Origin of the sequence: Cognatundibacterium squillarum (genome assembly GCF_014652435.1) — a bacterium.
Lineage (GTDB): Bacteria > Pseudomonadota > Gammaproteobacteria > Burkholderiales > Burkholderiaceae_D > Undibacterium > Undibacterium squillarum.
In genome coordinates, this window is the sequence record NZ_BMYU01000003.1 from 171,581 (window position 1) to 229,251 (window position 57,671).

General features: G+C 52.9%; 49 protein-coding genes (2 of these 49 running past the window's edge). 20 read left to right on the forward strand and 29 right to left on the reverse strand.

The features are described from left to right. The 3 genes in view from IE092_RS07890 to IE092_RS07900 are tightly spaced (at most 32 nt apart) and all read left to right on the forward strand, a layout consistent with a single transcriptional unit that may run on beyond the window. Positions 1-292 carry the 3' portion of a (2Fe-2S)-binding protein gene (locus IE092_RS07890; protein WP_189356512.1) on the forward strand. 179 nt of this gene lie to the left of the window's left edge, so only the last 292 of its 471 coding nucleotides appear in the window; the start codon falls outside the window, past its left edge; it ends in the stop codon at positions 290-292. Between the two features lie 32 nt (positions 293-324). Then, positions 325-2,526 carry a xanthine dehydrogenase family protein molybdopterin-binding subunit gene (locus IE092_RS07895; RefSeq protein WP_229793114.1) on the forward strand — a complete coding sequence of 734 codons (2,202 nt, stop codon included), beginning with the start codon at positions 325-327 and terminating at the stop codon, positions 2,524-2,526. Further along, positions 2,519-2,857, forward strand: coding sequence for a hypothetical protein (locus tag IE092_RS07900; RefSeq protein ID WP_189356514.1), 339 nt, complete (start codon positions 2,519-2,521; stop codon positions 2,855-2,857). The genes IE092_RS07895 and IE092_RS07900 overlap by 8 nt, the downstream gene beginning before the upstream one ends. Here IE092_RS07900 and IE092_RS07905 read toward each other — a convergent pair. After that, positions 2,841-3,920: a carbonic anhydrase gene (locus IE092_RS07905; RefSeq protein ID WP_189356515.1), complete on the reverse strand. Its 1,080-nt coding sequence runs from the start codon at positions 3,918-3,920 to the stop codon at positions 2,841-2,843. The genes IE092_RS07900 and IE092_RS07905 overlap by 17 nt on opposite strands. Before the next feature lie 152 nt (positions 3,921-4,072). On the opposite strand from IE092_RS07905, the gene IE092_RS07910 reads away from it, so the two are divergent. Continuing rightward, a complete protein-coding gene (locus IE092_RS07910) occupies positions 4,073-4,705 on the forward strand; it encodes a TetR/AcrR family transcriptional regulator (RefSeq protein WP_189356516.1) in 633 nt (210 codons plus the stop codon). Further along, on the forward strand, positions 4,702-5,559 hold the full coding sequence (locus IE092_RS07915; RefSeq protein ID WP_229793092.1) for an enoyl-CoA hydratase-related protein: 858 nt from the start codon (positions 4,702-4,704) through the stop codon (positions 5,557-5,559). The genes IE092_RS07910 and IE092_RS07915 overlap by 4 nt, the downstream gene beginning before the upstream one ends. A gap of 85 nt (positions 5,560-5,644) precedes the next feature. On the opposite strand, the gene IE092_RS07920 is transcribed toward IE092_RS07915, so the two are convergent. The 6 genes from IE092_RS07920 to IE092_RS07945 form a co-directional block, all read right to left on the reverse strand. After that, positions 5,645-5,851, reverse strand: a complete 207-nt coding sequence (locus tag IE092_RS07920; protein ID WP_189356518.1) for a DUF1289 domain-containing protein — start codon at positions 5,849-5,851, stop codon at positions 5,645-5,647. A 15-nt stretch (positions 5,852-5,866) separates the two neighbouring features. Then, complete coding sequence (locus IE092_RS07925; RefSeq protein ID WP_189356519.1) at positions 5,867-6,358, reverse strand: YbaK/EbsC family protein; 492 nt, start codon at positions 6,356-6,358, stop codon at positions 5,867-5,869. Positions 6,359-6,481: 123 nt separating this feature from the next. After that, on the reverse strand, positions 6,482-6,808 hold the full coding sequence (locus IE092_RS07930) for a hypothetical protein (RefSeq protein ID WP_189356520.1): 327 nt from the start codon (positions 6,806-6,808) through the stop codon (positions 6,482-6,484). A gap of 97 nt (positions 6,809-6,905) precedes the next feature. Beyond that, positions 6,906-8,165 (reverse strand): BaiN/RdsA family NAD(P)/FAD-dependent oxidoreductase, encoded by a 1,260-nt coding sequence (locus tag IE092_RS07935; protein WP_189356521.1) that lies wholly within the window; start codon positions 8,163-8,165, stop codon positions 6,906-6,908. A gap of 57 nt (positions 8,166-8,222) precedes the next feature. Beyond that, a complete protein-coding gene (locus IE092_RS07940; protein WP_189356522.1) occupies positions 8,223-9,602 on the reverse strand; it encodes an ATP-binding protein in 1,380 nt (459 codons plus the stop codon). Beyond that, entirely contained in the window at positions 9,602-10,276 is a 675-nt protein-coding gene (locus IE092_RS07945; protein WP_189356523.1) for a response regulator transcription factor, read from the reverse strand. The genes IE092_RS07940 and IE092_RS07945 overlap by 1 nt, the downstream gene beginning before the upstream one ends. A 182-nt stretch (positions 10,277-10,458) precedes the next feature. Between IE092_RS07945 and IE092_RS07950 the strand changes: the two genes are divergently transcribed. Genes IE092_RS07950 through IE092_RS07965 form a run of 4 tightly spaced genes read left to right on the forward strand, consistent with a single transcriptional unit; the run spans position 10,459 to position 16,287 of the window. Next, positions 10,459-11,613 (forward strand): efflux RND transporter periplasmic adaptor subunit, encoded by a 1,155-nt coding sequence (locus tag IE092_RS07950; RefSeq protein WP_189356524.1) that lies wholly within the window; start codon positions 10,459-10,461, stop codon positions 11,611-11,613. Then, positions 11,613-14,702, forward strand: coding sequence for an efflux RND transporter permease subunit (locus IE092_RS07955; protein WP_189356525.1), 3,090 nt, complete (start codon positions 11,613-11,615; stop codon positions 14,700-14,702). The genes IE092_RS07950 and IE092_RS07955 overlap by 1 nt, the downstream gene beginning before the upstream one ends. Further along, the gene (locus tag IE092_RS07960) at positions 14,699-15,028 is read left to right on the forward strand and encodes a DUF3240 family protein (protein ID WP_189356526.1); all 330 of its coding nucleotides are present in this window, start codon (positions 14,699-14,701) and stop codon (positions 15,026-15,028) included. Before IE092_RS07955 ends, IE092_RS07960 begins: the two co-directional genes overlap by 4 nt. After that, entirely contained in the window at positions 15,025-16,287 is a 1,263-nt protein-coding gene (locus IE092_RS07965) for a TolC family protein (protein WP_189356527.1), read from the forward strand. The genes IE092_RS07960 and IE092_RS07965 overlap by 4 nt, the downstream gene beginning before the upstream one ends. Before the next feature lie 32 nt (positions 16,288-16,319). On the opposite strand, the gene IE092_RS07970 is transcribed toward IE092_RS07965, so the two are convergent. The 8 genes from IE092_RS07970 to IE092_RS08005 all read right to left on the reverse strand — a co-directional run bounded on the left by IE092_RS07970 (position 16,320) and on the right by IE092_RS08005 (position 27,236). Further along, a complete protein-coding gene (locus IE092_RS07970) occupies positions 16,320-18,563 on the reverse strand; it encodes a bifunctional diguanylate cyclase/phosphodiesterase (RefSeq protein WP_189356528.1) in 2,244 nt (747 codons plus the stop codon). Continuing rightward, positions 18,556-20,436 carry a sensor histidine kinase gene (locus IE092_RS07975; protein WP_189356529.1) on the reverse strand — a complete coding sequence of 627 codons (1,881 nt, stop codon included), beginning with the start codon at positions 20,434-20,436 and terminating at the stop codon, positions 18,556-18,558. The genes IE092_RS07970 and IE092_RS07975 overlap by 8 nt, the downstream gene beginning before the upstream one ends. 339 nt (positions 20,437-20,775) lie before the next feature. Then, entirely contained in the window at positions 20,776-21,798 is a 1,023-nt protein-coding gene (locus IE092_RS07980; RefSeq protein WP_189356530.1) for a substrate-binding domain-containing protein, read from the reverse strand. A gap of 351 nt (positions 21,799-22,149) precedes the next feature. Then, a complete protein-coding gene (locus tag IE092_RS07985) occupies positions 22,150-23,667 on the reverse strand; it encodes a S41 family peptidase (RefSeq protein ID WP_189356531.1) in 1,518 nt (505 codons plus the stop codon). 85 nt (positions 23,668-23,752) lie between these two features. Continuing rightward, a complete protein-coding gene (locus tag IE092_RS07990) occupies positions 23,753-24,562 on the reverse strand; it encodes a head GIN domain-containing protein (RefSeq protein WP_189356532.1) in 810 nt (269 codons plus the stop codon). Between the two features lie 23 nt (positions 24,563-24,585). Next, on the reverse strand, positions 24,586-25,326 hold the full coding sequence (locus IE092_RS07995; RefSeq protein WP_189356533.1) for a DUF1700 domain-containing protein: 741 nt from the start codon (positions 25,324-25,326) through the stop codon (positions 24,586-24,588). Between the two features lie 168 nt (positions 25,327-25,494). After that, positions 25,495-25,992: a hypothetical protein gene (locus IE092_RS08000; protein ID WP_189356534.1), complete on the reverse strand. Its 498-nt coding sequence runs from the start codon at positions 25,990-25,992 to the stop codon at positions 25,495-25,497. 152 nt (positions 25,993-26,144) lie between these two features. Beyond that, positions 26,145-27,236 (reverse strand): porin, encoded by a 1,092-nt coding sequence (locus tag IE092_RS08005; RefSeq protein ID WP_229793093.1) that lies wholly within the window; start codon positions 27,234-27,236, stop codon positions 26,145-26,147. A 913-nt stretch (positions 27,237-28,149) separates the two neighbouring features. Here IE092_RS08005 and IE092_RS08010 point away from each other — a divergent pair. Then, the gene (locus IE092_RS08010) at positions 28,150-29,337 is read left to right on the forward strand and encodes a M20 aminoacylase family protein (protein WP_189356535.1); all 1,188 of its coding nucleotides are present in this window, start codon (positions 28,150-28,152) and stop codon (positions 29,335-29,337) included. 74 nt (positions 29,338-29,411) lie between these two features. Further along, complete coding sequence (locus IE092_RS08015; RefSeq protein ID WP_189356536.1) at positions 29,412-29,987, forward strand: ATP-dependent Clp protease proteolytic subunit; 576 nt, start codon at positions 29,412-29,414, stop codon at positions 29,985-29,987. Between the two features lie 370 nt (positions 29,988-30,357). Here IE092_RS08015 and IE092_RS19000 read toward each other — a convergent pair whose 3' ends face one another. The 5 genes from IE092_RS19000 to IE092_RS08040 form a co-directional block, all read right to left on the reverse strand. Continuing rightward, positions 30,358-32,100 (reverse strand): methyl-accepting chemotaxis protein, encoded by a 1,743-nt coding sequence (locus IE092_RS19000; RefSeq protein WP_189356537.1) that lies wholly within the window; start codon positions 32,098-32,100, stop codon positions 30,358-30,360. Between the two features lie 373 nt (positions 32,101-32,473). Further along, a complete protein-coding gene (locus tag IE092_RS08025; RefSeq protein WP_229793094.1) occupies positions 32,474-32,887 on the reverse strand; it encodes a type 2 periplasmic-binding domain-containing protein in 414 nt (137 codons plus the stop codon). A gap of 10 nt (positions 32,888-32,897) precedes the next feature. After that, a complete protein-coding gene (locus IE092_RS08030) occupies positions 32,898-34,088 on the reverse strand; it encodes a porin (protein WP_189356538.1) in 1,191 nt (396 codons plus the stop codon). A 330-nt stretch (positions 34,089-34,418) separates the two neighbouring features. Then, positions 34,419-35,819 carry a metallophosphoesterase gene (locus IE092_RS08035; RefSeq protein ID WP_189356539.1) on the reverse strand — a complete coding sequence of 467 codons (1,401 nt, stop codon included), beginning with the start codon at positions 35,817-35,819 and terminating at the stop codon, positions 34,419-34,421. A 20-nt stretch (positions 35,820-35,839) separates the two neighbouring features. Continuing rightward, on the reverse strand, positions 35,840-37,021 hold the full coding sequence (locus tag IE092_RS08040) for a serine hydrolase domain-containing protein (RefSeq protein ID WP_229793095.1): 1,182 nt from the start codon (positions 37,019-37,021) through the stop codon (positions 35,840-35,842). 73 nt (positions 37,022-37,094) lie between these two features. On the opposite strand from IE092_RS08040, the gene IE092_RS08045 reads away from it, so the two are divergent. The 5 genes from IE092_RS08045 to IE092_RS08065 all read left to right on the forward strand — a co-directional run bounded on the left by IE092_RS08045 (position 37,095) and on the right by IE092_RS08065 (position 43,227). Further along, the gene (locus tag IE092_RS08045; protein WP_189356540.1) at positions 37,095-38,360 is read left to right on the forward strand and encodes a glycerate kinase type-2 family protein; all 1,266 of its coding nucleotides are present in this window, start codon (positions 37,095-37,097) and stop codon (positions 38,358-38,360) included. 169 nt (positions 38,361-38,529) lie between these two features. Continuing rightward, a complete protein-coding gene (locus tag IE092_RS08050; RefSeq protein WP_229793096.1) occupies positions 38,530-40,077 on the forward strand; it encodes an ABC transporter ATP-binding protein in 1,548 nt (515 codons plus the stop codon). After that, complete coding sequence (locus IE092_RS08055; RefSeq protein WP_189356541.1) at positions 40,070-41,134, forward strand: ABC transporter permease; 1,065 nt, start codon at positions 40,070-40,072, stop codon at positions 41,132-41,134. The genes IE092_RS08050 and IE092_RS08055 overlap by 8 nt, the downstream gene beginning before the upstream one ends. Position 41,135: 1 nt before the next feature. Beyond that, on the forward strand, positions 41,136-42,047 hold the full coding sequence (locus tag IE092_RS08060) for an ABC transporter permease (RefSeq protein ID WP_189356542.1): 912 nt from the start codon (positions 41,136-41,138) through the stop codon (positions 42,045-42,047). Positions 42,048-42,096: 49 nt separating this feature from the next. Continuing rightward, on the forward strand, positions 42,097-43,227 hold the full coding sequence (locus IE092_RS08065) for a BMP family ABC transporter substrate-binding protein (RefSeq protein ID WP_189356543.1): 1,131 nt from the start codon (positions 42,097-42,099) through the stop codon (positions 43,225-43,227). A 214-nt stretch (positions 43,228-43,441) separates the two neighbouring features. On the opposite strand, the gene IE092_RS08070 is transcribed toward IE092_RS08065, so the two are convergent. The 7 genes from IE092_RS08070 to rpmH all read right to left on the reverse strand — a co-directional run bounded on the left by IE092_RS08070 (position 43,442) and on the right by rpmH (position 49,615). Beyond that, positions 43,442-44,368 (reverse strand): LysR family transcriptional regulator, encoded by a 927-nt coding sequence (locus IE092_RS08070; protein ID WP_189356544.1) that lies wholly within the window; start codon positions 44,366-44,368, stop codon positions 43,442-43,444. Further along, positions 44,365-45,147, reverse strand: coding sequence for a class II glutamine amidotransferase (locus IE092_RS08075; RefSeq protein ID WP_189356545.1), 783 nt, complete (start codon positions 45,145-45,147; stop codon positions 44,365-44,367). Before IE092_RS08075 ends, IE092_RS08070 begins: the two co-directional genes overlap by 4 nt. Before the next feature lie 286 nt (positions 45,148-45,433). Then, complete coding sequence (gene mnmE, locus IE092_RS08080; RefSeq protein WP_189356546.1) at positions 45,434-46,843, reverse strand: tRNA uridine-5-carboxymethylaminomethyl(34) synthesis GTPase MnmE; 1,410 nt, start codon at positions 46,841-46,843, stop codon at positions 45,434-45,436. Between the two features lie 143 nt (positions 46,844-46,986). Further along, a complete protein-coding gene (yidC, locus tag IE092_RS08085; protein WP_189356547.1) occupies positions 46,987-48,714 on the reverse strand; it encodes a membrane protein insertase YidC in 1,728 nt (575 codons plus the stop codon). An 8-nt stretch (positions 48,715-48,722) separates the two neighbouring features. Continuing rightward, the gene (yidD, locus tag IE092_RS08090) at positions 48,723-49,031 is read right to left on the reverse strand and encodes a membrane protein insertion efficiency factor YidD (protein ID WP_189356548.1); all 309 of its coding nucleotides are present in this window, start codon (positions 49,029-49,031) and stop codon (positions 48,723-48,725) included. Next, entirely contained in the window at positions 49,028-49,444 is a 417-nt protein-coding gene (gene rnpA / locus IE092_RS08095) for a ribonuclease P protein component (protein ID WP_189356549.1), read from the reverse strand. The genes yidD and rnpA overlap by 4 nt, the downstream gene beginning before the upstream one ends. Before the next feature lie 36 nt (positions 49,445-49,480). After that, positions 49,481-49,615 carry a 50S ribosomal protein L34 gene (gene rpmH / locus IE092_RS08100; RefSeq protein ID WP_057289000.1) on the reverse strand — a complete coding sequence of 45 codons (135 nt, stop codon included), beginning with the start codon at positions 49,613-49,615 and terminating at the stop codon, positions 49,481-49,483. Between the two features lie 585 nt (positions 49,616-50,200). Here rpmH and dnaA point away from each other — a divergent pair. The 4 genes from dnaA to IE092_RS08120 all read left to right on the forward strand — a co-directional run bounded on the left by dnaA (position 50,201) and on the right by IE092_RS08120 (position 56,096). After that, the gene (dnaA, locus tag IE092_RS08105; RefSeq protein ID WP_189356550.1) at positions 50,201-51,601 is read left to right on the forward strand and encodes a chromosomal replication initiator protein DnaA; all 1,401 of its coding nucleotides are present in this window, start codon (positions 50,201-50,203) and stop codon (positions 51,599-51,601) included. A 129-nt stretch (positions 51,602-51,730) separates the two neighbouring features. Then, on the forward strand, positions 51,731-52,837 hold the full coding sequence (gene dnaN, locus IE092_RS08110; RefSeq protein WP_189356551.1) for a DNA polymerase III subunit beta: 1,107 nt from the start codon (positions 51,731-51,733) through the stop codon (positions 52,835-52,837). A 213-nt stretch (positions 52,838-53,050) separates the two neighbouring features. Further along, on the forward strand, positions 53,051-55,549 hold the full coding sequence (gene gyrB, locus IE092_RS08115) for a DNA topoisomerase (ATP-hydrolyzing) subunit B (RefSeq protein WP_189356552.1): 2,499 nt from the start codon (positions 53,051-53,053) through the stop codon (positions 55,547-55,549). A 97-nt stretch (positions 55,550-55,646) separates the two neighbouring features. Continuing rightward, the gene (locus IE092_RS08120; protein ID WP_189356553.1) at positions 55,647-56,096 is read left to right on the forward strand and encodes a hypothetical protein; all 450 of its coding nucleotides are present in this window, start codon (positions 55,647-55,649) and stop codon (positions 56,094-56,096) included. 320 nt (positions 56,097-56,416) lie between these two features. Here IE092_RS08120 and IE092_RS08125 read toward each other — a convergent pair whose 3' ends face one another. Together IE092_RS08125 and IE092_RS08130 are read right to left on the reverse strand one after the other, a co-directional pair. Continuing rightward, positions 56,417-57,562 carry a hypothetical protein gene (locus tag IE092_RS08125; RefSeq protein ID WP_189356554.1) on the reverse strand — a complete coding sequence of 382 codons (1,146 nt, stop codon included), beginning with the start codon at positions 57,560-57,562 and terminating at the stop codon, positions 56,417-56,419. Beyond that, positions 57,555-57,671, reverse strand: partial view of an HNH endonuclease gene (locus IE092_RS08130; RefSeq protein ID WP_189356555.1) — the final stretch only. The gene runs 684 nt beyond the window's last position; only the last 117 of its 801 coding nucleotides appear in the window; its start codon lies off the right edge, out of view; its stop codon occupies positions 57,555-57,557. The genes IE092_RS08125 and IE092_RS08130 overlap by 8 nt, the downstream gene beginning before the upstream one ends.

The following is a 57,671-nucleotide window of genomic DNA, read 5'->3' on the forward strand; positions in this document are numbered from 1 at the left end:
CTCCTGCATCACACCGGTCTCCAGCGTCAGCGGACAGGCACTGACCACCATTGAAGCGCTGGAAAACGATGCGGTTGGTAAAGTAGTGCAGGACGCGTGGGTGAAACATGACGTCGCGCAGTGCGGTTATTGTCAGAGCGGTCAGATCATGAGCGCAACCGCCTTGCTGAAATCGAACAAAAAACCCACCGACGCCGATATCGATGCGGCGATGTCCGGCAATATCTGCCGCTGCGGTACGTATCAGCGTATCCGTGCAGCGATCCACGATGCGGCTGCGCATCTGGCCTGAGACAGGGAGCGATCATGTTATTTGATAACCGCATGGAAATTCCCCCAGCGCTGCGTCACTTTCTGACAGAAGTTCCGCAGCCCAGCCGCCGCCTGTTTTTAAAAATGAGTGTAGCGTCCGGCTTTGCACTGGCCTGCCTGCCGGAAGCGGCACTGGCGAATGTACCGGTGAATAACAACGGTACGCTGCCAGCGAATGCGCAGCCCGGTGCATTTCTGCAAATCGACCGCGACGGACGGATTACCGTCACAGTGAATCGTCTGGAATTCGGTCAGGGCGTGCAGACCGCGCTGCCACTGATACTGGCAGAAGAGCTGGATGCCGACTGGGCCAAAGTCGGCGCGAAACTCGGCACCAATGATCCGGCCTATGCTGACCCGAAATTCGGGATACACCTCACCGGTGGCTCGAATTCGATCAAAAACTCGTTTGTGCAATACCGCGAACTGGGCGCGCGTGCGCGTGGCATGCTGCTGCAGGCAGCCGCCAAAGTCTGGAATCTGCCGGTCGCACAATTGCGCACGGAAAGCAGCAAAGTCATCGCACCGGATGGCCGCCAGCTGAGTTACGGCGAACTGGCGGACAAAGCCATGAGCGAAATGGTGCCGCAGGAAATCAGCCTCAAAGATGCCGCGCAATTCCGCCTGATCGGCAAAGCTACCAACCGTCTGGATGCGGCTGATAAATCGCATGGCCGTCAGCAATTCGGTCTGGATGTCAGACTGCCCGGCCTGCTGACGGCAGTAGTCGCCAGACCGCCGGTGTTCGGCGCATCAATACAATCGCTGGATGACAGCGAAGCAATCAAAGTCCAGGGCGTGCGTGCGATTCTGCGCATTGCCACCGACCGCGGCGGACAAGGTGTGGCGGTGATTGCCGACGGTTACTGGGCTGCGCTGCAGGCGCGTAACAAACTGAAAATCAGCTGGGATAACAGCAAGGTCACCAAGGCCGACACCACGGCACTGGTGCAGCAATACCGTGAATTGTCCAAACGCCCGGGCGCGGTGAAATGGGATGCCGATGTCAGCAAAATCGCGAAAGCACCGCACAAGCTGCAGGCGGAATTCAGCTTCCCGTATCTGGCCCATGCGCCGATGGAACCGCTGAACTGCACCGTCGCATTCACCGGTCAGAAAGCGGAATTGTGGATGGGCACGCAAATGCCGGGCTTTGACGGCATGGCAGCCGCCAAAGTGCTGGGCATCAAACCGGAAGCGGTGAAAGTGAATGCGCAGATGGCCGGTGGCGGTTTTGGCCGCCGCGCGGTGCCGACTGCCGATTATGTGGCGGAAGCCTGCGCCGTGGTGAAAGCCGCCATGGGTGCGGGACTGGATGCGCCGGTGAAAACCGTCTGGAGCCGGGAAGATGATATCCGTGGCGGCTATTACCGTCCGCTGCATCTGCACCGCGCCGAAATCGGTTTCGATCAGAAAGGCAATATTCTGGGCTGGGATCACACCATCGTCGGACAATCCATCGTCGCCGGTACGCTGTTTGAAGGCATGATGATCAAAGATGGCATCGACGGCACGATTACCGAAGGCATGCGCGATCCTTACGCCATTCCTATGCGTTTGCAGATTCATCACCCGAAAGTGAATGTGCCGGTGCTGTGGTGGCGCAGCGTGGGTTCCACCCATACCGCGTATGTGATGGAAACCCTGCTGGATGAAATTGCGGTAACAACCGGACAGGATCCGGTGGCTTACCGTTTGAAACTGATGGCAGACAAACATCCGCGTCATGCTGCGGCGCTGAAACTGGCGGTGGAAAAATCCGGTTACGGTAAGAAGCTGCCACGCGGACAAGCCTGGGGCGTGGCGGTGCATGAATCGTTTGAATCGGTTGTCGCGTATGTGGTGGTCGCCAGTCTGCAGAAAGGCAAACCGCGTCTGCTGAAAGTCACCGCCGGCGTACACTGCAATCTGGCAGTCAATCCGCGCGGCGTGGAAGCGCAGGTACAGGGCGCGGCGCTGATGGCCTTGTCCACCTGCTTACCGGGCAATGCGATCACGCTGAAAGACGGTGCGGTGGAACAAAGCAATTTCCACGACTATCCGGTAGCGCGTATTACCGATATGCCGCAGATCGCGGTACATATCGTCGCCAGCGCCGATGCACCGAAAGGCATGGGCGAACCGGGTCTGCCGCCGTTAGCACCGGCCTTCGCCAATGCACTGGCCAGACTGGATAAAAAACGTCAGCGCGAACTGCCGTTTAAGTTTGCGTAAGGTCATCGTCAGCGCGATCAGCAACCGGCCTGCGGGCCGGTTTTTTTTATCGGTTCTGACCTGCTCCGGTTACGGTGATTGTGCAGCTATCCGCATTCATCATTTCCGGAGAGCCGGACTTTCTGCCGACGACCGCCGGATCGCTGTGCAGAACTCCGCATTTGGGGCATTTTCGGGCGTTTTGAGAGCCTTACCGGCGCTTTTCAATGCTGACGCCGGCCGGCTCTACGATTGCCCCATGAAAAACGCCACCGTTGTGCGGTGGCGTTTGCGTACTGCGCGGCAGATTCGTCAGATATCGAAACGTACCGGCATCAGTTCGATTCTTTGATCAGACGACCGGATGTTTTCTGGATAGGACGTGCATTCATCGGATACAGGCGGCTGAAGATCGCCAGCTGTTCATGCGAAATTTCAACCGGTTCCTTCATCACCATCCACAACACACCTTCACTGCACGGCGGCGTGGTCAGCGAACCCATGTAGGTGTAGTACTCACGCTTGACCGGCAGCAGCAGATTCAGATCCAGCGCGGTCAGTGCCGTCATCGCTTCATTTTTTTCCAGCGGCAGATTATTCCAGACCTGCTGAATCACGCTGTGGGCTTTGCCACGTTCCAGCAAAATCGCAATCACTGCCAGACGGCCATCGATATCCTTATGTACCAGATGCACCACCATTTCAAAACTTTTACCGTTCACACGCTCTTCGGACGGTTTGTGGAAATGAAATTGCGCCAGTTCGTAACTCTTACCCATCACCGTGATGTAATTACCGGCAGCAGGATTAACCTGAATGGTGTGACCGTTATCAATCACATTAAAACCGCTGAGTTTGTAATCAAACATGATCGGTTCCAGATCGACTTTGATCCCGTCGCGGATATCAATCGGTGACTGGCGGTCGCCGCTGTCGCACTTTGCATTCGCCGGATTCATCTTGCCCCAGTTCTGCGGGCCGGTTTCGCCCTGATAGCTCCAGTGCACCGCACCGTGGCCACCCATGGCAGCCACTACTGCCGCTGAACCGTGTTCCGCTTCCTTCGGTTTAGCCGTTTCTGTGCGGCGTACCTGCGGCGCATACGCAGGCCGGACAACCGGACGCGGCGCAGCACGGGCAGCGTCTTCTTTATCCTTGCGTATCACCGCCAGCTTTTCTGCAATTTTGGCGGCCAGCTCATCCGGCTGCAGCGTTTCTTTGCTTTCCTTGGTTTCTTTGCTTTCTTTGGCAGACTTCTTACTGTCTTTTTTGTCGGAGCTGCCACCCTCCTCTTTGTCGCGGCTTTCTTTTGCCGCGGGCTTAATCGGTTTCGATGTCGCAGAAGCGGACGAATCGCTGGCCTGAGCAACGGTCGCGATCAGCATGGACACCAGCAGAGCGAGATAGCGGCGCATAATGTTCAGTATTTCTGTTAGGGAATAGTCCGGTTACGGCATTCCGCCATCAAACTTGAATGTGTTTCGCACCACAGTGCAGCACAAAGTCAGTTCTTTTACCGTTCAGGCTCTGTTATGATCGTTTTTTTTAAAAACGGCGTTTTATCATCATGGAAGCATACGATCACAAACTGGCGCAGGACGCCTTGCGTCAGACCTTACGCCAGTCCATGCTGGATGCCGCGGCACGTATTCTGCAGCAAGACGGAATTGCCGGTCTGACGGTGCGCAAGGTTGCTGAGGCTGTTAACGTCTCCACCACCCTGCTGTATTCCTGCTTCGGCGGCAAAGATGGTCTGGCGGATGCGCTGTATCAGCAGGGTTTTCATCTGTTTTACGACGCATATCTGGCACTCGGCGAACAACAGGCAGCAGTCGCACCGGGACTGGATCGCCTGCGCTGGTATGCGATGCATTACCGCCGCTTCGCCCATGAACAGAGTGCGTACTACCAGATCATGTTCGGCGATGCGATGCCGCGCTTCACACCGGGCGAAGAAGCCAGCCAGCTGGCATGGAACAGCTTCACCCCGCTGGTCACCGAATTCGCGGCCGCCATGTCGCTGGGCCAGATTCCGCAAGGCTCCGCCAGCACCGCTGCACGCCAGTTATGGGCGGCGATGCACGGCGTGGTCAGCCTCGAACTCAAAGGTTTTTATCTGCGTGATACCGACGCCACGAAGCTGTATGAGGGCGCGGTGGAAGCCGTTCTGCATTACTTACAGACGTCTCAGGAGGCATGATGAGTTACCAGTGTTTTAATCTTGATATTCAGAATAGCATTGCGCATCTGTGCCTGAACCGGCCGGATGCGATGAACACCATGCAACCGGTGTTCTTCCGCGAACTCAGCACCATCCTCAGCGAATTGCAGCAATCCGGCAAAGCCCGCGTGCTGGTGTTATCTTCCACTGGCAAGCATTTCTGCGCCGGTATGTCGCTGGATGTCTTCACCAGCGGCGGTTTCCGGATTGACGACAGCACAGCAGCAGGCCGTGCCAGTCTGGCGATGGTGGTGCAGGATATGCATCGCTGTATCAATCAGCTGGAAGAGTTGCGTATGCCAGTGATTGCTGCGATTCAGGGCGGTTGTATCGGTGGCGGTGTCGATCTGATTTGCGCCACCGATATCCGTCTCGGCAGCAGCGACAGCTTTTTCTGTATCCAGGAAATCAATATCGGCATGACGGCGGATCTCGGTACGCTGCAACGCTTACCGAAACTGATTCCGGAAGGCATTGTGCATGAAATGGCTTACACCGGTCGCCGTCTGGCAGCACAACGCGCACAGCAATGCGGTTTGCTGAACGAGGTATTTGAAACGCAGGAACAAATGCTGGCAGCTGCGATGGAAATGGCGGCTGAAATTGCCGCCAAACCGCCGGTGGCGATCTGGGGCAGCAAGCAGGCGATTCATTATGCGCGTGATCACGCTACGCACGATGCATTACAGCAAATGGCATGGCTGCAGGCCGGCATCTGGCAAAGCAGTAATCTGATGGAAGCGTTTATGGCGAAACAGCAAAAACGCCCGACGAATTTCCCGGATCTGCCTCCGCTGCAGTATTTTGCCGACAGCGACTATCCGCTGAAATAAGCACTGCACCCAGACAGCAAAAAGTAAAACAGCCGGACAATTCCGGCTGTTTTGTTATCCTGCTTTTGTTGCAGCACAGGCTGCATCAGAACATACGCTGTTTGACCTGATGCCAGACCACCAGCTTGTGATGATCGCTGGCTTTGCTCCAGCCGGTTAATTCATCAATCGTACGGAAACATCCGGCACACCAGCCTTTTTCCTGATCCATACGGCAAACGCCGACGCAAGGAGACGGCACAGCTTTGCCTTGCGGATGTTCTGCCGGTTCAAAATCGTAAAGAATATTCATCGTCTCTTAATCACTTCACTGTTGAGCAATATCGGCGAGCGGTGCGCCGGTCATTTGTTGTAATTGTTGCGGGGTCAGCGGGAAAACGGCATGCGGATGTCCGGCTGCCGCCCAGACGCGCGAATAGCGGAATAAATCCTGATCGATCAGCATAATCAGCGCCGTCGGATGCCCGACCGGACACACGCCGCCTATCGCATAACCGGTTTTTTCACGCACAAACGCGGCATTCGCTTTTCCCAGCGGACCGGTTTGAGCGGCTACTTTGTGCTCATCCACCCGGTTTGCACCACTGGCCACCACCATCACCGCCGCATCGTCTGACAAGCGCCGGAACACCACGGATTTAGCAATTTCCGCCACGCTGCACCCCAGTCCGGCCGCCGCCTCCGCCGAAGTTTTGCCGGTTTCTGCCAGCATCACCACTTCACCGCTGTGTCCAGCCTGCTGCAGACAGGCGACCACGCGCTGTACTGAATCCGGTAGATCAAGGCTTGTGCTTTCCATGCGAAAACTCCTGCTTTATCAGATGAAACATCTGGCAATGTTATCAGATTCAGTAGCAGAGAATATGCGAGCAGAAAACCGTCAGGCTGTCGGTCAGCACAGCGAAGGGCAGAAGTCGCTGGCTTACCCGCCCCAGCTTTGCAGCAGTTCGCGGTGTTCAGGCGGGTAATCCTGGGCTTTCATACCGGAACGGTATTCACTGCCACTGAGTATCGTATACACACAGCTTGCAGTGAATACGACACGGGTACGGTTGGAAGCATCGCGCTGACTCGGTACTTCCATCATCATCTGATACGACTGCTTTTCGCGCAGCATCACGGCACACTGCATTTGTATGCCGGATGCCGAAAAATTAATGACTTTGGCCGGCACAATACGTCCCGGAGCGACCTGTACGGCTGCCCGCCAGGCAACTGGCAAACGGGAAGAAGCGCGCGAATCATTCATAAACAATCAGTACAAGGGAGAAATCTGCAAACCGTAAATTGTAACAAGACTTGTGGTGATCGTGCAGGTGAGGAATGAAATGCTGATGACACAGCCATCAGCAAGCATTCTGTTGTTGCAGATAAGCAAGCATGCCGAGTCCGGCCTGACGACCGGTCGCAAGGCAGGCTGTCAGCAAATAACCACCGGTCGGTGCTTCCCAGTCCAGCATTTCACCGGCACAGAACATACCGGGTATCGCATTCAGCATCAGATGCTGATCCAGTGCATCAAAACACACACCGCCCGCCGTACTGATCGCTTCTTCCACCGGACGCATGCCGTGCAAACGCAAAGGCAGGGCTTTCAGCGCCGCCGCCAGTTGTGCTGTATCCAGCATCTGTTCGCGGCTAAGACATTCATGCAGCAAACCCAGTTTCAGTTTATCGAGACCGAGCCGGCTCTGTAAAAAAGAGGACATGGATTTCGCACCACGTCCGCTTTCCAGCAAACTGCGCACTTTGTCATTACTGAAATCCGGCAGCAAATCCAGTTCCAGTACGGCTTCGCCCTGCGCCAGCAACTGCCTGCGCAATGCGGAAGACAACGCGTAAATCAGACTGCCTTCCACACCGTGCTCTGTCATCACAAACTGTCCGCGTCGCGGCGCTTCGGCGCTGCCTGCCACTCTGGCTGCCACTGTGAGCAGCGGCGCACCGGCAAAACGGTTGCGGAAAGTGTCACTCCAGGGCCGCTCAAAACCGCAATTTGCCGGATACAAAGACTGCACCGTGACGCCGCGCGCACTCAGCAACGGCACCCACGCTGCGTCCGATCCCAGACGCGGCCAGCTGGCACCTCCGAGCGCCAGCAGTACCGTGTCTGCGCTGACCATGTGCTCGCCGTCCGGCGTCTGAAAACGCAGACTTTGCTGATCGTCACTCCAGCCGGTCCAGCGGTGCCGCATGTGAAAACGCACACCATGTTCCCGCAATCTGTGCAGCCAAGCACGTAACAGCGGTGCCGCTTTCATATCGACAGGAAAAATGCGGCCGGAACTGCCGGTAAAGGTTGCCACGCCCAGACCGTCTGCCCAGCGACAGACCGCCTGATTATCAAAGCCGGCAATCATGTCATGTAAGCGTTCTGCACGGTCGCCGTAACGCGCCAGAAACGGTGCAAAAGGCTCGGAATGCGTCAGGTTCATCCCGCCTTTGCCTGCCAGCAGAAATTTGCGTCCGGCCGATGGCATTGCATCGTAGATGTCGACTGACACACCAGCGCATGCCAGCACTTCAGCCGCCATCAGGCCAGCCGGACCGGCTCCGATAATCACAACACGGGCAGCAGAAACAGGGGAATTCGCGGACATAAGCATACAGTTCAGGCAAGGAAGTCCGACATGATACGCGTGCGTCCGTCTGCTGACCAGAAATCAGGACAGCGGAAAACGCAGTTGCACGGTCAGCCCCTGGCCGTCGTTGCCATCCAGTAAATGCAGGCTTGCACCATGCGCCTGCGCGATATTGGCCACAATCGATAAACCCAGACCACTGCCCGGAATGCTGGCATCGGACAAACGGACGAAACGCTCCAGCACCTGACTGCGCTGTGCCAGCGGAATACCCGGACCGTTATCACTGACTTCCAGTACGGCCTGCCCTTGCTGCTCACCGCAGTGCAGATGCAGATGACCGGGAGCAGGCGTGTAGCGGCAGGCATTGTCGATCAGGTTGCGCATCAGCATACTCATACTGATTGCATCCATACCGGTATAGACCGTCTGAAAATCCGTCGTCAGCGTATGTCCTGCCTGTGCAATGTCGCGCTGCCACTCTGCCGTTTGCGCCCGGCACCAGGCTGCCAGATCGGTGCGCGGCAAAGCCTGCACCGCACTGGTCTCCGGCTCTGAGCGCGACAGTGCCAGCAATTGCGTGACCAGCCTGCTGGCACGCTCTATGCTGTCGCTGAGAGCGGATTCTGCTTCCTGTCGTTCTTCCGCGTTGCGTGCACGACGCCAGACTTGCAGACTGGTTTTGACTGCCGCCAGCGGCGTACGCAATTCATGGGCAGCATCTGCGGTGAAGCGCTGCTCCCGTTCCCGGGTCTGACTGACGCGTACAAATAACTGATTCAGCGCGGCGACCAGTGGCAGAATTTCCGCCGGTGCACCCTGCGGACTGAGCGCAGAAAAATCACCGGGACGCCTTTGCGTCAGCTGATGTGCGTAATGGCGCAGACTGTTGAAGACGCGGTTAACCGTCCACCAGATACCGAGCACCAGTAATGGCGCGATCGCCAGTGCAAATGCCAGTAACTGATAGGTAAAGCGACCGGTAATATCTCGCCGGTGCGTATCCGGTTCCACCACCTGCATTTGTAAGGTATGGCTGTCATTCCATACCAGATAACTGCGCCAGCGCTGGCCCTGCATCTGTATCCAGCCATAACCGGGCTGACTGTTGAGTTGAAGAAAAGGCTGATCCGGCGCACCCGTGTTTTTATAAATCAGTTGTCCGTCTGCATCATGAATCTGGAACAGCAGATAGGTATTGTCGCGCCGGGTTGATACATCAGCGAAGCGATGGGCAGAGTGCACGCCGCGCTCCTGCATTTCATGCTCGGCCAGCGATAGCAGTAAGTGTCCGGTTTCTGCCAGCGACTGATCAAATAATTCATGGCTTTCCGTATCCGCGTTCAGATACACGACGATGGCGCTGACACCCCAGACCGTAATGGTCAGGCTCAGCAAAATGCCCAGCAGCGTGCGTCGCAATGACCAGTTTTCGCTGTGCAGGATGGAAGCAGTCGGCATCAAACATCTCCTTCCGCAGCCATGGTGTAACCAAGCGCATGTACCGTGCGTATGCAATGTTTGCTGACTTTTTTGCGCAAATGATGGATATGCACCTGCACCGCATTGCTTTCAATTTCTTCCCCCCAGCCGTACAAAGCTTCTTCCAGCTGTTCACGGGTAACCACTTGTCCGCGCCTTTCCATCAGATATTGCAAGACACAGAATTCTTTTCCGGTCAGTGCCACCACTTGCCCCTGATAACGGACTTCCCGCGCCGCCACATCCAGAGTCAGCTCACCGTGTTGCAGTATTTCATGCAAACGGCCATGACTGCGCCTGCAGGCTGCACGTATCCTTGCTGCGAGCTCATCCAGATCGAAAGGTTTGATAATAAAATCGTCTGCCCCTTCATCCAGACCGGCAATCCGGTCAGGTATCTGATCGCGTGCAGTCACAATCAGAATCGCCCCCTGATATGCACGCGTGCCACGCCGCAAGCTGCGCAGCAATTGCATGCCATCCATAGTCTGTAATCCCAGATCCAGCAGCAGACAGGCGTAATCATGGGTGGCAACCGCCGACAGTACGGTTTCCCCGCGTTGCAGCCAGTCTACCGTCATCCCCAGTTGCTCCAGTCCGATCTGAGTGATCCGCCCTAACTGGGGATCGTCTTCTACCAGCAAGATACGCATGCTTCATCCTTATTGTGTGTGCCGGATTTTCCCTGCACTGCATTATCCATTCTTCAGTTTAAGAAATCCTTAAGTTCTGCAGGACAAAATATCATCAAAATTTCCGTCCCTGCACCTGCGACGGTACTGTCCCGAAACAATTGCGTTCTATATTGATATCAACCCCATTTCCGACGATCGCCATGAAACTTAGAAACCAGCTAATCCGTCGTACCGTCATGCTGACCGCTTTGCTTGGTGCTGTCAGCCATGCTCAGGCAGACCAGGGCGTCCTGCATGTCTCCGCTGCGCAGCAACAGCAACTCGGCATACAGGTGCAAAGCCTCAGCGTCCCGGCCGCCAACACCCGTTCTGCGCCCGGCTTACGTTTATCCGGTCAGGTCATCAGCCCGCGCAACGCACAGACCATCGTCAGCCCTTTGTTGTCAGGTCACATACAGGAGGTCCGCGTCAGTGCGATGCAGGCGGTCAGACAAGGACAAGTACTGGCAACCATGATCAGCCCGGAAGCGATGAGTCTGCAACGTGAATATCTGCAACTGGCAATACAGGCAAAACTGGCGCGGGAGAAAAAAGAGCGCGATGAGAGTCTGTTTCAGGACGGCATTATCGCGCGCAGCCGGGTTGAGGAAAGCCGCGCCTTGCTGATACAGGCTGAAGCGGGTGCGCGTGAACGACAGCAAACACTGAAAGCAGCCGGCTTTCCGGATGCAGCGCTGAAACAACTTGTTCAGCAGCAGCAAATCCAGACCATGCTGGCAATTACTGCCAACAGCAGCGGCACGCTGACCGAACTGCAGTTAAAACCGGGACAAAAAATTGATGCCGGTATGCCGGTTGCAACCATCAGTAAAAACGGCGCGTTCTGGGTGGAATTTCAGGTTGCTGCAGGTCTGGCAGCGCAGATCAAATCCGGCGATCAGATACGGGTTGAAGCGTGTCAGGATGCTCTCAGAGTGACAGCTGTGGCAGCCCATGTACAGACTGAAACACAAAACCGCATTGTTCGCGCTGAGCAAAGCAAACCCGAGTCCTGCCTGCAACTGAATCAGTTTGTGGAAGGCAGACTGGAGAGCGCGCAAATTCCGGCTGCCAGCTTCGCATTACCGCGTTCCGCCATCATTCAGTTACAGGGAAAATCCTGGATCTTTATCCGTCAGCCGCAAGGCTACCTTCCGGTCGCTGTGAACATTGTTCAGCAGCAGGGCGAACAATCCTGGATACGCGCTGTACAAGAGAAGCAACTGGCAGCCGGTGTGCAAGTCGTTGTGAAGGGCATTTCCGGGCTGAAAGGTCTGATGCTGGGTATGGGTGGTGAACAAGAAGGAGACCACTGATGCTCGCACGACTGATCGCCTTTTCTCTGGCACAGCGTCTGCTGATTGCTGTGCTGACGGTTTTGCTCGCCGCAGCGGGCTACACCGCATTTCAGCGCTTGCCGATTGATGCTTTTCCGGATGTTTCCAGTACGCAGGTCAAGATCATTCTGAAAGCGCCCGGTATGACGCCGGAAGAAGTAGAAAGCCGGATTGTCGCACCGGTTGAACAGGAATTGCTGGGTATTCCGAAACAATCCATTCTTCGCTCAACCTCTAAATACGCGATTGCTGATATTACGCTGGATTTCGAAGAGGGAACGGATGTGTTCTGGGCGCGTCAGCAGGTTGGCGAACGGCTCAGCGGTGTGATGAAAGATTTACCGGCCTCCGTCAGCGGTGGCCTTGCGCCGATCACCACGCCGCTGGGTGAAATTTTTATGTTCACCATTGAAGGACCACAATCCCTGATGGAAAAACGCAGCGTTCTGGAATGGACAATACGCCCTTTGCTGCGCAATATCCCCGGCGTCGCCGATGTGAACTCGCTGGGCGGACAAGTCCGCAGCTTCGAAGTCATTCCCGATCCGGAAGCATTAGCGGCGCGTGGTTTGTCACTGGCAGCACTGGAAGCAGCCATCGAAACAAACAACCGTAACGATGGCGCGGGACGCCTGAACAGCGGTGAAGAATCCCTGCTGGTGCGCAGCGATGGCAATATCCGCACGCTGGACGATCTGAAAGCAATTGCAATCACAGAGAAACAAGGTGTCGCCATCCGTGTCGGCGATGTCGCCGAAGTCCGCACCGGTGCATTAACACGCTACGGCGTCGTCACACGTAACGGACAAAGCGAAGCGGTTGAAGGTCTGGTTCTGGCGATGCGCGGAGCGAATGCACGTGACGTCGTGGCACAGGTACGGAAGCGCCTGAACGCAGTTGCACCCAGTCTGCCGAAAGGCATGGAAATTCAAACCTTTTATGACCGTGGCAATCTGGTGGAACGTGCAACCGGTACGGTGATCAGTGCACTGGCTGAGGCCAGCGTGCTGGTAGTGATTTTGTTGTATGTGTTTCTCGGTAACTTACGCTCCGCGCTGGTGGTGACTTGCATACTGCCGCTGTCGGCACTCAGTACCTTTATCCTGATGCATTATTTCGGACTGTCAGCCAACCTGATGTCGCTGGGCGGTCTGGCAATTGCCATCGGGATGCTGGTCGATGCAGCTGTCGTGGTAGTGGAAAATATTGAAGCCAGTCCTTCAGGCGAGCAAAGCAAAGGGATACCGCGACTGCACAGTATTTACCGGGCTGTACGGGAAGTCGCCTTACCGGTGACCAGCGGCATCAGCGTGATTATGATCGTATTCCTGCCTTTGCTGACCTTACAGGGACTGGAGGGGAAATTATTTGCGCCGGTTGCGCTGACCATTATTTTTGCGCTGGGTGCCTCACTGTTACTGTCTTTGACGGTCATTCCTGTACTGGCTTCGTGGATGCTGCGTGACGGACATCATGCAACTCCCGCCATCGTGCAGAAAATGGAGGCTCTGTATCGACGTATCCTGCTATCCGCATTAGCGCATCAGCGCATCTGGATGGGTGGCGCAGTCGCCGCACTGGTCATTGCAGTAGGAATTTTTCCGTTTCTCGGTAAGTCATTTATGCCTGTACTGGATGAGGGTGACATCATTCTGCAGATCGAAAAACTGCCATCCGTGAATCTGCAGGAATCAGCACGCATCGACATGGCTGTACAAAAACGGATACTGGAAAAAGTACCGGAAGTTTCTGCCGTGATCGCCCGTGCCGGATCCGATGAACTGGGGCTGGATCCGATGGGTTTAAATGAAACAGACAGCTTTCTGGTACTAAAGCCTCATGCAGAATGGAAAGTAAAAAACAAAGCAGAACTGACAGAAAAACTGCGCGAAGTTACAGCAGATTTTCCCGGAGTCAATTTCAGTTTCACGCAGCCGATTGAAATGCGTACTTCAGAAATGCTGTCAGGTGTGCGCGGTGATCTTGCTGTCAAAATTTACGGACCTGACCCGGTTATTCTTGATCAGTTATCTGAACAGGTCAGCAAATTACTGAATGGTGTCGATGGCGCTCAGGATGTGATGCGTACCCAGAACGAAGGCGTGCAGTATTTGCAGGTTGAAATTGACCGCATACGCGCAGGCCGCCTCGGATTATCGGTTGAGCAGATACAAAATGATCTGCGTATGCTGGTTGAAGGCAAGCAAAGCGGCATTGTGACTGAAAAAGCGCAACGCTTACCTGTACTGATCAGAGGGGGTGAAAACCTGCGTATGTCGCCGGAACTGTTTGCACAGCTCCGGTTACCTGTCAGTAGCGGTATCACGATCGCTTTGTCAGAAATTGCAACGCTGAAACATACCGATGGCCCGGTGAAGGTGGAACGTGAAAATGCCTCACGTCTGACAGTGGTGCGTGCCAATGTCAAAGGCCGCGATCTGGTTTCATTTGTTGCGGAAGCACAGCGGCTTGTGGCTGAAAAAGTCAGCCTGCCTGCAGGCTACCGCGTCAGCTGGGGTGGTCAGTTTGAAAATCAGCAACGGGCCGCACAAAGACTGATGGTGGTGGTACCGGTGGCACTGGCGCTGATTTTCCTGTTGCTGTTCTCCAGTCTGCAAAGTCTGAGGCAAGCCTTACTGGTGCTCGCCAATATTCCGTTTGCACTGATCGGCGGTGTGGTGGCGCTGGGTGTCAGCGGCGAATACTTATCCGTACCCGCCTCTGTCGGATTTATTGCACTGATGGGTATTGCTGTTCTGAACGGTCTGGTCATGATCAGCTACTTCAATCAGCTGAAGGCCCGCGGTGTGGCAATTCGCGAAGTAGTCACAGAAGGTGCTGTGCGCCGTTTCCGTCCGGTGATGATGACTGCAAGCATTACTGCATTTGGTCTGATTCCCTTGCTGCTGGCTACTGGCCCGGGTTCAGAAATTCAGAAACCACTGGCGATCGTTGTAATTGGCGGTTTGCTCAGTGCCACTGCACTGACGCTGTTCCTGCTGCCTGTCTTATTTTCCCGCTTCGGTTACGCACCGGACGCACTTTCTCCATCTCAGGAAAATGTATGACAAATCTTATGCAATCTTCAGAAAACGCTGCGCTGTTGTGCTTATCCGTACCTGTAGCACTGGACGATGAAATAGCAGATTTTCTGCTCAATCATCCTGCGCTGATCAGCGGATTCACCAGCGTCAGTGCAAACGGCATGGGACCGAACAGTATTTTCGGCAGCATCATGGAACAGGTACAGGGTAAGAGCCGTCGTCAATTATTTATGAGCGAAGCGCCGCTCGGAAAAATCACCTCACTGCTGACGCTTTTACAAGACGCGTATCAGGGTGCAGATATTCATTATTGGATTACCCCGGTTTTACAAAGCGGGAGTTTGCGATGAAACCATTATATTTTTCTCACACACTGGTCACTCTGACGCTGACAGTGCTGTTTTCCTCTGCTGCCGCAGAAAATATCTCAGACAAGAAGCAAGAGACACTGTTACCTGACAGTGCACTGATACGACAGACGCTGACACAATTACCCGGTATGCGTGCCAGCCGTTTTCAGCAGGATATCGCCGATGCGCAGGATCAGAAACTGCAAAGCGGCGGACATGAATGGCAATTACGTCTGTCGCAAACCGAACGTAAAGAAACCGGCAATGTTCGCACACGGGATCAGGAGGTCAGTCTGGAGCGCCCCGTGCGCTGGTTCGGTAAAACAGAACACGACCTTCGCCTCGGTGAAAAAGGCAGGGAAGTGGCAAAAATCGCCTATGCAGACAGCTGGCATGAATCCGCCCGTACTTTACTGAACGACTGGTTTGACAGTCTGCGTACCCAGGCGGCGGTACAACAATTCGGTGAGCAATTACAACTCAGTCGCCAGTTACGTGATATTGCCGCAAAACGGGTTAAAGCCGGTGAAGCGGCCAAACTGGATCTGCAGCTGGCCGAAACCGAAGTCAGTAAACTGGAAGCGCAGTTACAAACTGCGGAAATGCAGCATGCGCGTCAGCTTGAGCTGCTGCAATATCACTATCCGGCACTGACACTTCCGGTACTGCATACCTTGCCGGTACCCAGCCCTGCCACAGCAGAGCACCGTATTGAAGCGATCATGGAAGACAATCATGAGCTGGAATTAGCAACGCTGGAAGCAGATTACGCGAAACTGCAATTGTCACGCACAGCAAAAGATGAAATGCCGGATCCTGTGATTGGCATCCGTGCCGCGCGCGAACGCAATGGTCAGGATACACTGGTCGGCTTCAGTATTGCGATTCCGCTGGGCGGACAATCCCGTCGTGCAGATACAGGTCAGGCCGCCGGTAAAGCCGGTATGGCGCAGGCGAAGCTGGATGTCGTGCGGCAAAAAGTCTGGCGCGAGGCGCTGAAAGTGACGCAACAACGCAATCAGATGTACACCATCTGGAAAGCACTGGATCAGGCGAAACGTCAGAGCGAACAGCAAAGTCAGCTGATGATGAAAGCCTATCAACTCGGTGAAATTTCCTTATCTGACAGTCTGCAAATCCGCAAGACAGCTACGGAAACTGCTTTCAGCGCACAACAGGCGCAACTGGATGCCTTATTTGCCGAAGCACGCTTCGAACTGGATGCACACCGTTTGTGGCCATTTGACGCACATCACTGAAACAGCCTGGCACCAGGCGGTGCCGGGCTGTTTCAAAGTAAGGCAAAAGCTTCGTCCACCAGCGAAGGCTTGTAATAAATAAATCCCTGTATCTGATCTACATCCAGTGCCCTTACCAGCGCCAGCTGCTCGCTGGTCTCCACGCCTTCGACCACGGTTTCCATCTGCAACCCCTGAACGATTTGCACAATTCCTTTCAGCAATTCATAAGCCTGATTACTGCTGGTAATTTCAGCAACAAAAGCGCGGTCTATTTTGATAACTTGTAACGGTAAGCGCAGCAAATAACTAAGAGAAGAAAAACCGGCGCCAAAATCATCCAGCACAATCACAAAGCCATGTTCGCGTAATTCACGTAACCGAACAATAGACTGATCTGAATGGATCAGTGCATTCTCTGTGACTTCTATCTGTATTCTGTTTGTCGCAATCCTGTATTGCTGAAATACCTGATGAAGATCATGAACAAAGCTTTCGTGTACTAATGAGTTGGCAGAAATATTAATCGAAACTGGCAGATTCATTTGCGGCCAGCTCTGCAGAATTTCGCAAATCCTTTCTGCCACATATAAATCCAAATCGTAGTTCAGTCCGGATTTTTCTACGGTAGGAATAAAAGCGGTCGGCGGAATTAAGCCGTGTACCGGGTGATTCCAGCGGATCAGCGCTTCAAATCCGCAGACCATGCTGCTTTTCAGCGCAACCTTTGGCTGCATCATCAAAAACAACTCTTTCTTTTCCAGCGCAATCCGCAAGTTATTCAGCAAGGTCATGCGATGACGTGATTCATGCTCAAATTGTTCCCGGAATACTTCACCTGACCCGCGTTTTTGTTCTTTGGCGACTTTCAGCGCTATCTCTGCCTGGCGCAATAAAAGCTCCGGTGTAAGGTTACGGTCTGTGCTGCTGGCCTCGCCTACGGTCATACTGATACGTATAGACTGACTATTCACCCAGATTGGCTTTGAACTGCGCATTGCCACTTCATGCGGACCTAATTGTGTATTTTCAAAACACACAGCAAATACATCCGTATGGATACGCGCAATTGCGAGTGCCTGCTCAAAATAACCTCTGAGTACTTCACCGGTTTTTCTGAGCAAATGATTACCGAATTCGTATCCGAGAGATTCTACAATATGATGAAAATAGTCCAGATCCAGAACGAACACGGACCAGCGTTTCTCTGCGTGCGCAGTTGCCATGCAGCGACTGATTTTGTCCAAAAACCCAAGCCGGTTCAGCAAACCGGTCACCGGATCTTCATAGGCCGCAATATTCAGATAGCTGAAGAATTTTGCATTTTCCAGGCCAAGTGCAATATTCATACAAAATAATTGCAGTAGTTCCTGATCTGCAGATTCAAAACTTGCTGCATCTTCCGATACGATTACGCCTTCCCAGCCGGAAGGTGTAGACAGATACAGCGCCGTGTTTCCGTTTTTGTGACAATGTGCTTGTCTTTCCAGCGCCTCATGTGCGAATTTTGCTATTTCCAGATCTGCTTCCAGTATCTTCAGATCCTCTCCGATATAGCGTTCATATTTACTGTCGGCTGCAACCACAATATAACCGCCATTCCCTGACTGAATCGCGTACGGACCGCGTAAAGGTTTTTGGGAAACACAGAATAAACTACGCGAGCTGAGCTCAAACAGAGCTTCAATCTGAGCCAGCACACCTCTGGAAAAGTCAATTACAGACCTTTCCTGCAACATTGATGCTGACGCATGGATGATATTTCGCAATCCCTGACGACTTTCTTCAATGGACTGTAGCTGCTGATAACTACGTATTGCGGTCGCAATTGCAGTGAACAGCTTATTCCTGGTCAGTTCACTTTTTGTCTTATAAGCATTAATTTCATAACGAATAATTACCTGTTCTTCAGGTGCATATCCGGCTTGTCCGGTACGAAGAATGATCTGAACATGCTGATTGCCTATCTCGTTCCGGATTCGATCTACCAGAAGAAGGCCTGCATCATGGGTTTCCATCACGACGTCCAGCAAGACAAGGCAGGCGTCCGTATGCTCCTGCATCACTGAGTAGCCTTCAGCACCGGAATAGGCACTGACAAAAGTAAGCGGACGCCCATATATTTCCACCCCCTTCATCGCCATCTTGGTCACCTGATGAACATCTGCCTCATCATCGACAATCACAATTTTCCAGGGTTTATTATTTTGTCGTCCGGGCTCTGCATCTCCGGAAGTGCTGACAGAGCCTCTGCCCTCAGGATCATCAGCAAACAGCTGAATAAAATCGTCACTCATCAGCAATCTCCTTCGTATGTACTTTCAACGGTAACATCAGATAAAAGCAAGTTCCCTCTCCGGGCACGCTTTTTACGGAAATTTCTCCTTCAAGAATGCCGGTTACGATGTTGTACACAATATTCAGTCCGAGCCCTGACCCACCCTGCCCAAGTTTGGTAGTAAAGAATGGCTCAAAAATACGCGAAAGGTTCTTTGCCGCAATGCCAGCGCCGTTATCACTGAAACTGACGAACACCTTCTCATCTTCCTGCACAGCAGAAATTGTAATCACACCATGCTGCTCTTCGGCAAACGCATGTAACAGCGCATTATTAATAAAATTTGAAATAACCTGACCAAAAGGACCTGGATAACTGTCGAGAAAAATATCTTCCGGAATCATGACCTGAATTTCCAGATCTCTGCGCTTGACCATATGATGCATGGTTTGCAGTATGCCCTGTACAGTTTGCAACAGATTAAAGAAGCGGCGTTCTTCGCTGGCCTGATCCACCGCCACTTGTTTAAAACTCTGTATTAAGTGTGCGGCACGGTGTAATGCTGTCTGCATCACTTGCAGGCCCTCTTCCGCATCATGCTGAAATTCTTCGACATAAGAACGCCGGAGTTGTCCGGTCTGCATCTGATGAAAAAACACTTTCAGATGATCTGAAAATGTTGTTCCCATAGTCAGAGCGATTCCCAGCGGCGTATTGATTTCGTGGGCTACCCCCGCTACCAAGGATCCCAATGAAGCCAGCTTTTCACTTTGGATAAGTTGCCCCTGCGCCTCTTTCAATGCGGCTAACGCCTGCTCCAGTTTTTGCTTTTCTTTTAATAGTACTTGCTGATGCTGTTTTTCTGCGGCACGCATCTGATCAAGCTGTGCCAGATCGCTCTGAAAGCTACGCAGACTGGAAAACACTTTACCAATTTCGTCGCTTTCAAATTCAAACACCAGATCCCGTCGTCCCTGACGCAACAATTCCACATCTTGTTTCAATTGGCGCAAAGGCGTAGCGATATTGAATGCAATACGCCACAAAACAAGCGCAGATAAAGCGACCAGCAGCACTGAACTGCATATAATCAGAAATACTCTTTTTTGATAGCGCTGCTCCACATGAGTCGCAACGGCATCTGACAGCACGCTGAAACGTGCCTCCATATCATGCGCAGCCCTGCGCAACAGATAATGTGCCCCGTCATTTTCGTTGTAACCCATCAGGCTACTGATACGGACCGCCTCCTGAAATGCATCCCGGTACAGTCGCAATTTTTCCGCCTGCACTGTACTCAATTTACTCTGCAGAACCGTTGCCTGCCGTTCAAATTCGTGGACGACATCGTCTTCCGGATCAAACAAAAAAACCTGATGCAAACTTTGTAATCTGGTCAGTAATGCACGGCTGTCACTGTTCTTTTCAGGTAGAGAATTCAGCAATGCTGAAGACAATTGATTCAGATCCTCCTGCAAACCTTCATTTTTAAAAATACCGAGCTGCTTACGGTATTCCACATACTCCAGAAAGTTCAGCCGGTAAGCCAGCATGGCTTTACGTAATAACTCCATATCCGGATGGCGGAATCCAGTCTGACTGAGATCAGAAAACCACTGATCCAGTTTGTCCGACATACGTTCACTCTGAACCTGAAATTTCGACAAAAGCTCAGGCTTCATGCGTGCCATGAAATCTTTTTCATAGCGGCGCAAATTCAGCAACTGTACCTCCGCTTCACTGATACCTAGACTCGTTTTATGATCCTCAAGATATGAGGAATGCTCGAAAAATAGCAGCGATAAAAAAAGACTGATCACCAATGCCAGATAGCCGCCAAGCATGCTCATACGCTGACGCAGGGAGTAGTGGCGGATACGTAAATTCAGCATTGATACTCCGTGTCAGAAAGTAACTCTGCAATACTTGCTGCAAGCGTCTCGACGCAGAATTCTACGGAAGCCAGTCAGCTTATGAGTCAGACCGGCCGCTTTGCCGGGGCAGTGCCGGTCGGAAAAAATCTACTGACTGCAATACATCAGGCAAGAATATTGTTCAGAATAGTGCAATCTATGTCATGTCGGAAGACCGATTTCACTATTGTTTTCAGTAATGCAATTTACGGCAACAACTTCCGCCTGCGCGGCTTACTCAGATACAAAAAAACCGCACCCTGAGGCGCGGCGCTGTTAGCAAAACGGAATGGCAAACTCTGAAGGCGTTGCGGCCTGTCAGCCACCCCATATACGTTTGTAAATCGCTTTGTAATCATTTGAGGGATCAAATGTGAGTCGATTACCACCGTCATAGGCAATATTTTGTGATGTCGTCAGATGTGCTTGCGCATGATAGCCGCTGGGTTGCTGGCTGTTGAATGCGCGGTTCAGCTCATCTATCAGCTGCCACGCATGTAATGCCAGCGGTTCAGGAACGGTACCAACCTGAACAGCACCTGCTTTAATGCGTTTGTAGGCATTGCCAGAGCCATCACCGGCAGCCACACCGGAAATTTTATTCTGACTGAAGAGCGCTGCAATTTGCGGGCTTTCCAGAAAGTCAAAATAGAAGTCGTTGGTAGAAATCACGTGCGTCCATTTGCTGCCGTGTTTCTTAGATGCATTCTCTATGGTTTGTCTGACGCGGGCAGGGGAATCAAACAAAGGCACGTCTTCAACGCTCAGCAAGCGACAACTTTCACATTGTTTAATGACTTCCGTAATTCCGGCAGCGCGCTGCGCGAGATAAGGGTTTGTATTATCCGTCAGTACCACGATGCCTGCTTTTCCGTTAGATTCAGCAATCGTCGCCATCGCAGCAATCTGCCCGGCCTCCTTAGGCGGTGTTCCGATGTTTGTGAACAAACCATCTGTCGCACCGTTTTTTGCAGATGCATGCCAGCCAACAACCGGCACATTTGCATTTGCAGCCAGTGGCAAGCCTTTCGCCTGCGTTGCCACGTCCACACCGACCAGGACAATGCCGTTCGCTTTCATATCAATGGCTTGCTTAATCAGCCCAGCACCGGTACTGCAATTGCCGCGGCAATCGATGAAAAGAATTTCCCATGCACCGGCTGCGCCGGCTTCACGCATATTATTGAGTATTGACAGAACTCCGGAATCCCGTAAATCCTGCGCAATCAGAACAATTTTTTTTCCTTTTACCAGCCTTGGTCCCTCGACAGGACCGTCCCATTTATTTTTCAGCGAAGCAGCACGGGCTGTTTTCGCATTTGCACGACTGAGAAACTGCATAGGATTTTCCTGGGCTGCAGCGTCTGCAATCATCGATACCGCTACAAACATCAAGGTCAGGCACTTACTGGTGAAAGCACTCATGATACTGGCTGGTAAAGTTAATATGATCTGTGGGGCAAAGCCGCAACAGACACGAACCGATGTCCGGAACAAAGTCAACTGTTTGCTACCGGATGGTCAGCCAAGAGTATTCAGAATTTCTCACGGTGTAAACAAACTTTCCTGCACTACGCATTTTAGTAAAATAAAACCGGCGAAAAATGCAGCTTTTTTGCCAAAATATTGGCAAATGCCGATATTTTTCACCGGAAAAGCGCATAATCATCCAATGCAGGCTGCAGTAAAAGCTCATAGTGGCTTGCGTGCAATATCATCTTCCATCATATGCATGAAATTTTTGGTTGACCACTCCAGTTTCCCGAACACAATCTGCGGCTGATAAGCAATACCGTTACCGCGCGGACGGTTCAGGTACACTTTATTCGGAATGACGGTCACACCAAGTCCGGATGGCAACGCAACCGTTCTGACTTCCATATAGGTTGAGTCAGCACCGCTTGGCGCACCGATAAATCGAACGCCTTCAAATAACTGAAACACATCCAGTGCATCAAGACACGCACTGACGCAGCGTGAAGGAACAATTACGTACACCGGACGTTGTAACGCAGGCGGATCCGATGCGAGATCCTGCTTGGCCTCCTGCATACTCATCGTCACCGGTGCAGCGACCGCTTTAAAGAACGGTTCATCCGCCTGTCGCGCAAGCCGCATCTGAGCGGCAATTTTTTCCAGTGTATCCGCAACCGGTAACTGCGCTTCTTTGCGCAGCACACCGACCAGATTCTCGAGATAAGCAATATTGCCTTCGCTGGCACGCCACCAGACCTGCGTTTCCGCGAAATAGGCTTTGACTCGCCGGTTTACCCGCTCTTCACCCCACAACGCTTTGGCCAGATCACGACTCCAGCCGGATGAGCCGCCGCGGTTATGCCTGAGATCAATCACAATTGCGGAAGCCTTCAGTAGTTCATTGCGTTTTTCACGGATGTCCTGATACATCTTACGGTAAGCAGCACGCTGACTTTCATCCGGACTAAAGGTTTGCGCGGCAATCCAGAACCAGCCGGGTTTCGGTGATGTCATGCCAACAGGCAATTGTTCACCGTCAGAGGCTCGTCGCTCCCACTCTTTGCCTTGTGCACTGATTTTCGTCCAGCGTAAATGATGCAACCAGTGCTTACCATCCAGTTCCAGCTCACATTTCGCCGGCAACTTAATAAACGGATTACCGTTATCGCGCATCAGCTTTTCAGCATGTGTCCACCAGTCGCCGGGATTTTCTGCGTGTCCGGAAAATGGAAAAACATTTGACTGCAGCCATGCACTGACAGCTTGTCCGTCACAACTGTGTAATGTAGCACCTGCAGGCACTTCAGCCAGTTCTGAGGCATACACCATCATTTTGTCTGCACGCCAGACTGCATGAAACCCCGGCCATTTTTGGGTGTACGGACTATCCGGTGGCAAAGTTACACGGACACCGGCGTGTCCGTCATGAATCATTGTGTTAAAAATTTGCAATGCTGCGCGGTAACCGCCCGCGTCCGTGACAGCATCAGCATATTCCAGACTGCGTTCCTTCGCCTGAATCAGCCGTGCAAAAAATCCGGGATTTTGCGGATCTGCCATTCCCGGATGATTATTTTTTGTTTCCAGAAAAGCTGCCTCAATATCATTTCGGGCAGCCTGTTTCCATGCTTCAGGCGTTTCCGGTACAGATGGCAGCGATTGCGCAGAAGCATTGGATGAAAAAATAGCGCCGGCGAGCAGCGCTATCCGCAGACTGGTTATCAGGTTTTTCATGAATATCGTTTTTATTTTCAATTTTATCTTTAGTGAATTTTACGATGCATTCTCCAAAGCATAGTTTTTTAATTCACTGCACACATTATTTCCAGATCAGATCGCCCTGTGCTTTGCGCTCAATATGCCGCTTCGCAGGACGGCCTATCACGGTGACATCGCCATTACCACTAATAGTCACACTGGCTTCCTCGGCGGCGCAGACATGGGCATTCCCGCTGCCACTGCTGTCCACTGTGAGTATCCGTGTTTCCAGTGATGCAGCATTGACATCACCACTGCCCTGAAGTTTCACCTGAATTTGGCGCGTACGTCCTTTCAGAATCGCATTTCCACTGCCGGCATGATAGAGATCGACCATTTTCGCGGATGGTATTGAAAGATTCAGATTCCCGCTTCCGGTTAACTGCGCTTTCAGTTGCTGGATATTTCCGTCTGCCAGTATCTGCCCTGACCCTACGAGCCGGATCTCCATTTTTTCCTGCTCAAATCCGCGTATCGTGACATCACCGCTGGCCTCAGACACCAGTTCAGCCAGCTGTGGCAACTGCAACTCGATTCTGGCGGTTTCATGGCGATTAACCGATACAAAGATGCCGCGTGTGGAAATGAGCAGGGTTTTTCCTTCGGTTCTGGTCGTGACACGTGGTACCAGTCGCGGATCACCTTTCACAACCAGTTCTGTTTTCGCTGAAGGCCGTACCGATAATTCCACCGGGCCGGAAATCACGATACGTTCAACCGGTGTTGTAATACTGCGTGTTTCACTTGCCTGCCCGCCCGGAACCGGATCCGGCGCTGCGGGGAGCGAGGCAAAAGCGGTATGACAGCACATTGCGACCATCACACAGACTAACAAACCGTTCCTTCTGTGATGCGTGCCCGGCGTCTTCATGATGTTCTCCCTGATATCCTGTTTTAAACGCTTTGCAATACTTTACGGTTCCAGCGCAGATACGCCACCAGACCACGCCAGCTCAGCGCTGACAGTTTCGTCATACACCAGGCTGTCAGGAAACTCAGAATGATCAGAAACACACCGGAGCTGATGCGTGGCATCACGGACTGCCGGAAGGTGAACTCCAGCTTGGTAGCACCATCAGACTGCGCATTTTCAGCCGCCGGTTGTGCAGGCACGGAAGTCGCTGCAACGACAGCAATTTCACTGCCACCGGCGATAATCTGCCCGTGCCGCACTTCACTGCGGCCGTCATCGTGGTCCCCCAGTTGCAGCATGTGCGCAGGAAGATCCAGTTTAAATTGCTGATTGCCGGATACGGCACTGGCGGTCAGCATTACGCCGCTGCCATACATCATCAGTGCGCTGATAAAGCCCGCAAACAGAATGCTCAGCCATGTAATGGCCGGTACAAACAAAGCAAAATTCGCCATCGCCAGTCCGCCTAGTGCCAGTGCCCAGCGCGCAAGACCCGGTAAGCTGAAATCCGTTTTCAGACCACGGTAGCTGAGTTCCAGAATCTTCCGTTTTGCCAGAATTTCCGGTGCGGGCAAGCTGCTGATCACATCCTGTTCCGGCATGCCGCCAGCGATTTTCTGCTCACAATCTGCTTTCACAGCACTCAGGATTGCATCACGCTGCGCCGCCTGTAAGGAGTTGAGCGCCTGTCCGAGTTGCTCGAGATAGATTTGCGTATTCATGGTTGTCTCCGTGTGTTCCTGTCTGATGAAGTTCAGAATAATGAGACCACCGGTAGCAATCCAGCGGATTGCGACAGGTTGACAAATTCAGGGAACAAACTGCAGATGAGGAATGACTGCTGAAACAACAAGACAGGAAAAACAAGGCGGGAAAGAATGGCAACAGGTTTAGCCAGCGTGCACAGTATCAAAAGTACGCAACCAGGTCAGCTGCGCAATACGCGCCTGATTACTGGCTCTGCGGCGGGTCAGCGACAACTCTTTTTCAATCTGAATGCGCGTTGTTTGCCAGATCTGGCGCTGTGAAGACGAAATAATTTCCTGCAGATCCGCAAGCCGGAACATCGCTTCCACCCCGGCAGCGGTGAACAATTGCTGCAACCGGTAATGACCACTGCTGCCGGATTCAGAATACACCGTGAGTCCTTGCAGACGGGCATTCAGGAATGCGGCGATTTCAGGCACTGTACGTCCGGCGGTCTGCAAGGTATCGCGCGATATGCGGTGACAGTGAAACAGTCCGTCGTCCCACTCCAGCCAGCCCGGTTCCGGTCGTACCAGCGTGCACCAGCCGTCACCGTGCCGGTGAGAATACCCGACTTCAATCGGATAGCCACTGCGTCCCGTGGCAGAGGCTTCCATCGCGAGTACAACCGGCACCTGCATATGTGATCTCCGGAAATTTTAAGAAATTGCTGTCACCGGTTTCACTATAGTCACTGACCTTACTTTCCGCCATGCACCTGCCACAAGCCGGAAAAGAAAATGCCGGTTTTTGCATCCGCAAAAACCGGCATGGCGTGATGTATGTATCAGGATCAGAACTGATGACGCATACCGGCCGCCAAGCTGCTGGCGCGTTCAGCATTCGACAATTTATCGCTCATCACCAGCGCATACACATCGGTACGTTTGGATAAACGGTAGTCGTAGCCAATGGTCAGGGTGTCGCGTTTCAGTTCAGCACCGACCAGTGAGCCATTGCGGCGAGTATTCGCGAAGCCTGCCAGAATATCACCGCCGCCCACCGGCACTTTGGCACCGAGGCTGTAGGTTTTATCTTTCATCGAGGTATTCGCAGCTGCATCGTTTTTGCTTTGCGAGTATGTTGCATACAGTTTTGCAACGCTCAGATCATAGCTGGCAGCTGCAAACCAGGTTTTCTGATTAGTCACGGAAGCAAAATTGACCGGTGCTGCTGTTGCATCGATCAGTGCGCCCGGCGTCGGATTACCGGCCTGTACCTGATGGTAATAGCCACTCAGAGCCAGCGGGCCATTGAAGTACAGCGCATTGATACCGATGTTTTTTGTACCGGTGTCGCCGGTTTTTTCGCCGAACTGGTAATGCACATTGGCTGTCAGACCACCAAGATCCGGGGTCGTGTAAATGATTTCATTGCTCCAGCCGGAATCGCCGGCGATAAAGTTAGGCCAGGTGCGTTTGCCGAAATCACCGCTCGGTACCCAGGTATGCAGGACCAGCGGGGAGAAACTGAAGGAATCGCCGAAAGGATTGAAGATCACCGTTGGCAAAAAGCTCGGTGCCAAATCGCGGCCCAGCGATACACGGCCGAAGTCGCCTTTCAGTGCGACATTCGCATCGCGCGAAAACATGGTGTCACCGAAAAAGCGGCCGGACGTACCGGTATCCGCCTGCAGGAAGCTGGTCAGCGCGAATTCTGCTTTCAGGCCGCCACCCAGATCTTCAGAACCTTTAAAACCAACCCACGATGTCGTCATGCCGCCGCTGTTGACGGAAGCACGGGAACCGTTGTCACCGCTGAATTTCACCGAACCGGCATACACATCAACCAGTCCCTGTACGGTGACGGTGGATTGTGCCAGAGCGCCGTTAGCGCACAGCACCATCGCTGCTGCGATGCCGGATTTGAACATTACTGCTTTCATGAAAAAACTCCTGCGTAGAAAAAACCTGCAGGCTGAGCGAACCAAAGAAGAAAAGCGCACAGCCGGAATGGGCGGGATGATACGCATTTTGCTGTGAACGCACATCCGGAAAACGCAGCATTTCACGCTTTTTCACCAAACTACAACAGAATCGTTATCAATTGATTTATAACGAATCGCTGCTTACCTGATATTGGAACAGGCGAAAAAAAAGCCCGCTGATTTGCGGGCTTTAAATCCAAACCTTAGGAGGTGTTGGAGGAGACTGTAGATACTATACTGCGCCGCAATATGGTTGTCTGCTTTATTCTCGGAATATCCCCTATACGAAACCTGAATATCAGCAATGCGGATGTTCGGTTTATTCATGAGCAGCAGTTCATGCAGACATAAAAAAAGAAGAAGGAAAGTAACAGGCAAAAAAATAGCCCGCTAATCGCGGGCTTAAATCCAAACCTCAGGAGGTGTTGGAGGAGACAGTTCCTACTATATCGCAGTGCAGCATAACTTCCAACGAAGTTTTTCGCATAACTGTCATCAGAAAATCGCATAACCGTAACAGCATGGTAAACGCTGTAACAAAAGGCTGACACAAACCGTACCGACAAAAAAAAACCCACAACCAAGGGGTTGCGGGTTAAATCCAAACCTTAGGAGGTGTTGGAGGAGACAGGTGTAACTTTACTGCAGTGCGACAAATAAGTCTGCTTTATTCTTCCTATATCAATCATTCATAAAGCACATAACTTAACCGGAATCCCTGCCTGCATGCCGACTCTTGCACAGCGTCATGCCTGAAACGCATGAATCTGGTATCGTTATAAAACACTGAACCGGCACTGTGGCAGGCCGGTTTTCATATTGCCCGTGCATACTTAAAACTCAACTGTGGGCAATCAGGAGACTCTCCACTATGAAACTCATCGAACCTATCCAGCAATATCAGTCTGAAATTCAGGCGATCCGGCGCGATATTCATGCGCATCCTGAACTTTGCTATGAAGAAGTCCGTACAGCCGATCTGGTTGCCAGCCAGCTGCAGCAATGGGGCATTCCTGTTGTGCGCGGTTTGGGCAAAACCGGCGTGCTCGGTATCCTGAAAAACGGTGACAGTCCGCGTGCAATCGGCTTGCGTGCTGATATGGATGCGCTGCCGCTGCAGGAAACCAATACTTTTGCGCACGCCTCGGTGCATGAAGGCAAAATGCATGCTTGCGGGCATGACGGTCATACCGCCATGCTGCTGGCAGCCGCGCGCTATTTGTCGGAACACCGCCATTTCAATGGCACGGTCTATCTGATTTTTCAGCCTGCAGAAGAAGGCGGTGCCGGTGCGCGTGCGATGATAGAAGATGGCCTGTTCCGCGATTATCCGATGGAAGCCGTATTCGGCCTGCACAACTGGCCGGGACTGGCTGCCGGGCAGTTTGGTGTGCGCAGCGGTGCGATGATGGCGTCATCGAATGAATTTTATGTCACGGTGCGCGGTAAAGGCTGCCACGCAGCGCAACCGCATCGCGGTACGGATCCGGTGATGACGGCGGTGCAAATGGTGCAGAGCTGGCAAACCATTATCAGCCGTAACGCCAGCCCGCATGAATCTGCTGTGTTGTCCGTCACCCAAATCCACGCTGGCAGCGCAACCAATATCGTGCCCGATGATGCGACCATCTGCGGCACGGTCCGCACTTACAGCAATGACATGCTGGATCTGATCGAAACCCGTATGCGTACGATTGCGGAACACACCGCCGCCGCATTCGGTGCCAGCGTCGATTTTCGTTTTAAACGGAATTACCCGCCGCTGATTAACCATGAAGCGGAAACCGCCTTCGCAGTCGGTGTAATGCGCGAGCTGGCCGGTGATGCGATGGTGGATGCAGACGTGGAGCCAACCATGGGCGCAGAAGATTTCGCGTTCATGCTGCAGCATAAACCGGGTTGTTATGTGTTCCTCGGCAATGGCGATGGCAGCCACCGCGATGCCGGCCATGGCCTCGGCCCCTGCAATTTACACAACCCGAGTTATGACTTTAACGACGATCTGATACCGGTCGGCGCAAGTTACTGGGTACGACTGGCAGAAACTTATTTAAAATAATGCAAGGTCCAGACGCTACCGTGTTTCACAGGAATCCGGTAAGCTGAGTTTTCAACCATTTTCAGAATGCAACTATGTCCGAACAAAAAGACGATAACGCTGTCCGCAGCAATTTTCTCGAAGAAAAAGCTTTTCAGTCGCGCACTGTGCTGGTGTTCGGCACCATCAATGACAAACAGGCAGCGGATGTCAGCAAACGCCTGATCGCACTGGCGGCAGAATCGGCTGATCCGGTGACAGTACTGGTGTCTTCGCCGGGCGGTCACGTGGAATCCGGCGATGTAATCCATGACATGATCCGCTTCACCGAATTGCCGGTGAATATGGTCGGCAGCGGCTGGGTTGGCAGTGCAGCAGTCACGGTATTTTTGTCGGCACCGAAAGAAAAACGCGTTTGTCTGCCGAATACCCGTTTCCTGATTCATCAGCCTAGCGGCGGTTGCGGCGGTCAGGCAAGCGATATCGCGATTCAGGCACGTGAAATCGTCAAAGTGCGTGAGCGCATTGCCAAGCTGATCGCGGCACAAACCGGCCAGTCGCTGGACAAAGTCACTAACGATATCGACCGTGATTACTGGATGACTGCAGAAGAAGCGCTGGAATACGGCCTGATTTCGCGCATCATCGAACGCCAGAGCGACCTGCGCTGATCGCTGTATCAGCTTCGCCAGAACATCCCCGCCTCCTGACCGGACCCGGGGATTTTTTACGGGTTGGGTATGGCAATCCGCCAGCAGGCTGGCAGAGCCGTTTTTTGGCCTGAAAATGCCTCAAATGCGGTGTTCAGCACAGCACCCCGGCGGTCGTCGGCAGAAAGTCCGGGCCTTCGTTTTTGCCTGATGACGATATTTGCACAGCAGCCAGATCAAATGCCGGTTCCGTCCGGTGCTGATCTGCAGGGAGAGCGTCCAAAAAAAAACGGGCAATCAGAGATTGCCCGCCTGAATACAGCGCCGTCTGCTGCGGCGCTGCGATGACCGGCAGACAATGCGTCAGCCACGCATGCTGCCGTCAACCGAATCAGAATTCTTCCCAGTCGCCGTCATCACCACCTTTTGGCGCCTGCGCTTTCGGTGCCGGACGACTAGCCGGTTGCGCCTTTGGCAAAGAACGTACCGCAGCAGCGGGCTTTTTCACAGGCGCTTTAACAGCTTGTCTGGTCACCGGCTTTGCAGCGCTGTCCGCACTGAAACTTGCCTGTGCCGGAACTTCATTCGCATTCACACGGAACACGCTGACCAGATCGTTCAGTTTTTCCGCCTGCTCCTGCAAAGAACCGGCAGCGGCAGCCGCTTCTTCCACCAGCGCCGCATTTTGCTGCGTCAGCGTATCCATTTCGGTGACCGCGTCATTGATCTGCGAAATACCGGCGCTCTGTTCCAACCCTGCTGCCGTGATTTCACCGATGATGTCGCTGACACGTTTGACGCTGTCCACCACCTCGCTCATGGTGGAACCGGCCTGATCGACCAGACGCGAACCCTGTTCCACTTTATCGACCGAGTTATTAATCAACTCTTTGATTTCTTTCGCCGCACTGGCAGAACGCTGCGCCAGACTACGCACTTCCGACGCCACCACCGCAAAACCACGGCCCTGTTCACCCGCACGTGCCGCTTCCACCGCCGCATTCAGCGCCAGAATATTGGTCTGGAAGGCGATGCCATCGATGACCGAAATAATGTCGACAATCTTCTTGGAAGATTCGTTAATTGAACCCATGGTGCTGACCACTTCCGACACCACCTGTCCGCCGCGCTGCGCCACTTCCGACGCTGAATGGGCGAGCTGATTGGCCTGGCGCGCATTGTCGGCATTGTGCTGGATAGTCGACGTGATTTCTTCCATCGATGATGCCGTTTCCTCCAGCGAGCCAGCCTGGGTTTCAGTACGATTCGACAACTCCATATTGCCATCCGCAATCTCTTTCGATGCATGACGGATTTCACTGGTGCCGGTCCGGACTTCACTGACGATCTGCACCAGACTTTCATTCATTTTTTTCAGCGCATTCAGCAAATGACCGGTTTCATCGTTGCTGTGGACTTCAATGCGGCTGGTCAGATCGCCGGTTGCCACGGTTTCCGCCACACGTACTGCGTATTCGATCGGACCGGACACCATGCGTGCAATAAAGAGCGCCAGAGTGACGCCGATTGCCACACTGACAATCAGCGTGATCAAGACCAGCCACTTTGCCGTTTCATAACGTTGTGCCGCTTGTTCATACGCATGCTTACCACCTTCGCTGTTTTGATTGACCAACTTATCAACCACGTCACGCAAAGTGGTGTTCAGCTTGGAAGATTCAGTGCGCAACAGTTGCACAGCGTCGTCTTTCTGACCTGACTTTACCATTGCTGTCATTTTTTCGGTCAGTGCGAAATACGCAGTTGCTTCTTTTCGGTATTCTTCGTAGGTACGACGCTCTTCATCCGAGGAAATCAGCTTTTCATATGCGGCCTGATTTTCGATCAGCCCGTCAATCGCTTCCTTCGCCCGTTTAGCATACTTTTCGACATCTTCAGGCGTATCTGCAAATGCCATTTGTGCTTCCTGCGCACGCAGACGCGATACCCGTTCTTTAATCCCCATTGCGGCTTTCACGCTGGGCATCCAGTTCGTTCCCAGTTCGACGGATGCTTCATTGACCTTGGACAGTTGCGCTATAGAGAACAGTCCGACAAACAAAGTAAGCAACAGTACAACTGCAAAACCCGTAATCAGTTTCGCAGATATCTTCATATCAATAAAAAATTTCATATTATCCTCGGCTGATAGTGTCGGGCATCTCAGTAGAATTTATATTAGAACTCACTTCATCAATAGTCACGAGTGCGAATGCGAGGTGCGGTGAGAGTTTGCCGCATAGTGCACGCCGAACAGCGTTGGACGCGTTGTGAATAGCACTGCTGCACTGCCTTGTCTCTCTTTCATACAGCTTTGCTGCATGAATTCCCTGCTGCAACCTTGCCAGCCTGCGCTGTAAGACAAACACATCTCGCGGATATTGATGAAATGCGCTCTGGCCTCTCCCTGACAGTTACTATATAACTGTGAAGCGGAAAAAACAGATCAGAAATGAAACAGATGTTTAAATATGAGGGCTTTCGCCCTCATATTTACTCAGACGGGATCAGTGAAGGGTCGTGATGACTTTGACAGTGGAATCCACCGCAGATTTATCGATATAGCCAATTGCATTCGGCGTGGATGCAACTGCTTTTTTGATCTCTGCAGCAGAGTTGTACTCTTTCGGTGCTGTGGCTTTACCGGTAAACACCAGCTTGGACCATAACGCTTTTACTTCCGCCAGATCTTTATCGCAGACTTTTTTGTAAAACTCAGCCCGAATCGGTGAGTTCTCTGGCAAATCCACTGGTACAAACATCTGGGATTTTCCAAGGAAAAACTGCGATGCCTGCGTCGGCGTCATCGCTGTCGCAGGATTCGCCGGATTCACGATAATCACGATTTCAGCAGCCTGCACTGCAGCAGCGGCAGACAGTAAACCTGTTGCCATAATGATAGTTTGGATGACACGTTTCATACACCTCTCCTCAGAATACAAAATCGATACCGACTGCCAACACATTGACCGGTCCTGCAAAACCCGGTTTAGGATTGACAAATGTACCGGCTCCGTCTTTCGGAGAAATACGGTCATACTGGACTTTCAGCGCAGCCGCTTTGTGGAAGTCCCAGCGCAGACCAACGCTGTTACTGCTTTGTACAGGTGCATTCGACGCATAGGCATTGGCACCGGCCGTCAGGGCAGCCAGCGGACCCGTGGTTGGCAAGCCTGCCATAGTGCGGCCGGAATCCTGTTTTACGTCAGAGTGCAGGTAATAAGGTGTGAAATTTCCCCATTTATACCCGGCCAGCACATACCAGGAAGTCGTATCAGGCAGACTGCGTGTATCGGAACGGCGTACACCGTATTCTGCCTGACCAGTCCAGCCTTTCCAGTTCACGCCCAGTCCCAGCGAAGTGAAAGATGCCTTGGTATCTTTGATCATCAGCGAATTCGCTGCATCCGTAAATCCAACTTTTGTCAATCCGCCAACTACCGCATTCAGCGAAGCAGAATCTTCAACGGAAAACTTAGTGCGGATATGGCCAAAGCGCACAGTGAACGGGCCATTGTCGTACACCAGATTCAGACCCATCAGGTCTTTGAATTTCGCGGTGTAGGAATTACCGGTGCCTTTGGTTTCGGTACGGCCATAAGCGAACTGTGCAGACAGGCTGCCGTCACCCAGATCCGTCTGATAAATCGCGTCGGCGCCTTCAACATAAGTCAGCGGAACCTGACTATACATTTCCACCGGTGGACGAATGAAAGTACTGGAGTAACCTACGTTCTGATAATCAGAAATCATGTAGACCGGAATCCCCATGCGGCCGACACGCACGCTCAGGTTATCCGACGCTTTCATCTTCGCAAAAGCCCATGTCAGCTCTGCGCCGAATTCGTCAGTGATATGCTTACTGACCAAGCCCTGACCGGTGAACGATAACCAGTCATTGGCTTTATAAGAAACCTGCAGACCGAGGTTGGAATCAACGCCGGTATTGAAGGAATCGCGGGCACCGTTTAACTGCGCCTGACGGGCAAATTCTGCGTCACTGGTATTCGTGCGTGTCATTGCGGCAGTGCCGAAGCCGGTCAGCGTAAAGTTGCTTTCCTGCGCGGAAGCCATCGCAGAGATCGCCAGACCAAGAACAACAACAACTGGTTTTAATTTCATGGTATCTCCTTTTAAAGTGTTTCTATTTTAATTGCGTGGAAGTTTCCGCAAAGCATAAATTCCTTCAGGAAACAAAATTCTACAAATGTTATTGCGTTGCAGAAGCCAGTAACCGAGGGCATTCAGTGGTATTTAAGGCGCAGGAATCATAGTTTCCGTAGAGAGGAAACGGTTTCTTTCAAGTTATGCCACGGAGAACCCGAAATCCAGAGTGTTTACTCAAAACAATGGAAAGCGTTGCGCAGGACGCACAAAAAACTATGCGGATTTCGTCTCAATAAAAAACGGAGCACGCGGCTCCGTTTTTTTTGAAACGAGGTTAAAACTGAATTAAGAAGCGGTACAGCGTGTCCCATCGCGACGGATTTCACAACGGGTCAGTTGCTTGCCTTTGCGCGTCCATGCCGTCGCCAGCCAGAAATCGCTCTGGCGCTCCAGCACCATGTAACCGACTTCATTTGAATTGCTGAAAAAATCCACTTCAGCACCCGGCATCGGTGTTTTTCCCTGAATCGCTGCTGCGGTCAGTGGCACATCCAGCGAAGAACCGCCGTTACCGGAAATAAATTGCGCTGCCTGACCGGTTTTGTATGTCACGGCCTGAAACAAATGCACATGACCGGCAATCGTGGTTTGCACCTGCGCCGGGAATAATTTTTCCTGATGCAGGGTTTTCAGTCCATCCTGCAAAGGCACAATGCCCGGGAAAACTGTCAGATCACCGCTCTTGCTGCGTTCCACCGCGAAACCCAGCAAAGGATGGTGCTGTACGAAAAAATTCCACGGCGTGCGCTTGGATAAGTTCGTTGCCTGCTGCAACTGTCCGGTATAACGCTGAAACACTGCATCCTGTGGCGGCAGCGCTTTATAGCCGACTTTGGATGAATCAAAAATAATCAGCTGTGTCTGCATTGCACCCGGTAAGCCCAGTGGCACTGCATAAGGCTCACTGTAATCGCCCTGTGTATCGTTCTGTTCCAGATTGCAGTCGCGTCCGGCCTGCACCGCACGCGGATCCATGAAGCGCCACCAGCCCTGACCGGCACGCACACAGGTTTCATGGTTACCGCGCACCATGACCCACGGCGCAGCCTTCAGCAATGCGGTCGCAGGATCAAAAAAGTCCGCTTTCCAGGTATCCCAGCCATAACCCCAAGGGCTGCCGCTGCATGCGGGGTTCCCGTCCGGACAAGCGTTTTCACGGTAGTGATAATCGCCGACATGCAGCACCAGATCCGGTTTTTGTGCCGCAGCAGCCACGGTCATTTCGCGGAATGCCCACTGATCGCTGTCATTACAGGACTGAAAATAATTATCCGCCGTCTTCAGACGGCAACCGGTATCGCCGATCACCACAATCTTTTTCACATCTGCCACCGGTACCGGCAATGCTTTTCCCGCAACCGAAACACTGCGTACACCGGCGGGCAGAATCGCATCGCAGGTCAGCACCGGAAAGGCGGAAGGCTTGGAATCTTCCGGCTTGCTGGCGGTTTTACGCTGCGCAATCGTTTCCGCAGGCATGCGCACTTGCATCGCGAGCGCGCGGCCATCCACCTCCAGCGCCGGACACACTGCATCGGTGGTGATTGCCCGCGCTACGGGCACACCGTTTTCACCGAGCAAAACAAACGCCGTCTGCAAACCCTGTGCGGCCGGTGCCATGCCACCGGTAGTGGCGCATCCGGCCAGCGCCAGCGTCAGTGCGCTGATCGTGATGGTTTTATGCATCTTCTCTCCTTGTCAGCGCTTCAGCGCTGTATGCCTGCACCGCGATAAGCGAGGCGTTTAAAATCAAATGAAAACGGGTGCCAGAAACTCATCAGGCGCTGCGTCATCAGCACACCGGCCAGATTGTGGCGCGGCGAAATCCACCAGTGCGTACCGGCGATGCCACCCCATTCAAATTCGCCTTCCGAACCGGGCGGATCGCTTTCAGACGGATACAAAGTCACCGCACCGCCAAGTCCGAAACCTTTATTCGGCACATCACCGACACCGGGGAAGCTGATGCCCTGTCCGGCCGGTAAGTGGTTCTGCATCATCAGTTGTATGCTTTCCGGCTTCAGCACCGATTCACCGCCGTGCAGGAAACTGCGCATCAGTGCCAGCATGTCGTGCATGCTGGAAACCAGGCCGCCACCGCCGGATAAACGCGCCACCGGCTGCAAAAATGCGCCCGGATACGGCGATTTATCCAGCCTGCGCAAACCGCGCTGCAGAATATTCTGCGGATCAGTGCCACCATAATAGGCGCTCAGACGGGCGTGTTTGGCTTCCGGCACAAAAAATCCGGTGTCATCCATTCCCAAAGGATTAAAAATATTCAGCTGAAGATACTGATCAAAGCGTTTGCCGCTGACCACTTCCACCAGCCGCGCTAACACGTCGGTCGCAATCGAATACTGCCACGCCTGCCCCGGATGAAAGCTCAGTGGCAAGGGCTGTAGCAAATTCATCATATCTTCCAGCGTGGTGAACGCATTCAGAATACGGACTTCGTTATACGCCTTGTACAGCAGGCTGCCGTGGTCCAGCAAACCATAACTGAGGCCTGAGGTATGGTTCAGTAACTGGCGTACCGTGATGGCAGACTGCGCCGGTTCGGTGTCATCCAGTGAAGTCGCACCGGGGCGCAGCACGCGGCGATTGCGCAATTGCGGCAGCCAGTAATCGGCCGGATCGTCCAGCGCCAGCTTGCCCTGTTCAATCAGCTGCATCACCGCCATCGAGGTGATCAGCTTGGTATTCGAATAAATACGGAACAAATGATCATCGCGCAGCGCGATCTGATGTTCACGGTCTGCCCAGCCATTGCAATGCAGATGCACCAGCTCCTGACCATGCAGGACGGCAGTCGATACGCCGGCAATAATCTGGCGGTCGACATACTTTTGCATTGCTGAATTTACTTCACCAAAGTCGTATTGCATTTCGATTATGATGTTTGCAGCGCACTGCGCCGCTCATGCGTAGAAAAGCCCACATCTTACCTGAACTGCGATCATGTCAATTCAACAGCCTGCCGTGTTTTTACAGTCTTTATTTCAACACGCAGTCGACAGCGTCAGCGCTGCACGCTGCCTGCCTGCTGCCTTACCTGCACCACCGGCGGGACGCACTGTGGTGATCGGCGCCGGTAAAGCGGCAGCGGCGATGGCGCAGGTAGTGGAGCAGCACTGGCAGGGTGAACTCAGCGGCGTGGTTGTCACCCGCTACGGTCATGGGGCTGACTGCCAGCGCATACGCGTAGTAGAAGCCGCTCACCCGGTGCCGGATGCTGCCGGTGAACAGGCGGCGCAGGATATTCTGTCCGCCGTCAGTGGCCTGAGCAGTGACGATCTGGTGCTGTGTCTGATTTCCGGCGGCGGTTCTGCCTTACTGGCGCTGCCTGCGCCCGGCATACAGTTGCAGGATAAACAGCAGATCAACCGCGCCTTGCTGCGCAGCGGTGCGACCATCCATGAAATGAATTGCGTGCGCAAACATTTATCCGCGATCAAAGGCGGAAGACTGGCACTGGCCTGCGCACCGGCAAAAGTGGTCACGCTGCTGATCTCGGATGTACCCGGTGATGATCCCGACATCATCGCCAGCGGCCCGACTTTACCCGATGCCAGCAGTTGTGCGGATGCACTGGCAATCCTTGATAAATATGCGATCACCGTTCCGCCGCATGTGCGCGAACACTTGCAATCCGGACGCGGCGAAACCCCGTGGCCGGATGATCCGCGTTTTGCCGGACATCAGACCCGCATCATCGCCACGGCAGCGATGGCGCTCGAAGCTGCAGCGGCCTTTGCAAACGCAGCCGGTATTCCGGCGCATATTCTGTCGGATGGTATTGAAGGCGAGGCGCGTGACATCGGCAAAATGCATGCTGCACTGGCACTTGAAGTCGCCCGTAAAGGGCAACCGTTCACTGCGCCCTGCCTGATATTGTCCGGCGGAGAAACCACGGTCACGGTACGCGGCAATGGCCGTGGCGGACGCAATGCAGAATTTTTACTGAGCTTTGCACACACCGTACAGGGCAATCCGCGCATCTGGGCGCTGGCTTGCGATACCGATGGCATCGATGGTTCAGAAGACAATGCCGGCGCGGTTTGCGGACCGGATACGCTGACACAGGCGGCCAGCACAGGTTTGTCCGCACGTGTCATGCTTGATAACAATGATGCTTATCATTTTTTTCAGAGTGTGAACGCTTTGATCACAAGCGGCCCGACCCGTACCAATGTGAATGATTTTCGGGCAATTCTGGTTTTGTGAACTGACTGTTCGGTCGTTTATAATGCCGGACAAATATTCAACATACCCGTTTCATGATGAAGCACAAAGCGTCACCTCCGCTTGCCGGAGATGCTGACGCTTTTCGTCCGGTAACGCCGGATTGCATCGTGCAGGCATGCTGTGCCTGGCTCCCGCCTGAAAGGATAAAGTGACACCACACGCTGTACCGCCGCGACTGGAACTCGCCGGCATTTGTAAATCCTATCCTGCCGTGATTGCGAATGATCACGTCAGCCTGACTGTTGCGCCCGGCGAAATCCATGCCGTACTGGGTGAAAACGGTGCGGGCAAATCCACACTGATGAAAATCATCTTCGGCGCGGTCAAGCCGGATGCCGGCAATGTGCGCTGGAATGGCGAAGAAGTGCGTATCAGTTCACCGCAAATGGCGCGCCAGCTCGGCGTAGCCATGGTGTTCCAGCACTTTTCATTATTCGACACCCTGACCGTCACCGAAAACATCGCGCTGGGTCTGCATGGCGATACCGATCTGCAGGTGCTGGCACAGCAAATCCGTGAAACCGGCGCCACCTACGGGCTGGAACTGGAACCGGAGCGCCATGTGCATACCTTATCGGTCGGTGAACGTCAGCGCGTGGAAATCGTGCGCGCCCTGCTGACCAAACCGCAATTGCTGATTCTGGATGAGCCAACCTCGGTACTGACACCGCAGGCAGTGCAAAAGCTGTTTGTGACACTGCGTCAGATCGCCGCAGAAGGCTGCAGCATTTTATACATCAGCCACAAACTGGATGAAATCCGCGAACTCTGCCATTCCGCCACCGTGATGCGTGCCGGTAAAGTCACCGGCCATTGTGATCCGCGTCAGGAAACTGCTGCCAGTCTGTCACGCTTGATGACCGGCGCAGAAACCCTGCCGCAGGCACGTCCTGCCACGGCGGCACCGGGCGAAGTGCGGCTGGCGGTACAGGCGCTCAGCCTGCCGCGCTCACATGCCTTCGGCACCTCGCTGGAACAAGTATCGCTGCAAGTGCGCAGCGGTGAAATCGTCGGGATCGCCGGTGTGTCCGGCAATGGTCAGCAGGAATTGCTGGCAGCGCTGTCCGGTGAAGACCGCCGTGCGGCTGCAGAGATGCTGCAATTGTGCGGTCAGAACGTCGGCCAGCGCGGTCCGGATGCACGTCGTGCGCTGGGCCAGAGTTTCGTACCGGAAGAACGTCTGGGACGCGGTGCGGTGCCGGAAATGTCGCTGACCGACAATATGCTGCTGTCGCATCATCAGCCACCGTTTGTACAGCGTGGCTTAATCCGCGCTGCCGCAACCGTGTCCGCTGCCAGCGCGATTCTGCAGCGTTTCAAAGTCAAAGCGCCGGGTCCGCAGGCGCTGGCCCGCAGTTTATCCGGCGGTAATCTGCAGAAATTTATTCTGGGCCGCGAAATCACACGCCAGCCGAAAGTGCTGGTGGTGGCGCAGCCAACCTGGGGCGTGGATGTCGGCGCAGCCGCGCAGATTCATGAAGAAATTCGTCAGTTGCGCGATCAGGGCTGTGCGGTACTGGTGATTTCCGAAGAGCTGGATGAGTTATTTACCCTGTGTGACCGTTTGTATGTGATTGCCAAGGGGCGTATGTCGCCACCGGTCAGCACGGCAGATGTCACACGTGAACAGATAGGATTGTGGATGAGTGGTTTGTGGCAGCAGGATCAGGCGCAGAACGGAGGACAGCATGTTTAAACTGGAACCGCGTTCCGGCTCGTCCCGCCTGATGGCTTACACCTCGCCGGTGCTGGCAGTATTGCTGACGCTGCTGGGTGGTGCATTGTTGTTCGCGCTGCTCGGTAAAAATCCGCTTACCGGTCTGGAAGTTTTCGTTGTCGAACCGCTGCGCAACTGGCGTTCGGTATCAGAGCTGTTACTGAAAACCACGCCGCTGGTTTTGTGCGCACTCGGTTTATCCGTCTGTTACCGCGCCAATGTCTGGAATATCGGCGCGGAAGGCCAGCTGATTTGCGGTGGTTTAACTGCAGGCAGCGTGATTCTGTTGTTTGATCAGGGCACGCTGCATTCGCCGCTGATGGTGCTGACGCTGGCCAGTCTGGCGGGTATCGCCGGTGGTGCAGCATGGGCCGGTATCACCGCATGGCTGCGTGACAAATACCACGCCAACGAAATTCTGGTGTCGCTGATGCTGACCTATATCGCGCAATTGTTGCTGATGTATGCAGTGAATGGCCCGCTGAAAGATCCGAACGGCATGAACTTCCCGCAATCTAAAGTATTTTCTTCAGAATACTTATTGCCGCATCTGTTCAGCGGCAGCCGCCTGCATCTGGGTTTCATCGTCATGCTGCTGGCTTGCGGTGCGATGAGCGTATTCCTGTTCCGCAGCTTTGCCGGTTACCGCCTGACGGTTGGCGGTCTGGCACCGCTGGCAGCGCGTTACGCCGGTTTTTCCAGCCGCCGTGCTTTGTGGATGTCTTTACTGATTTCCGGCGGTTTTGCCGGTCTGGCCGGTGCATTTGAAGTTGCGGGGCCAATCGGACAAGTCCTGCCATCGATCTCGCCGGGCTATGGCTTTGCCGCGATTATCGTGGCCTTTATCGGTCGTCTGAGTCCGTTCGGCACGCTGCTGGGCGGGCTGGTACTGTCTTTGTTTTATCTGGGTGGTGAAATGGCGCAATCGCGTCTGGGTCTCCCATCAGCAATCACCGGCCTGTTTCAGGGCATGCTGTTATTCATGCTGCTGGCCTGCGACACGCTGATTCACTATCGCTTACGCTGGAAGAAATAATATGGAAAATCTGGCTGCTCTGATGGCTGCTTCCATCAACTCAGGCACACCGCTGCTGATTGCAGCGCTGGGTCTGCTGATTAACGAACGCGCCGGCGTACTGAATCTGGGTGCGGAAGGCATGATGCTGGTCGCAGCAATTGCCGGTTTCGCCACCACCTATGAAACCCACAGCATGGCGCTGGGCTTTGCGGCCGGTGCAGCAGCGGGGATGGCGATGGCTGCCCTGTTTGCATTTTTTGCGCTGGTACTGGCGACCAATCAGGTTGCCACCGGTCTGGCTTTATCGATTGCCGGCGGCGGTTTATCGGCCTTCGCAGGACAAAAATATGTCGGTATGTCCTTGCCTGCTACCGCGCACGGCATTCCGGTTCTGCGTGATTTGCCGTGGATAGGCAAAGCACTGTTTGATCATCACTGGATGGTGTATCTGAGCCTGCTGATCTGCGCGGCGCTGGTCTGGTTTTTATACCGCAGCCGTGCCGGTCTGATTCTGCGTGCAGTCGGTGAATCACCGGAATCCGCGCACGCGCTCGGCTATCCGGTCTTGCGTATCCGTTTCTTTGCACTATTGTTCAGCGGCGCGCTGTGCGGTCTGGCCGGTGCGTATCTGGCCATGATTTACACACCGATGTGGGTTGAAGGTCTGGTTGCCGGTCGCGGCTGGATTGCGCTGGCACTGACCACGTTTGCCACATGGCGTCCGGCACGCGTCTTGCTGGGTGCTTTACTGTTCGGCAGCGTCACGATTCTGCAGTTCCATTTTCAGGCAGTTGGCATTGCCGTGCCTTCGCAGATTTTATCGATGCTGCCTTATGCGGCAACGGTGCTGGTACTGGTACTGATTTCGCGTAATCCGGACTGGATACGGCTGAATATGCCCGCTTCGCTGGGCAAACCGTTCCGCCCTTAAGTTTTCTTATTTTGATATTTAGTTAATCACAATTCACTGGAGAATACAGATGATGATGTCCCGTCGTAAATCGCTGCTGGCAGCCGTATCGTTCGCGGTACTGGGTCTGGCTGCCTGCGGTAAAAAAGAAGAAGCTGCCAGCGCACCTTCCGTTCCTGTTTCTGCTGCCGCACCGGAAGCCCTGAAAGTGGCTTTCGTCTACGTTGGCCCGGTTGGCGATGCAGGCTGGACTTACGCGCATGATGCCGCCCGCAAACAGGTTGAAGCCCAGTTCGGCGACAAAGTAAAAACCACCTTCGTGGAAAGCGTACCGGAAAGCGCTGCCGATGCAGAACGCGTCTTCCGCGATCTGGCAGGTCAGGGCAATAAACTGATTTTCGGCACCACCTTCGGTTATATGGAAGCGATGCTGAAAGTTGCAAAAGATTTTCCGGATGTGAAATTCGAACACGCGACCGGTTTCAAAACTGCCGCCAATCTGGCGCAATACGATGTGCGTACTTATGAAGGTGCGTATCTGGCCGGTGTGGCCGCTGGCAAAATGAGCCAGTCCGGCAAGCTGGGCGTGGTGGCTTCCGTACCGATTCCGGAAGTGCTGCGCAACATCAACGCCTTCACACTGGGCGCACGCTCGGTGAACCCGAATGCCACGACCCGCGTGGTCTGGGTCAACAAATGGTTTGATCCGGGCAAAGAACGCGAAGCGGCAACCACCCTGATCGGTCAGGGCGTGGATGTGCTGATGCAAAACACTGACTCTGCAGCTGTGGTGCAGACTGCAGAAGAAAAAGGCGTGCTGGCCTTCGGCTGGGACAGCGATATGAGCAAATTCGGCCCGAAAGCCCACGTTGCCGCTTCCAGCATCGACTGGAATGTGTACTACGGCAAACGCGTTGCCGCCGTGCTGGATAACAAATGGCAGACCGGCAGCACCTGGTGGGGTCTGAAAGAAGGCATGATCGACCTGAAACACTACAATGCGACGCTGCCGGAAGACGTGAAAAAACTGCTGGAAGAGCGTCGTCAGGGCGTGATCGACGGCAGCCGTCCGATCTGGAAAGGCCCGCTGAAAGACAATACCGGTAAAGAAGTGCTGGGCAAAGATGTCGTTGCGGATGACAAATTCCTGCACGAAATCAAATTCTACGTAGAAGGCGTGGACGGCAAAGTACCGGGTTAATAGCCGGCTTCTGTCACTGACGCTCGTAAAACAAAACGCTGCACTCCGGACATACCGGACTGCAGCGTTTTTTGTTAGCCCTGATCAGAAAAAACCGCGGTCATTATGCAGAACTCCGCATCAGGCAATTCCGGAGAGCCGGACTTTCTGCCGACGACCGCCGGATCGCTGTGCAGGACTCCGCATTTGAGGCATTTTCAGGCCCGCAAACGGCTCAGCTGAACACTTCGCCCGCCGCATCCGCAATCACGCGACGCAGCCATTGCACTTCCTGTGCCGCATGAACCCGCTCATGCCAAAGCATGAAGAAGCGCATTTTCGGAATTTCCACCGGCGCCGGCAGCACGGCTATCGGCCAGTCTTTGGCGCATTGCTGCGCAAAGCTGCGGCTGGTGGTGAACAGCAAATCGGTTTTCGCCAGCACATACGGCACCATACCGAAATACGGCAGCGTCATCTGAATACGGCGCTTATGACCTATTTCCGCCAGCGTGCTGTCGATGATGCTGCGGTGCCCCGCCATGTACGGTGTCGGTGCCAGATGTGCCATCTCAAGATAATATTTCAGAGACAAACCTTTGCTGACCACAGGATGATTGCGGTTCACCATGCACACCACTTCATCCTCAAATAGTTGCGCGATATGCAGATGCGGCGGCAAGTCCGGCCAGTTACCGATCACGCAGTCGAGTTCGCCGTTTTCCAGCGCCGCTGCGTAATCAAAGCCTGCATTCAGCGCATGAATCACCAGCCCTGCCTGCGGTGCCACTTCACGGATTTTGCCGATCACCAGCGGCAACAACTGCACCGATAAATAATCCGGTGCACCGAGGTGAAACACGCGCTGCGTATGCGCCGGAACAAAATCCGGTGCCGGACTGGCGATGCTTTCCATCAGCTTCAGCGCCTGCTGCGCCAGTTGCAGCAATTCGTGCCCGCGATCAGTCGGCGTCATACCATTACGGCCGCGTACCAGAATCGCATCGCCGGTAATCTCGCGCAGACGCTTCAGCATATTGCTGATCGCCGGTTGCGATTGCCCCAGCTTTAACGCGGTGCGGGTCACGCTGCGTTCGGTCAGCAGGGTGTACAACACCCGCAGCAAATTGGTATCGAGCTGATCCATTAAACGGTTGCTCATTGCCACTGCTCCGGCATCAGTACATCTCCTTTGACAAATACTTTAAATTCACCGCTGCCAAACTGTGTCCAGCATTCATTGTTCGTCAGCGGCTCGGTCACGATCACCGCGACTTTATCGCGGGGCGTGGTGACTTCAGCAAAATCCACGCGCAATTCCTGATCAGATAAATTCGCGACCGGAAACGGATGCTGACGCACCACGTAATGCAGCTTGGTTGAACAATGCGTAAACAGCGCTTCACCGTTCGACAACATCATATTGAACGTGCCGTGCGCTGCGATTTCACGGCACTTTTCCTGCAGAAAACGCGCGACCTGCCCTGTCGCCGGCGGCTGATCGCCGAACTCGGCGCGCATGCATTGCAACAGATAACAAAACGCGCGTTCGCTGTCGGTGCTGCCGACCGGCAGAAACTGACCGTTCAGCACCGGATTAAATTCTTTCAGATCGCCGTTATGCGCAAACACCCAGTATTGCCCCCAGCATTCACGCACGAACGGATGGCAGTTTTCCAGATTGACTTCACCCTGCGTCGCTTTACGGATATGCGCAATCACGTTTTCCGATTTAATCGGATAGCGTTTGATCAGCTCCGCCACCGGCGAACTGACCGCCGGTAAGTGATCCACAAACAGCCGTGCTCCGCGCCCTTCAAAAAACGCAATGCCCCAGCCGTCTTTGTGCTCATCCGTCAGACCGCCACGGGTCGCAAAGCCGGTAAAGCTGAAGACAATATCCGTCGGCGTATTGCAATTCATTCCTAGTAATTGACACATGATGCAGAGTTTAAATAGTCATACGGATCACATTAACATAAGCAGGCTGCGTAATGCGCTGTGCGCCCGCGCAGAACATGCAAATCCCGGCATTGCAATGCGATTTGCATGTTATGTTGACAAGCACCTGAAACAAACGAGGAGAAAACCTGGCAGTACAGCGCTACTTCAATGATTCAGAACTGAAGGCGATTCCGTAGCTGGCGGAAATTGCACTGCCGGATCAGGAACAGTCAGCCACCGCTGTCAGCGCACAACAGGTCTGAACAGCGGCGCATACTGAGGCTTATTTTCCGATACAGAAACGCGAGAAAATCACACCGAGCAAATCATCCGGCGTGAATTCGCCGGTAATGCTGCTCAGTCTGTCCTGCGTCAGACGCAATTCTTCGGCCAGCAAATCCAGCGACTGATCATCCTGCGCCGCATATTCCGCTGCCTGCATCAAATGTTCACGCGCATGTTTCAGCGCAATCAGATGCCGTTCACGCGCCATATACAGCGATTCACCGGTTTGTTCCCAGCCCGCGATACGCAGCAATTCCTTGCGCAGCAAATCCATACCGGCATGTTCCTGTGCCGACAAATAAATGTGCGTTGCATCGCTCATGATATCGATGCTGGCATGGTGACCGGACAAATCAATTTTGTTCCAGACACGGATCACCGGCACGCCTTGCGGGAAACGTTCGACGATATTTTCATCAGCACGGGTCGGGCCACGGCTTGCGTCCAGCAAATGCAGAATCACATCCGCCCTGTCAACTTCTGCCCAGGTGCGCTCAATACCGATACGCTCCACCATATCGATCATATTCACCAGACCGCCCGGCTCATGGTCTTCATCACCATCGTGACGAATACCAGCGGTGTCGATGATATTCAGCGGAATACCTTCGAGATGAATCGTTTCGGTAATTTTGTCGCGCGTGGTCCCGGCAATCGGTGTGACAATCGCCACATCATTGCCTGCCAGTGCATTCAGCAATGAGGATTTACCCACATTAGGCTGACCGGCTAACACCACATTCAGACCGGAACGCAGCATCGCGCCCTGCGACGCTTGTTCAAACACTTTTTCGAGCGCGCTGCGGATGCCGGACAACTGGCCGCGCGCATTCGATTTTTCCAGAAAATCGATTTCTTCTTCGGGAAAATCCAGCGTCGCTTCGACCAGCATGCGCAGGTTAATCACGCGCTCCACCAGTTCGTGAATTACTTTGGAAAATGCACCGGACAGCGATTGCGATGCTGATTTGGCGGCGGCTTCAGTCGACGCTTCAATCAGATCTGCCACGGCTTCCGCCTGCGCCAGATCCAGCTTGTCATTCATAAAGGCACGCTGGGTAAATTCGCCGGGCTCCGCCAGACGCAGACCGGATTCTTTACCGGCTTCCAGACAGCGCGTCAGCAGCATTTGCATGACCACCGGGCCACCGTGACCCTGCAGTTCGATCACATCTTCGCCGGTATAAGAATGCGGCCCCTGAAAATACAGGACGATGCCCTGATCAATCACAGAGCCGTCTGCCTGCGTGAACGGCAGGTAATGCGCGTGACGTGCGCGCAGTTCCGCCTCGCCAAACAGGGCGCGGCGCACACCGGATAAATCTTTGCCCGAAATCCGGACAACACCGATACCGCCGCGTCCGGGCGCGGTGGCAATCGCAACTATGGGAACAGGATCGTAGATCATGAAGAAATTCTAGTCGTTGCTGCCAGAAGCAGCGGGATCAAAAGCAGCATTGTGACATACATGCAACAACGCGCAGACAGCGGAAACCTTGCTCAACAAAAAAGCCCGTCGCAACGGGCTTTTTTATGAGGCTGATGCAAGGCTTATTTGGTGCGGTGTTCAGCCGGGATCAGTTTGTTGTTGATCACCCATTGCTGGCCAATCGACAGGATATTATTCACTACCCAGTACAGAACCAGACCGGACGGGAAGAAGAAGAACATCACCGAGAATACCAGCGGCATCATCATCATCATTTTTGCCTGAACCGGATCAGCCGGTGCAGGATTCAGTTTGGTGGTGATGTACATGGAAATCGCGTAAATCACCGGCAGAATGAACAACGGATCAGGCGAAGTCAGATCGGTAATCCAGCCTATCCACGGTGCGCCGCGCATTTCCACGCTGGCCTGCAGTACCCAGTACAGCGCCAGGAAAATCGGCATCTGGATCAGGATAGGCAGACAGCCACCGAAAGGATTGATTTTTTCGGTTTTGTACAATTCCATCATGGCCTGATTCAGACGCTGCGGATCGTTTTTATAACGTTCGCGCAGATCCTGCATTTTCGGTGTCATGACTTTCATTTTTGCCATGCTGCGGAAACCGGCTGCCGACAGCGGGAACAGTGCCAGTTTGATCAGCACGGTAAATGCCACAATCGTCCAGCCCCAGTTACCGATCGCGCTGTGCAGTACATCCATCAGCCAGAACATCGGCTTACAGATAATCGCCAGAACGCCGTAGTCTTTGACCAGTTCCAGACCCGGTGCAATTTTTTCCAGTACGGAAGTGGTTTGCGGACCGGCATACAGCGTGGCATTCGATTCTTTGGTTGCACCGGCGGCAATTGCACCCAGCGGCACGATGGTGCTGACGGAATACACGTTGTCACGCACTTGCGCAGTACGGAATTCACGCTGACCTTTGTCCTGCGGAATGAAAGCGGAAACAAAGAAGTGCTGAATCACGGCAACCCAGCCTTGTTCGGCGGATTTCACGTGGTTGTTATTGCTGCTGCCAGCGCTTTCTTTTTCTGCTTTATGGATTTTTTCAAATTCCAGTTTCTGGAATTTTTCTGCATCGGAATAAATCGCCGGTGCATAGAATTCACCCGGGCCACCCATGAAGGATGCGCCTTCCGGTTTGGTACCGTCATGCACCAGTTGCAGATACAGCGACGGTGTTACCGGTGCTGCAGTCTGGTTGGTCACTGCGTGACGTACATCAATCGCGTAGCTGCCTTTTTTAAACGTGAAAGTTTTGCTCAGTTTCACGCCGTTTTGTTCGGCTTCCAGTACCAGTTGTACGGTATCGCCGCCAGCCAGCTCACGCGGACCCGGTTTTGCCGTAAATACCGATTTATGGTTAGGCCACAATTCATTCGCCAGACCGGATTGCGCCAGATAAGTACGTTTTTTGCCATCGTCAAACAACACGATGTTTTTCACGTCTTTGGCTTTTTCTTTCACGCCGATCACTTCCAGGAACGGATCCCAGAAATGTTTTGGCTGAGGATGGTCTTTAAACTGCAGCAATTCCAGATGGTTAACTTCACCGCCCAGTGTATCGATCTGCGCTTTAAACACATCGGTGGTAATGGTGATCAGCTCACGCTGCGCGGCAGGCACAGCAGCACCCGGAGCAGCAGCGGCTGCAGCGCCGTTAGCAGCCACCGCCTGCGCAGAAGCGCTGGCACTGGCCGGTGCGGAACTGGTCTGCGGTGCCGGAGAAAACATCGATGGTTTGCCATTGTAGCGAGCCCAGTTATCCCAGAGCATGAACAATGACATCGTAAAGATAACCCACAGTACGGTACGTTTGATATCCATATTGAATGTCAGGAAAGGGGTGAAGAAGAATGACTCTGCCGGTCAGCATGCGGCTGCCCGCAGTCACAAGACTCCGATATGGGGGCACTTGTGCTTTTTTCACGGGCTGGCGGCACAGGATCGACACCGCCGTCGCTCCACGGATGGCAGCGACAGATACGCTTACCCGCCAGCAGACTGCCACGGGCAGCGCCGTGCAGCTGAATAGCTTCCATCGCGTAAGCCGAGCAGCTCGGGTAAAAACGGCAGTTCTGCCCCAGCAGCGGGCTGATCGCATAGCGATAAAAGCGCAACATCAGCAGGAGCAGGGTTTTCATTTCGGGTCCGGTTTACGGCAGGCCGGTGCACTGAACAAATGCAGCAGTTCGCTGCGCAGCAAGCGTTTTAAGGCTGCCGTGCGGGCCGGACCGTCTTTGGTATTGACCGGGCGCGACAGGCGCACGATGCAATCCATATTATTCAAACAGGCGTGACGAAACACCTCGCGCGTTACCCGCTTAATTGTGTTGCGGGTGACGGCACGGGGTGCGAATCGTTTCGCCGCGACCACGCCCAGACGGGCATTCGGCAGCGAATTACTGCGGGCATACAGCACGAAATGCGGTGTTTTATACACGGGCCGCAAACGAAAAACGGATGAAAACTCATCCGTTTTAACGATGCGGCGTACGCGTGCAAAATCTGCACCGCCGGCTTCTGCCTGCACTGAGTCAGCCAATTGTTTGATCATGCGTATTCAGCCAGAGCTGCCGCAGACCAGTGACAATTACACTGCCAGGCGTTTACGGCCTTTGGCGCGACGAGCGTTCAGAACAGCGCGGCCACCGCGGGTTGCCATACGTGCGCGGAAACCGTGAGTGCGCTTGCGGCGAACGACGGAAGGTTGGTAAGTACGTTTCATGTTGGTCTCGCTATTTGAGCAAATTAAAAATCGGAATTACGGATAAAGGCTGCCGTACATACGACTTTGGCTCGAGATATAACGTCTGGCCTGCGCCTTTATTTTGATGCACCCCGAAACCGCTTTCCTGCTGCTTTCTGACGTTTCCGAAAGACAACAACAGATGATTGAGGGTAGGGAACCCTGAATTAGACACCATTTTTGCATTTGCTGTCAATCATTTAGCGCAGGCCACGCACAAATTTTAATCAGCCCCTGATCCGCCCTGCAGTGTTGCACAGGATGCGCGGCAAACTAGAAATTTCCGTCGAAGGCTGTGGATAACTTTGCGAAGCGGGGTTAAAATAGAGGATTAGCGCGGCACCGTTTTATGTCTTACTGACAATTTTCTGCTGAAACTGCCTCTGACGCCCCTGCGGCGCAGGCAAACACCGGAAAATTTCTGCCTGACGTGCTGTGGAAGACTTCTGATTTATACACTGCGGCCTGACGCAAAGCTTTGCGCAGCAGCCGCTAAACGCGTCTCTGTCTTCTGCTCTGCAGGCAAAACCGGCACCGCGCATTTGCATTTCATACGAGTGATTCATGGAAAATTTCTGGCAAGCCTGTTCGTCACAATTAGAGCAAGAGCTTCCGCCTCAGCAGTACAGCGCCTGGATTAAACCTCTGGTGCCGCTGGATTATGAAGCCGGCAAGCTGCGTATCGCAGCGCCGAACCGCTTCAAACTGGACTGGGTGAAAGCGCAATTTGCAAGCCGCATCACAGAGCTGGCCAACCAGTACTGGGATGAAGATGTCGAAGTACAGTTTGTGCTTGACCCGCGTGCCGGTAAAAAACCGCTGGCACCGGCGCGTCCTGCAGGCGAACCAGAACACACGCCACTGAGCGGCGGACTGCACGCGATGCCGGTTGCACCGGCACCTGCGCCGGATCCGGTTGTGGAAATGGCTACTGCACGCCGTGAACAAAGCAAAATTAATCCTGATCTGACCTTTGAAAGTCTGGTCACCGGTAAGGCCAATCAGCTGGCACGTGCTGCGGCGATTCAGGTCGCGAATAATCCGGGCATTTCCTACAACCCGCTGTTTTTGTACGGCGGCGTTGGTCTGGGTAAAACGCACTTGATTCACGCCATCGGTAATCAGATTCTGGTCGATAATCCGGCTGCAAAAATCCGCTACATCCATGCAGAACAATATGTGCGTGACGTGGTCACCGCGTATCAGCGCAAAGGCTTTGACGAATTCAAACGTTACTACCATTCGCTCGATCTGTTGCTGATCGATGATATTCAGTTCTTCGGTGGCAAAAGCCGCACGCAGGAAGAATTCTTTTATGCGTTTGAAGCACTGATCGCCGCGAAGAAACAAATCATCATCACCAGCGATACCTACCCGAAAGAAATCACCGGCATGGATGACCGCCTGATTTCGCGTTTCGATTCCGGCTTAACCGTCGCCATCGAACCGCCGGAACTGGAAATGCGCGTTGCGATTCTGCTGAAAAAAGCGCATTCCGAAGGCGTGAAACTGACCGATGACGTGGCCTTCTTCGTTGCCAAACATTTGCGCTCCAATGTGCGCGAACTGGAAGGCGCACTGCGCAAGATTCTGGCGTACTCCCGCTTCCACAATAAAGACATCACGATTGACGTCGTGAAAGAAGCGCTGAAGGATTTGCTGTCTGTGCAAAACCGCCAGATTTCTGTGGAAAACATTCAGAAAACCGTAGCCGACTTTTTCAATATCAAAGTCGCCGATATGTATTCCAAAAAGCGTCCGGCCAATATCGCCCGTCCGCGCCAGATCGCCATGTATCTGGCCAAAGAACTCACGCAGAAGAGTTTGCCGGAAATCGGTGAACTGTTCGGTGGCCGCGACCACACGACCGTGCTGCATGCTGTGCGCAAGATTGCCGCTGACCGGGCAAAAAATCCCGAGTGCAATCATGAACTGCACGTGCTGGAGCAAACCCTGAAGGGATAAGGTCAAGCGCATGCAGAAACGCCCAGTTTTCCTGCTCTGCCCTGACTGGTCTGCCGTCAACGCAGGCCAGCCAGCCTTGTTTAATCTGACGTCTTTCAACTCATTAACCCCGTTTAGCGAGGATTTCAAATGCAATTGGTAAAAACCCACCGGGATACCCTGCTCCGGCCTTTGCAAATTGTGAGCGGTATTGTCGAGCGTCGGCATACACTGCCGATTCTGGCCAATATCCTCATTCGCAAAACCGGTGAACAGGTTTCCTTCCTGTCGACGGATATTGAAGTTCAGATCACCACGCACGCCGAAATCGGTTCCGGTGGTGACGACATCGCCACAACGGTTGCAGCACGTAAGCTGCTGGACATTCTGCGTGCGCTGCCTGACGACAACGATGTGGTGCTGAAGCTGGAAAACAAACGCATGAGTATCCAGTCCGGCAAATCCCGCTTCTCGCTGCAGACACTGGCCGCAGAAGAATTCCCGACTGTGGCACAAGCAGAGCATTTCAATGCCAGCGTCAGCCTGCCGCAAAAAACCCTGAAGCACCTGTTCAACATGGTGCATTTCTCGATGGCACAACAGGATATCCGTTATTACCTGAACGGCCTGCTGCTGGTTGTCGATGGCAAAAAAGTGATGGCAGTTGCGACTGACGGTCACCGTCTGGCATTCTGTCAGGTGGAAGTGGGACAGGAATTTGCGCGTCAGGAAGTCATCATTCCGCGTAAAACTATTCTGGAACTGCAACGCCTGCTGGACGACAGCGAGAATCCGGTGCAAATCGACATCGCGAACAATCAGATCAAACTGACCTTCTCCGATATCGAACTGATTTCCAAACTGGTCGAAGGCAAATTCCCTGATTTCAACCGCGTGGTACCAAAAGGCTACAAAAACGAATTCACGCTGAACCGCGAACAATGGCTGCGCGCACTGCAACGTGCCGCGATCATGACATCCGACAAGTTCAAAGGCGTGCGTTGCGTGATTACGCCGGGCAGCATGCAGATTCTGTCCACCAATGCAGATCAGGAAGAAGCGATGGAAGAAATCGAAATCGACTACGGTGGCGACAGCGTGGACATCGGTTTCAACGTCAGCTATCTGCTGGATGTGCTGAATAACCTCAAATGCGATCAGGTGAATATTGCGCTGGGCGATTCCAATTCGTCTGCACTGATCACCATCCCTGACAATGTTGATTTCAAATACGTTGTCATGCCGATGCGCATTTAAAAAGGCAGAGGCGCTTGCCTTCAATCAATCATATGAAGGTAAGCTGCTTTGAAGCGATCAAATACGCAAAGCAGCAAAAACAGCAATTAAACCGCAGGCCAGCCAGACGGCTGCGCCTGCCAACCGCAAAGGCGATCAGCCTGTGCACGGAAACCCGGTTTCCACACTGAAACAATCGTTTTACGACAGCAGTCAATACACAAGAAGGTAGCTATGTCCGATAACAACCAAGAAAACCAACCAGTCCCAAACAGCGCTGCTTATGGTGCGTCTTCGATCCAGATTCTGGAAGGTCTGGAAGCGGTGCGCAAACGCCCAGGCATGTACATTGGTGATACCTCGGACGGGACCGGTTTGCACCATCTGGTTTTTGAAGTGCTGGATAACTCGATTGACGAAGCACTGGCAGGACACTGTACTGAAATCAACGTCACCATCCATACCGACAATTCAATTTCGATTACCGACAATGGCCGTGGTATTCCTACCGGTATTAAATGGGATGACAAACACGATCCTAAGCGCAGCGCCGCTGAAATCGTGATGACCGAGCTGCACGCCGGTGGTAAATTCGACCAGAATGCTTATAAAGTATCCGGTGGTCTGCACGGTGTGGGTGTATCGTGCGTGAATGCACTGTCCAAACTGCTGAAACTGACGATTCGCCGTGACGGTAAAATCCATCAGATGGAATTTGCCAAAGGCGTGGCACAAAACCGTGAGGTCGAAACCGTCGATGGCGTAGTGACTTCCCCGATCAAAGTGATTGGCGAAACCGACAAGCGCGGTACCGAAGTGCATTTCTGGGCTGATGAAGAAATCTTCACGCACGTTGAATTCCATTACGAAATTCTGGCAAAACGTATCCGCGAACTGTCTTTCCTGAACAATGGCGTGCGCATCAAACTGAATGATCACCGCACCGGCAAGGAAGAATTGTTTGCGTTTGAGGGCGGCACACGCGGCTTTGTGGAATACATCAACAAAGCTAAAACTGTGCTGCACCCTACCGTATTCCAGGCCACAGGCGAAAAAGTCTCTGACCAGGGCACCACGATCAGCGTTGACGTTTCCATGCAATGGAGCGACACCTACAACGAAACCGTGCTGTGCTTTACCAATAACATTCCGCAACGCGACGGTGGTACGCACTTAACCGGTCTGCGCGCTGCGATGACCCGTGTTATTAATAAATACATTGAAGAACACGATCTCGCGAAAAAAGCCAAGGTCGAAGTGTCCGGTGATGACATGCGCGAAGGTTTGACCTGCGTATTGTCTGTCAAAGTACCTGAACCAAAATTCAGCTCGCAAACCAAAGACAAACTGGTGTCTTCAGAAGTGCGCGGCCCTGTCGAAGAAATCGTGGCAAAAACTCTCACCGATTTCTTAATGGAAAAACCAAACGACGCCAAAATTATTTGCGGCAAGATTGTGGAAGCAGCGCGTGCGCGTGAAGCAGCCCGTAAAGCGCGCGAACTCACCCGTCGCAAAGGCGTGATGGATGGTCTGGGCCTGTCTTCCAAACTGGCAGACTGCCAGGAAAAAGACCCTGCGCTGTGCGAACTGTACATCGTCGAGGGTGATTCTGCGGGCGGCTCGGCTAAACAAGGCCGCGACCGTAAATTCCAGGCGATTCTGCCACTGCGCGGTAAAGTGCTGAACGTGGAAAAAGCCCGTTTTGAAAAAATGCTGTCCAGCGAACAGATCACCACCCTGATCGCCACACTGGGCACCAGCATTGGCCCGGACGAATTTAACGCCGACAAACTGCGCTACCACCGCATCATCATCATGACCGACGCGGACGTGGACGGTGCGCATATCCGTACCCTGCTGCTGACCCTGTTCTACCGCCAGATGCCGCAACTGGTAGAACGCGGCCACATCTACATCGCGCAACCACCGCTGTACAAAGTGAAGGCTGGCCGCGATGAACGCTATCTGAAAGACGATACCGAAGAGGCGCAGTACATGATGAATCTGGCGCTGAAAGACGCCACACTGGTACCGCAAGCCGGTGCAGCGCCGATTAACGGCAGCGCACTGGAAGAACTGGTTGCTCAGTTCAATCTGGCGAATGCCGTGATGACCCGTCTGTCCCGCGTAATTGACCGCGAAGCCCTGACAGCCATCATGACCGGTGTGAATCTGAGTCTGGACAGCCGGGAACACGCAGAAGCCTCCGCCGCTGCGCTGACCGCTGCGATCAATGATCCGGCCGTTAAAGCACTTGTGACAACCGACGAACTGTCCGGCGCATTCGGCCTGCGCGTAGAACGCCTGCACCACGGCAATATCAAAGTCAGCCTGATCGATGCCGACTTTATCGACGGCGCCGATTACAAAGTGCTCAACAACGCCGCTGCCACCTTCAAAGGCTTGCTGGGCGCCGGTGCGTATATCCGCCGTGGCGAAGGCGACAAAGCACGCGAAATCGCGGTACAGGACTTCCATCAGGCCATGAACTGGCTGCGCGAAGAAGCCGAACGCAGCGTCTCCAAACAACGCTATAAAGGTCTGGGTGAAATGAATCCGGATCAGCTGTGGGAAACCACCATGGACCCGACCGTACGCCGCCTGCTGAAAGTACAGATCGAAGACGCGATCGCCGCCGACCAGATCTTCACCACCCTGATGGGCGACGACGTGGAACCACGCCGTGCGTTTATTGAGGGGAATGCGCTGCGCGCCGGTAATATCGACGTTTGATGCGCTTTTGCTGAAGTTGTTTTTCGGTTTGAAATACAAAAATGGCCTCCAGTCGGAGGCCATTTTTACATCCACAGTTTTCTGAACTCAGATAAATATGAGCTACACACTACAAGCCTTCATTGCAAAAACTGGCGTATTCCCTTCACCAACTCCTCACGATTTGCATCAAGTGCGATTACCGCAGGATATGGTACTGATACCGCTTGATACAGACCAGCGTTTAAAACTTGATATTGAGTTTTGTCCCCTGACAGATGGCGGCGCTACTGAACTACCTGCTCCATTGATAATACTGGCGAGCAAACTTAGTCAGAACGGACATATTGCCTATATCGAAGCCGAAATTTTCGGCGGCACCGGAATACAAGCCTCACAACAGTTTTCGCATGGCAAAGCAATCACAACAATTACTATCGAAATCAATGCGATTAACGTCGCCCTGAAATCGCTAGGTGTTTCGCAAACCAATACAAGCGAGGAATTTGATGCAATTGGCCTGGGTATTCACCGTGATACGGATCAGTGGATAAAAGGTCATTCTTAGAAAAGCTCATAACCGCTTCTCAATAGAACCCAAAACTAAATGGTCGCACTTGGTGACTACCTTGGTTCCAGAAGTTCTTCGCCTGCTAAAAGTACAGATCGAAGACGCGATCGCCACCGACCTGATCCTCACCACCCCCAATGGGCGACGACGTAGAACCATGCTGGGTGTTTATTGAGGGGAATGCGCCTCACGCCGGTGACATCGACGTTTGATGCGCTTTTACTGACGTTACTTTTCAGTTTGAAATATGGAAATGGCCTCCGAATGGAGGCCATTTTCGAAACCAAAAATTTATATTAACTAAATTTATAAAATATTTAATTGAATTTATTACCCTTCTTTTCGCCACAAACCCATTCACCATCAAAATTTGTTGTAACTTGACGAACCTCTGAGTTAGAAAAAATAGAACACTGCATTGAATTAGGCTCAAATACATGCTGAGGACAAAGAATAAGCTTATCAGTAGCAAGAAATGCACTATAACCACAAGCATATACCACCCCATTAACCTCTTTACTCGTCTTGAAATTATCTTTATTTAAAACTATTTTTTTAAATATTGGCGAATCAATCGCATACCATTTCGAATCCTGCTGAATTTCTTTTAAACCTGCCCCATACACAGCAGCAGTCACGAAAAATTTCGGCGAGAATGAAGCAACCAACATCAATAAAAAGAAAGAAGACAATAGGCATTTTTTAATCATATAAATATCCTGCCCCTCACTTCGCCCCATTTTTTTTGAAGCGGAACTTACCAAAGATGCGGAAGATATTGAATAAAACAAAATCCAAATAGAAAATAATAGCGATTGAAAAATATCATATCCAAAAATTTCTAGTTGACTTACCTCTACACTGTTAAGAATAGGCGCCAAATATATCCAAGGGAAAATTGCAAAAAACAATGCAAAACCCATCAATCCACAGTATTTCACACACTCCAAAAATGAAAAGCCAATTTTTCTAATATCAATCAATGGAATAATTGGAATTGTAAAAAATACTATCGTCCACCAAAAAAAATATGTCCCTTCCATAGAAGCCAAGAAGAAGAAAACAGATTGATTAAACATAACCAATCCAAACAATGTTTTAAAAGAAAATAGATAATGATACTTTTCCACATCCATTTCTTTCTTTAATTTCCAAATTATCCAAGGACCATATGAAAATATAAGCACACTAAAAATAAACAAAACCCCTAAAAAAAGAAATATGGAAATTAACCCTCCTTGAGAACCAATAGCTGAGCCAATAAATCCCCGGAATCCGATACTAATAAGATACAGATAAACTATTATCCCCGAGGGTATTAATGAAACTGCGCCTAGCTTAATGAATAGATCGAGAAGGCCAAGTACAAATGATATATCAATACTTTTCTTCTCCCGTAATGATCTACCTAAAGGTGATTTTGATATTTCATTTTTTTTATTATTAACAAAAGCTCTACGCATCACAATCACCTTTTGAGAAAGAATTTTGGTGTTTTTTTAAGAATTTTATTTCCGGCCTAAACCGCGTAGGTAAAAATATCTCACGCCCCTCAATTTCTAAGAAAAATTT

Bases quoted from the DNA above. Each gene is read 5' to 3' on its own strand.
- IE092_RS08030 (WP_189356538.1), bottom strand. From the start codon at position 34,088: ATGAAATTAAAACCAGTTGTTGTTGTTCTTGGTCTGGCGATCTCTGCG.
- IE092_RS07910 (WP_189356516.1), top strand. From the start codon at position 4,073: ATGGAAGCATACGATCACAAACTGGCGCAGGACGCCTTGCGTCAGACC.
- IE092_RS07925 (WP_189356519.1), bottom strand. From the start codon at position 6,358: ATGGAAAGCACAAGCCTTGATCTACCGGATTCAGTACAGCGCGTGGTC.
- rpmH (WP_057289000.1), bottom strand. From the start codon at position 49,615: ATGAAACGTACTTACCAACCTTCCGTCGTTCGCCGCAAGCGCACTCAC.
- IE092_RS07985 (WP_189356531.1), bottom strand. From the start codon at position 23,667: ATGAAAAACCTGATAACCAGTCTGCGGATAGCGCTGCTCGCCGGCGCT.
- IE092_RS08075 (WP_189356545.1), bottom strand. From the start codon at position 45,147: ATGTGTCAATTACTAGGAATGAATTGCAATACGCCGACGGATATTGTC.
- IE092_RS07915 (WP_229793092.1), top strand. From the start codon at position 4,702: ATGATGAGTTACCAGTGTTTTAATCTTGATATTCAGAATAGCATTGCG.
- IE092_RS07955 (WP_189356525.1), top strand. From the start codon at position 11,613: ATGCTCGCACGACTGATCGCCTTTTCTCTGGCACAGCGTCTGCTGATT.
- IE092_RS07905 (WP_189356515.1), bottom strand. From the start codon at position 3,920: ATGCGCCGCTATCTCGCTCTGCTGGTGTCCATGCTGATCGCGACCGTT.
- IE092_RS07935 (WP_189356521.1), bottom strand. From the start codon at position 8,165: ATGCTTATGTCCGCGAATTCCCCTGTTTCTGCTGCCCGTGTTGTGATT.
- IE092_RS08070 (WP_189356544.1), bottom strand. From the start codon at position 44,368: ATGAGCAACCGTTTAATGGATCAGCTCGATACCAATTTGCTGCGGGTG.
- IE092_RS19000 (WP_189356537.1), bottom strand. From the start codon at position 32,100: ATGAAATTTTTTATTGATATGAAGATATCTGCGAAACTGATTACGGGT.
- IE092_RS08035 (WP_189356539.1), bottom strand. From the start codon at position 35,819: ATGCATAAAACCATCACGATCAGCGCACTGACGCTGGCGCTGGCCGGA.
- IE092_RS07930 (WP_189356520.1), bottom strand. From the start codon at position 6,808: ATGAATGATTCGCGCGCTTCTTCCCGTTTGCCAGTTGCCTGGCGGGCA.
- IE092_RS08015 (WP_189356536.1), top strand. From the start codon at position 29,412: ATGTCCGAACAAAAAGACGATAACGCTGTCCGCAGCAATTTTCTCGAA.
- IE092_RS07975 (WP_189356529.1), bottom strand. From the start codon at position 20,436: ATGCTGAATTTACGTATCCGCCACTACTCCCTGCGTCAGCGTATGAGC.
- IE092_RS08005 (WP_229793093.1), bottom strand. From the start codon at position 27,236: ATGAAAGCAGTAATGTTCAAATCCGGCATCGCAGCAGCGATGGTGCTG.
- yidD (WP_189356548.1), bottom strand. From the start codon at position 49,031: ATGAAAACCCTGCTCCTGCTGATGTTGCGCTTTTATCGCTATGCGATC.
- IE092_RS08025 (WP_229793094.1), bottom strand. From the start codon at position 32,887: ATGAAACGTGTCATCCAAACTATCATTATGGCAACAGGTTTACTGTCT.
- IE092_RS07945 (WP_189356523.1), bottom strand. From the start codon at position 10,276: ATGCGTATCTTGCTGGTAGAAGACGATCCCCAGTTAGGGCGGATCACT.
- IE092_RS08045 (WP_189356540.1), top strand. From the start codon at position 37,095: ATGTCAATTCAACAGCCTGCCGTGTTTTTACAGTCTTTATTTCAACAC.
- IE092_RS08055 (WP_189356541.1), top strand. From the start codon at position 40,070: ATGTTTAAACTGGAACCGCGTTCCGGCTCGTCCCGCCTGATGGCTTAC.
- IE092_RS08120 (WP_189356553.1), top strand. From the start codon at position 55,647: ATGAGCTACACACTACAAGCCTTCATTGCAAAAACTGGCGTATTCCCT.
- yidC (WP_189356547.1), bottom strand. From the start codon at position 48,714: ATGGATATCAAACGTACCGTACTGTGGGTTATCTTTACGATGTCATTG.
- dnaA (WP_189356550.1), top strand. From the start codon at position 50,201: ATGGAAAATTTCTGGCAAGCCTGTTCGTCACAATTAGAGCAAGAGCTT.
- IE092_RS07920 (WP_189356518.1), bottom strand. From the start codon at position 5,851: ATGAATATTCTTTACGATTTTGAACCGGCAGAACATCCGCAAGGCAAA.
- IE092_RS07965 (WP_189356527.1), top strand. From the start codon at position 15,025: ATGAAACCATTATATTTTTCTCACACACTGGTCACTCTGACGCTGACA.
- mnmE (WP_189356546.1), bottom strand. From the start codon at position 46,843: ATGATCTACGATCCTGTTCCCATAGTTGCGATTGCCACCGCGCCCGGA.
- IE092_RS07980 (WP_189356530.1), bottom strand. From the start codon at position 21,798: ATGCAGTTTCTCAGTCGTGCAAATGCGAAAACAGCCCGTGCTGCTTCG.
- rnpA (WP_189356549.1), bottom strand. From the start codon at position 49,444: ATGATCAAACAATTGGCTGACTCAGTGCAGGCAGAAGCCGGCGGTGCA.
- IE092_RS08065 (WP_189356543.1), top strand. From the start codon at position 42,097: ATGATGATGTCCCGTCGTAAATCGCTGCTGGCAGCCGTATCGTTCGCG.
- IE092_RS07950 (WP_189356524.1), top strand. From the start codon at position 10,459: ATGAAACTTAGAAACCAGCTAATCCGTCGTACCGTCATGCTGACCGCT.
- IE092_RS08060 (WP_189356542.1), top strand. From the start codon at position 41,136: ATGGAAAATCTGGCTGCTCTGATGGCTGCTTCCATCAACTCAGGCACA.
- IE092_RS07940 (WP_189356522.1), bottom strand. From the start codon at position 9,602: ATGCCGACTGCTTCCATCCTGCACAGCGAAAACTGGTCATTGCGACGC.
- IE092_RS07990 (WP_189356532.1), bottom strand. From the start codon at position 24,562: ATGAAGACGCCGGGCACGCATCACAGAAGGAACGGTTTGTTAGTCTGT.
- IE092_RS08000 (WP_189356534.1), bottom strand. From the start codon at position 25,992: ATGCAGGTGCCGGTTGTACTCGCGATGGAAGCCTCTGCCACGGGACGC.
- IE092_RS07895 (WP_229793114.1), top strand. From the start codon at position 325: ATGGAAATTCCCCCAGCGCTGCGTCACTTTCTGACAGAAGTTCCGCAG.
- dnaN (WP_189356551.1), top strand. From the start codon at position 51,731: ATGCAATTGGTAAAAACCCACCGGGATACCCTGCTCCGGCCTTTGCAA.
- IE092_RS07970 (WP_189356528.1), bottom strand. From the start codon at position 18,563: ATGAGTGACGATTTTATTCAGCTGTTTGCTGATGATCCTGAGGGCAGA.
- gyrB (WP_189356552.1), top strand. From the start codon at position 53,051: ATGTCCGATAACAACCAAGAAAACCAACCAGTCCCAAACAGCGCTGCT.
- IE092_RS07995 (WP_189356533.1), bottom strand. From the start codon at position 25,326: ATGAATACGCAAATCTATCTCGAGCAACTCGGACAGGCGCTCAACTCC.
- IE092_RS08040 (WP_229793095.1), bottom strand. From the start codon at position 37,021: ATGCAATACGACTTTGGTGAAGTAAATTCAGCAATGCAAAAGTATGTC.
- IE092_RS08125 (WP_189356554.1), bottom strand. From the start codon at position 57,562: ATGCGTAGAGCTTTTGTTAATAATAAAAAAAATGAAATATCAAAATCA.
- IE092_RS07960 (WP_189356526.1), top strand. From the start codon at position 14,699: ATGACAAATCTTATGCAATCTTCAGAAAACGCTGCGCTGTTGTGCTTA.
- IE092_RS08010 (WP_189356535.1), top strand. From the start codon at position 28,150: ATGAAACTCATCGAACCTATCCAGCAATATCAGTCTGAAATTCAGGCG.